Raw genomic sequence first — 51568 nt, forward strand, 5'->3', positions numbered from 1 at the left:
AACCCAAAATCAGCCCGGCCGGCGCTTGAGGCCAAGTAGCCCGGCCGGCGCTTGAGGCCAAGTAGCCCGGCCGGCGCTTGAGGCCAAGTAGCCCGGCCGGCGCTTGAGGCCACCCAGCCCGGCCGGCGCTTGAGGCCAAAGTCGGACGTCAGCGACGCGCAGGGGCCGCGCCCAGACCACCCATCCGCATGCCCGCACCGGCGATGCAGCCCACCAGGACCACAGCCGCCCCGGCCCAGAACAACATCACGCTGGCCGCGATCATCGCGACGCCGGAGATCGTGCAGCCGATCAGCGCCAGTATGGTCACGGTCCAGGCGGCGGGGGTGCTGCCGTGGTTTCCGGCTTGCGACGACATCGCTCAACTCCTTCGGCTTCATATTTCACACGCGTGGGCGCGGTTGCCGGGACACCGTTTCGGGCGCCGCGATCACAACCGCGCGATTCTTATTGTCACCCGTCGGGAGCAGTGCTCAGCGCGTGGGGTCCTCGCCCCGGTCCAACGCGTTCCACAGATCGGCATTGGTGGCCGGGCCACGCTTGGCGGCGACCGTCTTGCCCGCCGGAGCCTCGTAGCGGTTGGACATACCGGGCCAGCGCCGGCCCCGGAGCACCACGAGCAGACCCGCGAGCACGATCAGCACGCCGCCCACGGCCGCGAGCCACGGCCAGATCGAGTGGCTCACGTCCACCGCGCGGACCCCCTCGACGGCCGCCTTGCGCGCCGCCTCGGAGTTCACCGCCGACGTGTCGCCCGCGCCCTGCACGGCCGACACCGCGACCCCCATCCCGGCCAGGGTCACCAGTGCGCCGATCACGGTCCGGCCGATCGTGCGGGTGGCGAGCACCGCGAGGCCGCCGGCGAGACCGAGCAGCGCGAATGCGGAAGTGGCCTTGTTGATCGCGTTGCCGCTCGCATGCACCGCGATCCGCGAGCCGTGCACCGGGGCGGCGCCCTCGGCCCAGGTGCGCCCGGCCACCGAGAGCACCAGGGCCGCGCCGACCAAGGCGAGCAGGACCGTGACGGTCAACTCGCGTCGGGCGGCCTTGCGCGCGCGCAGCGCCCCATCCTCGACCGATTCCGCCGCCTGTCCCGTGGAGGCGCTCGCCGCACCGGTCGCGGTCGCCGGTTCGACAACCGCCGGGTCGTCCGTCTCGGTGCCGACACCCGCTGCGCCGGTCTCGGTCCTCGCGTCGCTCATGTCACCAGCATGACCCACGCCCCGCGGCGGCTTGACCCGGGGCGGGGTGTTCGCGGCTCTACCGGGTCCGGACGTCCTGCGCCGGCGCGAGCGTCGCCGCGATGGCCACCGCGCGCAGCACCGCCGCCGCCTTGTTGCGGCATTCGATGTCCTCGGCCTCGGGCGAGGAGTCGGCGACCACACCCGCACCGGCCTGGACGTAGGCCACACCATCGCGGATCAACGCGGTGCGGATCGCGATCGCGGTGTCCAGGTCGCCGGCGAAGTCGACGTAGCCCACACAACCGCCGTACAGGCCGCGCCGGGTGGGCTCGAAGTTCTCGATGATCTCCATCGCACGCGGCTTGGGCGCACCGGACAGGGTGCCCGCCGGGAAACACGCGGCGAACACGTCCAACGCGGTGCGGCCCGGGGCCAACTCGCCCACCACGGTGGACACGATGTGCATCACGTGGCTGTACCGCTCGACCGCCATGAAGTCGATCACCTCGACCGTGCCGGGCGCGCAGACCCGGCCCAGGTCGTTGCGGCCCAGGTCGACGAGCATCAGATGCTCGGCGCGTTCCTTGGGGTCGGCGAGCAACTCCTCGGCCAGGTCGGCGTCCTCGGCCGGAGTGGCGCCGCGCGGGCGGGTGCCCGCGATCGGGTGCAGCATCGCGCGCCCGTCCTCGACCTTGACCAGCGCCTCGGGGCTGGAGCCGACCACGTCGAAGCCGCCTTCGGCGCCGCCGTCCGGACCCGGCAGCCGGAACAGGTACATGTACGGGCTGGGGTTGGTCGCGCGCAGGATCCGGTACACGTCCAGGGCGCCGGCCTCGGTGGGCATCTCGAAGCGCTGGGACAGCACGATCTGGAACGCCTCGCCGGCCCGGATCTCCTCCTTGGCCGCCTCCACCGCCTTGCGATAGGCGGCCGAGCCCCACGGGCCGACCGCCTCGGCGACCGCGCCGCGCTCGAACGCCGCCGCGGCCAGGCCGGTCGGCCGCGCCAGGTCGGCGGTCATCGCGTCCAGCCGGGCCACCGCCGCGTGGTACGCCTCGTCGACGCCGGACTCGCGGTTGTCGTGGTTGATCGCGTTGGCGATCAACAGCACGCTGCCGTCCACGTGGTCGAGCACCGCCAGGTCGGTGGCCAGGAACATCATCAGCTCGGGCACGCGCAGGTCGTCCACGGCCGACTCCGGCAGCCGCTCCAGCCGGCGCACCACGTCGTAGCCGAGGTAGCCGACCATCCCGCCGGTCAGCGGCGGCAGTTCCAGGCCCGGGATGCCGTGCGGGGTGTGCAACGCGGCGACGGTGGCCCGGAGCACCTCCAGCGGATCGCCGTCCACCGGCACGCCCACCGGTGGGGTGCCCAGCCAGCGGGCCCGCCCGGCCGCCTCGGTGAGCACCGCCGCGCTGTGCACGCCCACGAACGAATAGCGCGACCACGAGCGGCCGTTCTCGGCGGATTCCAGCAGGAAGGTGCCGGGCCGCTCGGCGGCGAGCTTGCGGTACAGGCCCACGGGGGTGTCGCCGTCGGCCAGGAAGCGCCGGGTGACGGGGATGACCCGCCGGTCGCGCGCGAGCGTCCGGAAGGTGTCGAGGTCGGGGGTGACGGTTCCGGTGGTCATGGCGTGCGCAATCTCCCGGGCAGCGAGGTCGGGCGGAGCCGGGACCACGCGGGCCCGGGGTCGGCGGCGGTCAGTCGGAGACGGGCAGGACGTCCGCGTCGAAGCATGTGCGGTCGCCGGTGTGGCACGCGGCGCCGGTCTGCTCGACCCGCACGAGCACGGCGTCGCCGTCGCAGTCGAGTGCGACCGAGAGGACCTTCTGCACGTGGCCGGAGGTGTCGCCCTTGACCCAGTACTCCTGCCGGCTGCGGCTCCAGTAGGTGCAGCGGCCGGTGGTCAGCGTGCGATGCAGCGCCTCGTCGTCCATCCACCCGACCATCAGCACCTCGCCGGTGTCGCCGGCCTGCGCGACGGCGGCGATCAGGCCGTCGGGGTCGCGCTTGAGGCGCGCGGCGATGGTCGGGTCGAGGTCGGACGGCCGCGCGGGCGGGTGGGTGGCACCGGTCATGCGCGCATTGTCGCAGACCGGCGCGGCCCGCCCGGTCGGGTGTTCACAGGCCGGTACGAGCCGTACGCAGGGTGTCGATCGCGGCCTCGTCGCCCTCGATCTCGACCCGGGCCCGGTCCTTGCGGCCGAACAGGTACAGGAGCAGCTCGCCCGGGTGTCCGCTCAGCGTCACCACCGGCGTGCCCTTGTGCACGATCTGCGGCGGTTGCCCGGTCGCGGTGTCGGTGCGGCGCAGCGCCACGCCCACCGGGACACCGCGCAGCGCCATCCGCGAGGCGCCCTTGGCCCGCTTCCACAGGATCTCGGTGAGCTCGGGATCCAGTTCGCGCGGCTCGGCGCCGCCGGGCTGGGCCCGACGTACGTCCTCCAGGTGGATGAAGTACTCCATCGTGTTGGCCGCCGCGTCCACGCCGGGGATGCCGAACACGGACAACTTCGGCGGGCCGTCCGCGACCAGCCGCACGGTCTGCTCGTACGGCTTGGCCGCCTGCCGCAGCCGGACCTTCTCGGTGTAGCCCGCGAGCGGCGCGAGCATGATGCCCGGCGCCGAGTCGGGGCGGTGCTCGCGGACCACCAGGTGGGCGGCGAGGTCGCGGGTGGTCCAGCCCGCGCACAGGGTCGGCGCGTCCGGGCCCAGGACGCGCAGCAGTTCGGCGAGTGCGGCGCGTTCGGTGCGGGCGTGGGAAGTCGGCATGTGCCGATCCTTTTGCCCGCACCGGGCGCGGTCAAGGGGGGCCCGGGCCCCATTCGGCGGGTCCGCCGGACCGGGCCTGGTCGGTGCGGGTGGTCAGGGTGAGGCGGCCACCGGTGCGGAATCCTTCGGCTGATCGCTCTTTTGCTGCGCGCTCAGCCAGCGCAGCGCGTCCGGCAGCACCGCCTGCCAGGTCTTGAAGTTGTGTCCGCCAGTGGGCAGCAGCAGCGTGTCCACCTTCAGCGGCGGCTTGGCCAGCCGCTGGAACTCCTTGGTCTCGGGCAGGTTGGGCTCGCCGCTCTCGCTGCTGGTGAGCAGCAGGCTGACCGGCGGCATCGGCATGTTCTTCAGCCGCCACATCAGGTCGTTCTGGTTGCGGTAGGCCTTGCTGCCGCCGTACAGGTCGCCGGTGTCGCCGTCCAGCGGCGCGCCGTAGTCGGCGGACAGCGCGACGCCCGCGCCGATCCGGTCCGAGTGGAGCATGGCCAGTTTGGCCGAGCAGTAGCCGCCGGTGGAGTCACCGAGCATGGCCCAGTTGCGCGCTCCGGGCGCGACCCGGTACGCCTGGCTGATCGCCTCGGGCAGGTCCTGGCTGAAGAACATGCCCACCTGCGGTCCGCCGGGCACGTCGGTGCACTCGGTGTCGCGGTCGGCACCGACGCTCGGTTTCATCATCACGTAGATGGTGGGCTGGACCCGGCCCGCGGCTATCTCGTTCGCGGCGAACTTGGGCAGTTCCAGGCGGGTGACCAGGTTGCGCTCGTTGCCCGGGTAGCCGGTGAGCACGACCACGACCGGGAAGCGCCGGTCCTTGTACTGCGCCTGGAAGTACTGCGGCGGCAGGTACACCAGCGCCGGCGTGCCCATCCCGCTGCGTCGGCCGGCCACGTCCACCAGCATGATCCGACCCGCGGCCTGGGGGTTCTTGCCCTGCGGGACGTCGATCGTCTCGGTCCCGTTCTCCTTGACCAGTCTGGGTACGTCACCGGGGCCGGAGGCGCCGAAGTTCACCACGGGCTTTCCGGTGTGCCCGAGCAGGTCGTCCCAGGTGGTGTAGAAGACGAAGTAGCGGTTGCCGATCACCGCCACGGTGGCCATCAGCAGCACCTGTGCACTCAGCAGGATGCCGATCCGTCCCAGAATCGGCAGCACCCCCTGGCGGGACAACCTGGGCCAGAAGAACACGGCGGCTGCGAGCACCGCGAACGCGACGACGCCGAGCAGGATTATCAGTTTGAGGCTGGTGAGGCCCACAGCGGCGTCCTCGGTCTATGGATCATGGTCAGGGCACGCCCGTAAGACGCGCCCCGCGCGGGATTTGGTTGCGGGTCCCGGGCACGCTCCGGCACGACCGGCGCGAGCGCCCGAAACAGGGTGACATGCGGGAAAGATCCACTCCAAGCCGCGCCGCGCCGGCCGATCCCGGATCGAATCGAGGGTCCGAACGGGAATCGGGACCGTCACAGACGCCTTGTACTTTCATCGGACAATCATCCTTGGACAACCCTGTTGGACGGCCCCGTTCGCGGCGGCCGGATCCCCGTGAAAGTGAGCCCCGTGGCGGACAAGGTCGTGCTGCGACAAGGACTGCGCGTACTCGGCGTGGCGATCCGCGAGGAACCCAAAATCTTCGCCGCCGCGGTGAGCGCGAGCGCGGTGTACGGCGTGATGACCGTCGGCTCGGCGCTGGTGCTCGGCCGAGTCACCGACGACGTGATCATCCCGGCCTTCCGGGACGGGCGGACCACGGCCGGCGCGCTGGTCGGCGCGTTCGCGGCGGTGTTCGGGATCGCGCTGCTCAAGGCGTTCGGGGTGATCGGCCGTCGCCTGTGGGCGGGCGTGATGCAGTACCGCCTCCAGGCCACCTTCCGGCGCCGGGTCACCCGGCAATACCTGCGCCTGCCGCTCGCGTGGCACCACCGCCACCCCACCGGGACGCTGCTCTCCAACGCGAACGCCGACGTCGAGGCGGCCTGGAACCCGGTCGCGCCGCTGCCGATGGCCACCGGCGTGGTGGTGATGCTGTTCGTCGCGGCGATCTCGATGGTGCTCACCGACTGGGCGCTCGCGCTGGTCGGCTTCGTGATCTTCCCGGCGATCGCCGTGCTCAACGTGATCTACCAGCGCAAGCAAGGGCCGCTGGCGATGCGCGCGCAGGAGTTGCGCGCCGACGTCGCCGAGATCGCGCACGAGAGCTTCGACGGCGCGCTGGTGGTCAAGACGCTGGGCCGGGAGACCGAGGAGACCACCCGCTTCGCCGCCGCCTCGCGCGAGTTGGCCGACGCGAACATCGCGGTGGGCCGGGTCCGGGCCCTGTTCGACCCGATGCTGGAGGCGCTGCCCAGCTTCGGTGTGCTGCTGGTGCTGGTGGTCGGCACGGTCCGGGTCTCGCATGGGGACCTGGCTCCCGGCGACCTGGTGCAGGTGGCCTACCTGTTCACCCTGTTGGCCTTCCCCGTTCGGGCGATCGGCTGGCTGCTGGGCGACATGCCGCGCTCGGTGGTCGGCTTCGACCGGGTCAAGGGAGTGCTGGACGCCGAGGGCGAGCCCGTCTACGGGGCGATCGAGGGCGGCGACGCCTCGGCCGGTCCGGCCCGCCTGGAGGCCCGCGCGGTGCGCTTCGGCTACACCGACGACACCGACGTGCTGCACGACGTGGCCTTCGACGTCGAGCCCGGGCGCACCGTCGCGATCGTCGGCCCGACCGGCTCCGGCAAGTCCACGCTGGTGTCGCTGCTGGTGCGCCTGGTCGATCCGCTCGACGGCGGGATCCTGCTCGACGGCACCGACCTGCGCGACTATCGGCGCGGCGGGGTCGCGGCCACCGCCGCGCTGGTCCCGCAGCAGGCGTTCCTGTTCGACGACAGCGTGCGCGACAACATCACCCTGGGTCTGGACCTGGACGACGCGGCGGTGCACGAGGCGCTGCGGATCGCCCAGGCCGACTTCGTGGCCGCGCTGCCCGAGGGCCTGGACACCCAGGTGGGCGAGCGCGGGACCACGCTGTCGGGGGGCCAACGCCAGCGGATCGCGCTGGCTCGGGCACTGGTGCGCCGGCCGCGCCTGCTGGTCCTGGACGACGCGACGTCGGCCGTGGACCCGCGGGTGGAGGCGGCCATCCTGCACGGCCTGCGCGACGCGGGGCCGGCGACCGTGGTCGTGGTCGCCTACCGCAAGGCCACCATCGCGCTCGCCGACGAGGTGGTCTACGTCGAGGGCGGCCGGGTGCTCGATCGCGGCCCGCACCACGAACTGCTGGACCGTTCGGTGGGCTACCGCCGGTTGGTCAACGCCTACGAGCGGGCCGCGCGCGAGGGCGCGGACGAGGACATCGACATCGACATCGACGTCAGCGAGGCCGAGGAGGCCACGGCTTCATGAGTATCGCCACCGTCGTGCGCAAGGCGCCCGAACCCGACCCGAAACCCGGTTCGCGGATCGGCGCCGACCCCGACTCCGCAAAACCCGCCGAGTCCGGCCTGAGCGTGCTGCGCCGCGGCCTGCGGATGACACCGGAGTTCACCGAGGGCCTGATCGTCACGCTGCTGCTCGCCGTGGTCGGCACGGCCGGGCGCATCGTGGTGCCGCTGGCCGTGCAGCAGACCATCGACCGGGGGCTGCGCGCCGACGCCGGTCCCGACCTGACCGTGGTGCGCACGATGGCCGCGGTCGCGGCGCTCGCGGTGGTGGTCACGGCGGTGTCCGCGTACGCGATGAACGTGCGCCTGTACCGCACCAGCGAGCGCGGCCTGTCCACCCTGCGGGTGGCCGCGTTCCGGCACATCCACGACCTGTCCACGCTGCACCAGCAGTCCGAGAAGCGCGGCTCGCTGGTCTCACGGGTGACCGGCGACGTGGACACGATCAGCCGGTTCATCCAGTTCGGCGGCCTGCTGCTGATCGTCAGCGTCGGGCAGATCGCGCTGGTGACGGTGCTGATGTTCGTCTACTCGTGGCAGCTCACGCTGTTGGTGTGGGTGTGCTTCGCGCCGCTGTACTTCTTCATGCGCGCGGTGCAAAAGCGCATCGCCGCGGCCTACTCGCACGTACGGGTGGCCATGGGTCGCATGCTCGGTGCCATCGCGGAGCCGGTCGTGGGCGCCGCGATCGTGCGCGCGCACGGCATCGAGGAGCGCACCGCGCATCGCATCGACGAGTCGGTGAACGCGCACCGGGACGCGCAGAGCCGTGCCCAGTTGTTCGTCGCGCTGACCTTCCCGATGGGCGAGTTCGTGGTCGGCCTGGCCAACGGGCTCGTGGTCGTGGTGGGTGTTCGGCTGGGCATCGACGGGCAGCTCAGCGTCGGCGAGCTGGTCGCCTTCCTGTTCCTGGTCACGCTGTTCGTGGGCCCGGTTCAGATGGGCGTGGAGATCCTCAATGAGGCACAGAACGCGCTCGCGGGCTGGCGCCGGGTGCTCGAGGTGCTGGACGCGGAACCGGACATCGCCGACCCGGGCGAGGCGGGCGAGGTACTCGCGCGCGGCCCGGTCGAGGTCGCCTTCGACCACGTCTCGTACGGCTATCCGGGCGGGCCGCGGATCCTGCACGACGTGGACGTGACGCTCGCGCCCAGGACCCGGGTCGCGGTGGTGGGCGAGACCGGTTCGGGCAAGACCACGTTCGCCAAGCTGCTGACCCGGCTGGTCGACCCGGACGAGGGCCGGGTGCTCCTGGACGGCGTCGAACTGCCCCGGGTGCGCTTCTCGTCGCTGCGGGCCCGAGTGGTGATGGTGCCGCAGGAGGGCTTCCTGTTCGACGCCACGCTGCGCGAGAACGTGCGGTACGGCCGGCCGGACGCGGACGACGCGGCCATCCGCACCGCGTTCACCGACCTCGGGCTGGCCGACTGGCTGGCCGGGCTGGCCGGGGGTCTGGACACCGCGGTGGGCCAGCGCGGCGAGTCTTTGTCGGCGGGCGAGCGGCAGTTGGTCGCGCTGGTGCGGGCCTACATCGCCGACCCGGACCTGCTGGTCCTGGACGAGGCGACGTCGGCGGTGGACCCGGCCACCGAGGTGCGGATAGGGCGGGCCCTGGACGGGCTGACCCGGGGCCGCACCGCGGTGTTCATCGCGCACCGGATGTCCACGGCCGAATCGGCCGACGAGGTACTCGTGTTCGACGCCGGAAAGCTCGTCGAACGCGGCCCGCACTCTCGCCTGGTCGGGGCCGGCGGGATCTACTCGCGGCTGCACGCCTCGTGGATGGCCCAGCAGAAGCCGGCACCGCGCTGAACCGGCCCGCGGCCGGTCGTCCCCACCCGCCGGGCGGACCGAGGCTCGGTCCGCCCGCCGAGTGGGGACATCTCCCGCACCGACCGCTGTTCCAGGGCGGCTATTTCAGCGGTGCCGTCAGCTTCTTGGTCTCGTCCGTGTAGGACACCAGGCACTGGACCTCGCGGTCCCCGCTGCTCCAGCCGGATTCCTTCGGATAGATGTACAACCAGGTCAGCTGATCGGCCTGCGGTTGCCGGGCGATCACCGGCTCGGCGATCGGCTTGCACACCGCGGACGCCTTCGTGTCCATCTCCGAGTCGCCGGGCCAGGTGCCGTCCGGCAGCGCGACGTTCTTGATGTGCTGGCCGTCGTGCGAACTCGTGCACGCGACCTTGTCGACGTCCGTGCTGCCCGTGGCGAACGAGACGCAGTCGCCCGGGCTGAGCGGGACCTTCTTGACCGCGACGCTGCCGTTGGAGTTGGTCGCCACCGGCGTGGTGGCGGGCGGCTCCGTGCTCGGCGGCTCGGCGGAGGGCGGCTCCGGCGCGTCGGTGGTCGGTCCGGTGGTGGTCGGCGGTGCGCTGGTGCGCCCGGCCGTGGTGTCCGTCGGACCTGCCTTGTCGCCCTTCTTGTCGTCCCCGCCCAGGTTCAGCACCAAGGCGATCACGCCGCCGGCGATGACCAGGGCGACGACCACCACGATCACGACCACACGCCCGCCGCCCCGGCCGCCGGACGGGCCGCCGGGGCCACCCGGACCGTAGGGAGGGCCGCCGCCGTAGGGGGGACCGCCGCCGTACGGCGGGCCGCCGCCTCCGTACGGCGGGCCGCCGATCGTCGGGCCGTCGTAGGGCGGGTTCGCGGGAGGTGGACCCGCGGGAGGTGGGCCCGCGGGGCCACCGGGGTAGCCGCCCGCACCTCCGCCGTAGCCGCCGCTTTGATTGCCGCCGGGATATCCGCCGGGAGTGCTCATCAGGTCGATCCCTCCCCCAAGGGCCGAGCGCCCGGGTCAGCGCAGTGGCTTGGTGAGTGTCTGCCCCGACTTGTACTTCACGATGCAGGTCACCTTGCGGCGACCGATGTCCCACCCCGGCTGCTTGGGGTAGGTGTAGGTGAAGGTGAACTGCGATGAATCGGACCGGCCGCCGACCGCCGTGTTCATCGCCGGGGTGCACTTCGACTCGGTCTGATCCGTGATCGAGGCTTCACCCGGGTAGGTGCTGCCGCTCAGTTCGAAGGTCATGATGACCTCGCCGTTGTGCGTGCTGGTGCAGGACTTCTTGTCGATGGTGCCCGAGGTGGTGTCCAGGGTGACGCAGTCCCCCTTGGACAGGTCCACGTACTGGACCTCGGAAGGCAGGTCCGGATCCGCCGTGCCGGACGCGGTGGTCCGGGGCGTGGTCGGGCGGGAGGTCGTCGGCCGCGTGGTGGGCGGCGCGCTCGCGCTGCTCGACGGCGAGGAACTCGTCGAGCCGGTCGCGCTGTTCGTGGGCGAGGCCTTGTCCTTCTTGTCGTCGCCGCCCAGCACCACCACCAGCGTGGCGATGATGCCACCGACCACGACGATCGCGGCGATCACCACGGCGATCAGCGGGCCCTTGCCCGAGCCGCCCTGGTTGGGCCCTGGCGGCATGCCGCCGCCGTAGCCTCCGCCGCCGTAGTTGCCGGGGTACTGCGGCCCGCCGCCGGCCCCCGGGTATTGCGGGGAGCCAGCGTACGGGTTCTGCGGCGGCGGGTACTGCTGGCCGCCCTGCGGGTATTGCTGACCGCCCTGCGGGTACTGCTGCCCCGGGTACGGCTGATTGCTCGGATAACCCTGGCCTGGCTGCTGCCCGTAGCCGGGGTAGCCACCCTGTCCGGGTGATGGCGGCGTCGTCATGTGCCTAGCCTGCCTGATCGGGTGAAGCCACCGCTCTACCGGGCCCAACTACTTGACTCCGAGTCAGATGATCGTTGTGGGACCGGAATCCTTCCGTGACCCGATTTCACGTCCGGCGGCTCGCGACTGCCGACGAAACGGTCCGCTCGACACGGCCACGAGCACCCCCAGGAGTATCGCGCCGCCGCCGGCGGTGAACACCGCCGAGGGGCCGTGGGCCGAGGCGACGAGGCCGCCGACCGGATACAGCAGCGGGATCAGGCCGACCCCGACCAGCATCTGGATCCCGGTCACCCGACCCAGCGCACTCGGCGCACAGGTGGTCTGCACGAGGGCGTTGCCGGAGGCGCCAACCACGCCGGTGCCCACGCCCAGCACCGCCGCACAGGCCACCGCGATCCCGATCCCGGATGCGTAGCCCAGGCCGACCATGCTCGTGGCCATCACGAGCATCCCCACCGGCAGCAGGAGCCCCGGACGCGGCACCCGGCCCGCAACCGTCAGTCCCAGGGCGCCGATCGCCGCGCCGGCCCCCCACGCACCCATTACCAGACCCATCCCGCCCGGCCCCCAGCCCGCGTCGTCGGCGAGCAGCACGATGCCGATGTTCATCGGGATGGCGAAGCCCGCCTCCATCAGCGCGGTGACCACCAGAAGCGACCGCAGCACCCGATGCCGAGCCACGTGACGCAGGCCCGCCCACAGGCCCAACTCCGGCTCCTCGGTGCCCACTTGCGCCGCCGGGACGGGCCCCGGGCGAAGTCGCCACAGCAATGCGAGGGAGAGTGCGAACAGGGCCGCGTTGAGCATGAAGGCCGACTCGGTGTCGCCCCACGCCAACACCGCGCCGCCGATCGGCGCGGACACCACGGTGGCCATCCGCTGGGACAACGCGCGCATCCCCTGCACCCGGACCAGTTGGGTACGCGCGGTCAGCCGCACCGGTAACGCACCGACGGCGGGCATGAACAACGCGTCCACCGCGCCGAACACCAGCGCGATCGCCACCAGCAGCCAGATCGCCGGACTGCTCGACCACACCGCGAGCGCGGCGATCAGCATTACCACGCAGCGCACCAGGTCGCTGCCGATCAACACCCGGCGCGGCCCGTACCGGTCCGCGATCGCGCCGCCGGGCAACATCAGCAGCGCCCGGGGCAACGACCCGGCGGCCAGTACCAGACCGGTCCGGGTGGCGTCGCCGCCGCGCACCGCTGTCCAGGACAGCGCCAGGAACCAGATCTGATCGCCGATCAGGGACGCGGTGAAGGCGCCGAGCCAGGCCAGGACGCGCGGGTCGCGATGGGCGAGCCGCGGGGTCGCGGCGGTGGCGGTCCTCGTGACGGCCATGGTCGTCCCCGTTCCGGTAGGCGGTCGTGGTGTGCGGAGGTGCCGGGCGGCGGGGCCGGGTCCGTCACAGGCGGTACGGGAAGCCGCGGCAGTAGATCTCCACGTGCTCGGCGCCGGGGGTCTCCCGGCCCCGGTAGCCGTCCACGAGTTCCTCGAAGGCGCCCGCCAGTTCGCGCAACTCGGCGGCGGTCAGGCGGAGCGTGGGCGCGCCGCTGAAGGCCGCGTCCGCCCACTCCGCGCCCCACGACTGCATCTCGTCCAGGAAGCGCCGGTAGCGGTCCTCGGACTGCGATCCCAGCACCCGCGCGATGCTCGCGGACAGCTCCCGGCCGACCCGGTCCTCGGCGAAGTCGCCGAGCGAGAAGGTGAGGTCCTCGACCACCTTCCACCAGCGCTCGCGCCCGTCCTGCGCCGGCTCGGGGTCCTCGACCACGAAGCCGTGTCCGGCCAGCGTGCGCACGTGGTAGCTGACCAGCGCCGGGGTCGCGTCGACCCGCTTGGCCAGCATCGACGCGGTGGCCGGACCGCCGGCGTGCAACATCCGCAGCAGGGTGATCCGCAGCGGGTGGGTGAACACCTTGAGGGTCTGGACGTCCTTGATCATCCGGCGCGCCGGCGGCTGTTCGCTCACGACTTCAGCCTAGGTATGAAAATTTCCTTTCGCAATAAGTCTTTCGAAATAAATCCTTCGCAGGAACCCGTATCCGCCCACGAAAAAGCCGACCGCACATGCGGTCGGCTTCCTCATGGCGGGCGGGCACTCAGCGGATCGGGTGCCCCGCCGCCCGCAACACGTCCTTGACCTGCGGGATCCGCAGCATGCCGAAGTGGAACACGCTGGCCGCGAGCACCGCGTCCGCGCCCGCGTCCACCGCGGGTGCGAAGTGCTCCGGCGCACCGGCGCCACCGGAGGCAATCACCGGGATGCCCACCTCGGCCCGGACCAGTCGGATCAACTCCAGGTCGTAGCCGTCCTTGGTGCCGTCCGCGTCCATCGAGTTGAGCAGGATCTCGCCCGCGCCCAGCTCGGCCGCCTTCGCCGCCCACTCGACCGCGTCGATGCCGGTGCCGGTACGCCCGCCGTGCGTGGTCACCTCGAAGCCCGGCGTGCCGTCCCGGCGCCGCCGCGCGTCCACCGAGAGCACCAGCACCTGCGAACCGAACCGATCCGCGATCTCGGCGATCAGCTCGGGGCGCAGGATGGCCGCGGTGTTCACGCCCACCTTGTCCGCGCCCGCGCGCAGCAGCTTGTCCACGTCCTCGACCGCGCGCACCCCGCCGCCGACGGTGAGCGGGATGAACACCTGCTCGGCGGTGCGCCGCACCACGTCGTAGGTGGTCTCCCGGTTGCCCGAGGACGCGGTGATGTCGAGGAAGACCAGTTCGTCCGCGCCCTCGGCGTCGTACACCCGGGCCATCTCGACCGGGTCGCCCGCGTCCCGCAGATTCTGGAAGTTGACGCCCTTGACCACCCTGCCGGCGTCCACGTCCAGGCACGGGATCACCCGCACGGCCAGCGTCACGAGGTCCTCCTCCCCCGGTACGCGTCCACCTCGACCTCGACCAGCATCCGCGAGTCGATCAGCCCGGCCACCACGACCATGGTCGCGGCGGGCGGGGTCTCGGCGAACAGCTCGGCGTGCGCGCGGCCCACGTCGTCCGCGTCGCGGGCGTGCGTGATGAACATCCGGGTGCGCACCACGTCCGACGTGCCCAGCCCGAAGTGCTCCAGCGCGTCCAACGCGATCCCAAACGCCGCGAGTGCCTGGTGGTGCGGGTCGCCCTCGTGCGCGAGGTTGCCCTCGACGATCGCGGTGCAGCCCGACACGTGTACGTATTCGCCGACCGCGACGGCGCGCGAGTAGCCGAAGTCTTCCTCCCACCGCCCGCCGGACGAATATCGCTCGATGTTGCCCGAGTTGTCGCTTCCCGTCACCGGGACACCGCCTCCAACGCCTCTTCGAGGGTGAACGCCTGGGCGTACAGCGCCTTGCCGACGATCGAGCCTTCCACACCCAGCGGCACCAGTTCGGCGATGGCGCGCAGATCCGCCAGCGAGGAGACCCCGCCCGAGGCCACCACCGGGCGATCCGTGGCCGCGCACACGTCCCGGAGCAGTTGCAGGTTCGGGCCGGTCAGGGTGCCGTCCTTGTTCACGTCGGTGACCACGTAGCGCGCGCAGCCGTCCGCGTCCAGGCGGGCCAGCGTCTCGAACAGCTCGCCGCCCTCGCGGGTCCAGCCGCGCCCGGCCAGCGTGGTGCCGCGCACGTCCAGGCCGACCGCGATCCGGTCCCCGTGCCGGGCGATCGCCGAACGCACCCAGTCCGGCGTCTCCAGCGCGGCGGTGCCCAGGTTGACCCGCCGGCAGCCGGTGGACAGCGCCGCCTCCAGCGACGCGTCGTCGCGGATGCCGCCGGACAGCTCGACCTTGACGTCGAGCCGGCCGACCACGTCGGCGAGCAGCTCGCGGTTGCTGCCCTTGCCGAACGCGGCGTCCAGGTCGACCAGGTGGATCCACTCGGCGCCGGCGCTCTGCCAGGCCAGTGCGGCGGCCAGCGGGTCGCCGTAGGAGGTCTCCGACCCGGCCTCGCCCTTGACCAGGCGGACGGCCTGGCCGTCGGCGACGTCGACGGCGGGCAGCAGTTCGAGGCGGTGGGTCTGCGTCATGACGGTTGCGATCCTCAAAAGTTCGTGGCGGACGGTGTGTTCACGGGCGCGACGGAACGCGGCGGGGTGGACCGGGGGCAAGACCGCCCGGGCGCGGCTACAGGGTCGCGAGCCAGTTGCGCAGCAGCTGCGCACCGGCCTCGCCGGACTTCTCCGGGTGGAACTGGGTGGCGCTGAGCGCGCCGTTCTCGACGGCGGCCACGAACGGCGTGCCGTGTGTACTCCAGGTGACGTCCGGCGGGATGTGCGGGCCGTCCTGGACCACCGGCATCTCCCACGTGCGCACCGCGTAGGAGTGCACGAAGTAGTACCGCGTATCGGCGTCGGCGCCCTGGAACAGCACGCTGCCCGCAGGTGCCTCGACGGTGTTCCAGCCCATGTGCGGCACCACCGGCGCGGCGAGCCGCTCGACCGTGCCGGGCCACTGGGCGCAGCCCTCGGTGGCCACACCGTGCTCGACGCCGCGCGCGAACAGGATCTGCATCCCGACGCAGATGCCCAGTACCGGCCGGCCGCCGGCGAGCCGCTTGTCCACGATGGTGTCGCCGCGGACCGCCTTGAGGCCCTCCATGCACGCGGCGAACGCGCCGACGCCGGGCACCAGGAGTCCGTCGGCGTTCAGTGCGGCCTTGTGGTCGGCGCTGATCTCGACGTCGGCGCCGGCGTGCACGAGCGCCCGCTCGGCCGAGCGCACGTTCCCGAAGCCGTAGTCCAGGACGATGACCTTCTTGGGCACGTGCCTATCCGATCTTCAGGACGCCGGCCGCGATCGAGAAGAACGCGCCGACGGCGAGCAGGGCGATGACACTCTTGGGCAGTCCCTGCTTGACGAACGAGATGCACCCGCCGACCAGGAACAGGCCGAACACGATCAAAACCATCGCCCCGGTGCTCACAGCGCGCCCTTCGTGGAGGGGATCACGCCGGCCCGGCGCGGGTCGAGCACACACGCGTCGGACAGCGCCCGGGCCAGCGCCTTGAACTGGGCCTCGACGATGTGGTGCGCGTTGCGCCCGTAGGGCACGTGTACGTGCAGGCAGATCTGCGCCTGGGCGACGAACGACTCCAGGATGTGCCGGGTCAGCGTGGTGTCGTAGTCCGGACCGATCATCGGCGCGATACCGGCCGGCTCCGAATGCACCAGGTACGGCCGGCCGGACAGGTCCACGGTGACCTGCGCGAGCGCCTCGTCCAGCGGCACGGACGCGTCGGCGAACCGGCGGATGCCCTTCTTGTCGCCGAGCGCCTGCCGGAACGCGGCGCCGAGCGCGAGCGCGGTGTCCTCGATCGTGTGGTGCGCGTCGATGTGCAGGTCACCGCGGGTCTTGACGGTCAGGTCGAACAGGCCGTGCTTGCCGAGCTGGTCGAGCATGTGGTCGAAGAAGCCGACGCCGGTCGCGACGTCGACCTTCCCCGAGCCGTCGAGGTCGATCTCGACCTCGACGGACGTTTCCTTCGTGGCGCGTTCGACGCGACCGGTTCTTGCCATGACGGTGATTTCGACTTTCTCTCAGTCCTTCGGACTCGCGCTCTTCAGGACGTGACGCATCGCATCCAGGAAGGCCGTGTTCTCGGCGTCCGTGCCGGCGGTCACGCGCAGCATGCCCGGGACCCCGTTGTCGCGGACCAGGACCCCCTGTTCGAGGATCCCCGCCCAGACCGCGTGCGGGTCCTCGAACCGGCCGAACTGGACGAAGTTGGCGTCCGAGTCGGTCACCTCGCAGCCCAGCGCGCGCAGTTCGCCGACCAGCCGGTCGCGCTGCTCCTTGAGCTCGCGGACGTAGCCGAGCAGGGTGTCCTCGAACTCCAGACAGGCCAGCGCGGTGGCCTGGTTGACGGCCGAGAGGTGGTACGGCAGGCGCACCAACTGGACGGCGTCCACCACGCCCGCGTCCGCCGCCAGGTAGCCCAGCCGCAGCCCGGCCGCGCCGAACGCCTTGGACATCGTGCGGGTCACCACCAGGTGCGGCCGGCCGGCGAGCAGCGGCAGCAGCGAGTCGGAGTGCGCGAACTCGACGTACGCCTCGTCCACGATCACCAGCGACGGTCGGGCGGCCTGCGCGGCGTCGTACACCTTCTCGACCACCTCGCGGGCCAGCGCGGTGCCGGTCGGGTTGTTCGGCGAGCACAGGAACACCACGTTGGGCCGGTGCTCGGCGATCCGCGCCAGCGCCTCGTCGAGGTCGATCTCGTAGTCCCCGTCCCGCATGCCGGAGATCCACCCGGTGCCGGTACCGCGCGCGATCAGCGCGTGCATCGAGTAGGACGGGTCGAAGCCGAGCGCGGTGCGCCCGGGGCCGCCGAACGCCTGGAGCAGTTGCTGGAGCACCTCGTTGGAGCCGTTGGCCGCCCACACCCGGTCCGCGGTCAGCGGGTGGCCGCCGGTTCGGGACAGGTACGCGGCCAGCGCGGTGCGCAGCTCGACCGCGTCCCGATCCGGGTAGCGGTTCAGGTCACGGGCGGCGACGGCGACCCGCTCGGCGATCCGGGCCACCAGGGCGTCCGGGAGCGGATACGGGTTCTCGTTCGTGTTCAGCCGCACCGGGACGCGCAACTGCGGTGCGCCGTACGGCGACTGACCGCGCAGTTCGTCCCGGATCGGCAGGCTGTCCAGGTCGGTCACCGGCCCTCCTCCCAGGCCGCGAGACCGGCCAGCTCGCCCGTCGCGAACCGGGCCCGCACCGCCTCGCCGTGCGCGGGCAGGTCCTCCGCGTCGGCGAGCACGCTCACGTGCTCGGCGACGTCGGCCAGCGCCGCGCGCGAGTAGTCCACGACGTGGATGCCGCGCAGGAAGGACTGCACGGACAGACCCGAGGAGTGGCACGCGCAACCGCCGGTGGGCAGCACGTGGTTGGACCCGGCGCAGTAGTCGCCGAGCGAGACCGGCGCGAAGGCGCCGACGAAGATCGCGCCCGCGTTGCGCACGCGTGCGGCGACCCCGGCCGCATCCGCGGTCTGGATCTCCAGGTGCTCTGCGCCGTAGGCGTCCACCACCCGCAGGCCGTCGTCCACCGAGTCGACCAGCACGACGGCGGACTGCCGGCCGGCCAGCGCCTCGGTGACCCGCTCGCGGTGCCGGGTGGCGTCCACCCGGGTCTTGAGCTCCTCGACGACCGCATCGGCCAGCGGCTCGGAGTCGGTGACCAGGATCGACGCGGCCAGCGTGTCGTGCTCGGCCTGGCTGATCAGGTCGGCCGCGACGTGCCCGGCATCCGCGGTGTCGTCGGCGAGCACGGCGATCTCGGTCGGGCCGGCCTCGGCGTCGATCCCGATCCGGCCCTTGAGCAGCCGCTTGGCGGCGGCGACATAGATGTTGCCGGGACCGGTGACCAGGCGCACCGGCGCACACGAGCCCGCGCCGTACGCGAACATCGCCACCGCCTGGGCGCCGCCGACCGCGTACACCTCGTCCACCCCGAGCAGCGCGCACGCGGCCAGGATGGTCGGGTGCGGCAGCCCGCCGAAGTCGGCCTGCGGCGGCGAGGCGATCGCCATCGAGGCGACACCGGCCTCCTGCGCGGGGACCACGTTCATGATCACCGACGACGGGTAGACGGCGTTGCCGCCCGGTACGTACAGCCCGACCCGCTCGACCGGGACCCATCGCTCGGTGACCGTGCCGCCGGGCACGACCTGCACGGTGACGTCCTGCCGGCGCTGCTCGCGGTGCACCAGCCGGGCCCGGTGGATGGACTCCTCCAAGGCCGCGCGCACCTTGGGCGCGAGCGCCTCCAGCGCACCGGCGATCGCCTCGGCGGGCACCCGGATGTCGGTCAGTCGTACACCGTCGAAGCGCTCGGTGATCTCGATCAGCGCCTCGACGCCGCGATGACGCACGTCCTCGCAGATGGGGCGCACCTTCTCCAGGGCCGCCTCGACGTCGAGTTCGGCTCGGGGCAACACATCGCGCAGTGCGGCGGGGCTGTCCAGGACAGCTCGCGAGGCGGGACCGCGCAGGTCGATACGGGAGATCACCTGCCCCAGTGTAGAGACGGCCCGGGCGAAGCCGTCCTTGTGTGTCGGACAGTGAGACACGCGATCATGGGCGGGAAGCAGCAGCCTTCCAGTGTCGGGGGACCGCGGATGAGCACACCGCCGGGGCATTTGAGCGCGACCGAGATACGCGTGTGGGAGGCGTATCGACGGGGCGAACGACTGGATCTGAGAACGGGCCTGCCCGCGGACGACGATCCGCGGCTGGGCGCCGCGTGGGGGCCGGATCGCACGATCCGGGCGCAGGTACTCGCGCAGGTGCTGCTCCAGCCGCCGCAGGCCGAACCCGGGCACACCACCGCGCTGCGGATCACCGGGGCCCGGGTGGTGGGCCCGCTGGAGTTGGGCGGTGCCCGCCTGGACGCCTACTTCTCGATGATCGGCTGCCTCTTCGAGGACGCGATCGTGTTGAACCTGGCCTCCACCCGGACGATCAATTTGCGGGAGTGCGTGTTCACCGTGCTGCACGGCCGCAACATGCGGGTGGACGGCGACCTGGTGCTGCTGCGCTGCGAGGTGTCGGGCGGCTTGCGGATCCTGGACTCGCGGGTGGACAACGACCTGCGGATCGACGACTGCGTGCTGGGGCCGGGCGACTACGACCGGACCGTGTACGCGAACGGCCTCCAGGTCGGCGCGGACGCGAGCTTCAACCGCTCGGTGTTCACCGGCCAGGTGAGCCTGCACGGGGCGCGCTTCGGCGGGCCGGTGAGGTTCACCGGGGCCCGGGTCGAGCGGCCCGGTGAACTGGCCCTGGACCTGGGGCGGATATCCGTCGAGCACTCGCTGTTCCTGACCGGTGGCTTCGCGATCACCGGTTCGATCAGGCTCAATGACGCGCGCGTGGGCGGCGCGATCGTGCTGGCCGGCGGCGTCGCCTGTGCGAACCCGGACGAGCAGCTCTCCCTGTGGCGGGTGGTGGCCGGCGGATTCCATCTGGCGCTGACCGCCCCGCCGCGAGGTCGGATCACGCTCAACGGCGCGTCGGTGGGCATCCTGACGGACACCCCCCACACCTGGCCCGCGGCCGGTGACCTGGACATCGCCGAGCTGACCTACACCACGCGGCGGGCGGCGGCCCCCGCCGAAGTTGCCGACCGGATCGACTGGGTCGAACGCGGCACCGCCGAGTACGCGCCCCAGCCCTACGACCAACTCGCGAGCGTGTACCGGGCGGCCGGTGAGGACGAGCACGCGCGCACCGTGCTGCTGGCCAAGCAGCGGCGCCGACGCGCCGGGCTGGGCCCGGCAGGTCGACTGTGGGGCCACGTGCAGGACGTGGCGATCGGCTACGGCTACCGCCCGGGACGGGCCTTCGGGTGGCTGATCGCACTGATCGCGGTCGGCACGGCGGTGTTCGCCGCGGACCCGCCCGCACCGCTGAAGGCCGGCGAGGCGCCGCATTGGAATCCGTTCTGGTACACCCTCGACCTGTTGCTACCGGTGGTGACGCTCGGTCAGGACAGTGCGTGGAAGCCGACCGGGGTGGGCCAGTGGCTCGCCTACACGCTGATCCTGCTCGGCTGGGTGCTCGCCGGCGCCGCCGCCGCGGGTGCCGGTCGGGTGCTCAATCGTGCTTGAGGTCAATGGTCGACGCGGTCCGGCGGTCAGGCCCTACTCTTGGTCACCGTGACCGACCGGCTTCCGCTCTTCCCACTCAACTCGGTGCTCTACCCGGGTCTGGTGCTGCCCCTGCACATCTTCGAGGAGCGGTACCGCGCGCTGGTCCGGGACCTGGAGGTGCTGCCCCAAGCGGAGCAGCGGTTCGGCGTGGTCGCGCTGCGCACCGGGCGCGAGGTCGGCGACATCCAGGGCGATCCGCTGGAGATCCTGCATCCGGTGGGCTGTACCGCCGAGATCGCCACGATCAAGACGCACGAGGACGGCCGCTACGACCTGGTGGCCACCGGGGCGACCCGGTTCCGGCTGGTGTCCGTGGACGACTCGGGTCCCTACCTGTACGCCGAGGTGGAATACCTGGAGGACCCGGTCGGCGAGCGGGCCGACGTGCTCGGCCTGGCCGCGACCCGGGCGTTCGCCGAGTATCAGCGCCGGTTGCTCTCGGCTCAGCAGCGCACCCCGATGAGCCTGCCCGAGCTGCCCGACGACCCGGTGGTGCTGTCCTACCTGGTGGCCGCCGCGGTGGTGCTCGACCCGCACGACAAGCAGCGACTCCTGGAAGCCGAGGACGCGACCGTGCGGCTGACCGCGGAGGTCGAGTTGCTGCGTCGGGAGGCGGCGCTGCTGGACCATCTGCCGTCGCTGCCCGCCGTCGAGTTGCTGCGGCAGAGCATCGAACCCAACTGACCAGCGATCGAGGGGCCGCCGAGATGGCGAAGAGCAAGGCCAAGGGTGGACAGGGCACCCCGGCGACGGTCGCGCTGACCCGCGAAGGGATCGCGTTCACCGTGCACGCGTACGCACACGATCCGGACGCGGCGTCCTACGGCGAGGAGGCCGTCGCGGTGCTCGGCGTCCCGGCCGAGCGGGTGTTCAAGACGCTGCTGGCGGACGTGGACGGCGCGCTGACGGTCGCGGTGGTCCCGGTGGCGGGCAGGCTCGACCTGAAGGCACTCGCGGCGGCGGTCGGCGGCAAGCGCGCGGCGATGGCGGACCCCGCGGCGGCCGAGCGAGCCACCGGCTACGTGCTGGGCGGGATCAGCCCCCTGGGCCAAAAGCGCCGGCACCCCACGGTGGTGGACGAAAGCGCCCTCGCCCACCCGACGGTGTACGTCTCGGCCGGCCGCCGCGGCCTCGAAATCGAACTCGCCCCGGCGGACCTGATCCACCAGACCCGGGCACTCACGGCGCCGGTGGGCCGCACCTGACCGGTGGCCTCGAACGCCGCTCACCCCACACGGCACTCGACCACACCCAGCCGGGCCGACGCTTCGAGGCCGAGCCCGATCGACGCCCCGGGTCAGCCGAACCTCCGTCGGCCCGGCCGGCATCGAGGCCACCGGCCCGGCCCGCGCTTGAGGCCGACCCGCCCGCCGAACCGAGTACGACTCAACCCTCGTCCGGCTCCCGCTTCGTCAGGTCGACTCGCGGTGAGGCCGGCTGCGCCCACGGGAACTCCTGCCCCGGCTGCCACCCATAGGGCCCCGGCGACGTCGGCTCCCGGTCCGCCGGGGCGAATCCCGCGGACAGGCCGAGGAAGATCACCATCGACGCGATCGGCCACAGCAACAGCACGCCCTTGGCCTTGAGTTCGAGCGGCTGGTCGAACCGCTTGCCCAGGCCGATCCGGCGAACCTGCTCCACGATCCCGTCCGGGCCCAACCGCACGCCGATCTTGAACGCCAGGTACGACCCGGCCAGTCCGCCGACGGTGAGCGCGAGCGCGGTCGCCACACCCTGGCGGCGAAAGCGCCAGAACGCCGGAGGCGCCAACACGATGCCCGCGGCCACACCGCAGACCGCGAACCAACCGTCCAGCGCGATCGAGGTCTCCGTCTCGGGCGAGGTCTGGAAGACCCCTTCCTTGGTCGCGAGCAGCGGTACGCGCGGCGTCACCTGCTCCCAGATCACACCCACGATCGCGCCGACGACCAGGCACGCCGCGACCACGACGGCAAAGGCCACCACGTCGGTGCGGTAGCGCTGCCACAGCGTGGGAGGCGCGTCGGGCCCGGGCGCGAAGCCCACGTGCGCGCCCTCGGGCGACGGGTAGGGGTCGATATCCCCGGCAGACGTCATCTGGTCAGCGTCCCATGTGCGGATCGAGTGTGCGGATCGGGCCGGCGGCGTGACCCCGCGCGGTGGTGTGTCTGGTGGTCGGGGCGAAACAACGGGTGCGAACGGGTGCGACTACGCCCGGGTGCCGCGCCGGAAGGACCACGTGGCCAACGAGAGCATCACCACGCCGACCGCCGCGCAGACCGCGAGGTTGCCGCCGACCGCCGCCCAGTCCGGATCGCCGTAACTGGCGATGAACGCATCCACACCGTACGAGGACGGCAGCAGGTCGCGGGCCACAACGATCAACTCGGGCATCCGGTCCTCGGGCAGCACACCGAGCAACAGCGCGGCCGACATGCCCAGTTGGCCCAGCAGGGTGGCCAGTTCGGGGCGCGGCGCGAGCAGGCCGAAGACCGCGCCGATGCCCGCCAGGGCCGCGCCGGACAGCGGCACGACCAAGAGCAGCACCCACAGGTTGGCCAGTGGCAGTTGGAACATCAGCGCGCCGATCACGGCCGTGGCGACCGTACCGGGCAGGGTGAAGGACGCGTATGCGGCGGCCATGCCCAACACCACCGCGGCCGGGCGGACCGGCAGCGTCAGGTAGTAGTCGAGCGCGTTGGCCGCGCGCAGGTTGCCGAAGTGCTGGGCGAGCAGGTTGAGCGCGACGAAGGCGACCACGAGCACGCTGGAGCCGGCCACCACCGCCTCGCGCGCGGTGTCGCTGCCGGTGTCCACCACGCCGCGCATCAGGATCATGATCCCGACCGACTGGAACACCGCGACGAACAGCAGCGGGACCCGGGAGACGCGCACCCGGGAGAGTTGGGCGCGGTACACGGTCAGCAGCCCGGCGCCGAGCGACGTGGTCGGCGCGGGTACCACCGCCTCGGCCGACCGCGCCGGCGCGGTCTCGATGCTCGCTGCACTCACTGGGGTCGACACCCTCATCCCTTGACCAGTCCCTGGTGGCGCCCGCCGAGCGCGAGGTAGACGTCCTCCAGGCTCGGCGTGGACAGCGTGAAGTCGTCGAGCGCCTCGAACGCGGGCCCGGAGGTGACGCCGGCGAGCAGTTCGCGGGCCACTCCCGGTTCCATCCGGGTGCTCCAGCGCCGGCCGGTGCGCACCGCGGTCTGCGCGAGCATGCTCACCGCCGGGTCGTCCATCGGCGGGTCGGCCCGCCAGACCAGGTCGAGGCGGACCTCGTCGCCGACCATGGCCTTGAGGCCGCCGGGCGTGTCGCACGCGATCACCCGGCCCTCGTCGAGCACGGCGACCCGGTCCAGCACGGTCTCCGCCTCGATCACGTTGTGTGTCACCAGGAGCACGGTGGCGCTCTGCTCGGCCCGGCGGCGATCCACCGCGGCCCACACCGCGCGGCGCGCCACCGGGTCCATGCCGGTGGTCGGCTCGTCCAGGACCAGCACCGGGCGGGCGCCGACCAGTGCGGTGGCCACGCAGGCGAGCCGGCGCTGGCCACCGGAGAGCTTCTTGAGCGGTCGGTCCGCGATCGCGCCCAGTTCGAGTTCGTCGAGCACCGCGTCCCGCTCGGCCCGGGCCCGGGCGGCGTCCAGCGCGCGCAGCCGGGCGGTGGTCTCGATCGCCAGCGCGACGGTCAACTCGTCCAGCGCGCCGGATTCCTGCCCGAGATAGGCCACCAGGCGGGCGGCGGTCTCGGGTCGGCGCACCAGGTCGTGACCAAGCAGGTCGATCGTGCCGGTGTCCGGCCGCAGCAGGCCGGTGAGTTGGCGAACCAGGGTGGACTTGCCCGCGCCGTTGGGGCCGAGCAGGCCGAAGATCTCGCCTCGGCGCACATCCAGGTCGATCGCGTCGTTCGCGGTCACCACGTGCCGGTCCCGGCGACGCCCGGTGCGATACGTCCTGGTCAGTCCGCGCACCGTGAAGCACGGATCGGCCGCCATGGGCTCGCCGGGGATGGTCACGCTCCGCTCGTCCGTTCCGGGCAGCTTGTACATCCGACCCCGCGCGTCGTCCTGAAGGTGGTGGAGATGGCGTGCGACCCGCGCCTCGCGCCAAGTGGCCGAGTGGGGTGGCACACGACGGGACGACTCTACGCGGTCGCGTCGTCCGGCCGACCGCCCGCCTCCTTGGCGAGCAGGACCCGGGCCCGCTGCCATTGCTCGCGTGGGATCACCGCACGCCAGTCGATCGCCGCGAACGCGGCCTCGCGCTCCGGGTCCAACCTTCGGGTCGCCCGGGCGGCGGCCGGCTTGAGCAGGGCGAGCGGCCTGGTGGGCAGGCCCACCCGGGCGGTCTCCCGCTTGAGATTGGGCCACCACACCGTCGCCGCGTCGGTCAGCTCGTTCTCCGCCGCGTCCAGCCGGTGGAACGCGGCGAGCCGGCCGATCGCGCGGGCGATCACCCACTGCACCAGCGCGGCGAGGCCGAACAGCACGAGCAGCACGACGCCCGCCGGCGGGAACAGGAAGAGCAGCGGCACACCCGCCACGAGCAGCGGGTACTTGAGCAGGAACAGGAACTTCAGCCGACCCAGCACGACCTTTCCCACCAGGTAGCGGATCAGCAGGGCGGCCTGACGCGGGGTCAACCGGGTGTCCACGTTCGGGTCGAAGGCGGTCGCGCCGGCGGCGGAACGTTCCGCCGCAGCCCGGGAGGCGCCGCGGAAGCGTTGTCCCCGGCGCACCGCGCCGAATCCGGCCTTGCCGATCCTGGTCCATTTGCACATAGCGCGTCCTCCGTACGGTCCGCCGCCTGACCCGCACGTTAGCGCCCCGGGCGGGCTGCGGGGCACGGCCGGCGCGGACCGGACGCGCGGGTGGGCTCGCCGTGCTCGGGTACCGTACGGGTTTGACCACAAGCCCCCTAGGAGGCTCTCGACGTGGACGTGTGGCACATACTTCGCCCGTTGATCGTGCTTGTCTCGGTGATCGCCTTCACGGGTCTGGTGACCTGGGGAATGGCTCGCCTGGCCCGCGAAGTACAGACCCGCAAGCCGCTGACAGGACCCCTCTGGTCGATGATGCGGCGCGGACGCGCCTCGATCGTGGCGACGCTCGGCGCGTCGGTCCTGTTGCTCGCCGAACCCGCCGCCGGCCTGCCCGAACGCAGCCGCGGCATGATCCGGCACATCCTGGTGCTCGCGGTGATCGCCGCATGCTCGTGGTTGATCGTGCACGCGGTCACCCTGTTGGTGAACACCTCCTTCGAGCGCTACGCGGCAAACGCGACCGACACCGGCCGGGTGCGCCGGATCCAGACCCAGATCGCGCTGATCCGCCGCACCGCGGTGGCGATCGTCGGAATCATCACCTTCGCCGCGATGATCATGACCTTCCCGGGCATGAAAACCATCGGCACCAGCCTGCTGGCCTCCGCCGGTCTGCTCGGCGTGGTGGCCGGTCTGGCCGCGCAGAGCGCGCTGGCCAACCTGTTCGCGGGCCTTCAGATCGCGTTCAGCGACATGGTCCGGATCGGCGACTCGGTCGTGGTCAACCAGGAGATGGGCACGATCGAGGAGATCACCCTGACCTATCTGGTGGTCAACACGTGGGACCAGCGCCGGATCGTCATGCCGGTCTCCTACTTCACCTCCCGGCCGTTCGAGAACTGGTCGCGCACCGACACCCGGATGACCGGCACCGTCTTCCTTCACCTGGACCACTCGGCGCCGGTCGGCGAGCTGCGCGACGAACTGCACCGCATCCTCAAGGACACCGGCCTGTGGGACGGCCAGGGCTGGAGCCTGTACGTCACCGACACCACCCCGACCACGATCCTGGTCCGCGCCGTGGTCACCGCGCGCGACTCCGACGACCTGTGGACGCTGCGCTGCGAGGTGCGCGAGAAGCTGCTCGACTACCTGCGCTGCGAACACCCGTACGCGCTGCCCCGGATCGCCACCGCGCCCGCGCCGCTGGGCAACGAGGCGGTGGGTCCGTACAGCGGCAACGGACGCTTCGCCAAGACGCGCCAGGCCCCGCAGGTGCCCATGCAGACCGGCCCCCGCAAGTACGTGGACCTGGCCAAGAAGCCTCAGTCGTTGGCCGCCGCGGCGGCCGCGGCCGAGTCGATCTCGCTGAGGAAGTCCGAGGCGATCGCCCAGGCCCGCGAGGCGGCCTCGCGGTCGTAGTCCGGCAGGTCCGGGTCGGTGAACAGGTGACCGGCGCCGTGGTAGCGGTGGATCTCCACATCCGCCCCGGCCCGGCGCATGCCCAGGTACCAGGTGCCCAGCCAGTCCTCGGTTTCGAACGGGTCCGGCTCGGCCACGTGCAACTGCACCGGCACCTCGGTCGCGGCGTCCTCGCGCAGGTCGGAGGTGCCGTGGAACATCAGCAGCCCGGCCGCCGAGGAGTCCGCGAACGCGGCGTTCTGGGCGATCGAGGCGCCGAGCGAGAAGCCCGCGTAGACCAGGCCCGGACCGAGCCCGGCGGCGACCCGCACGGCGCGCCGGATCAGTTCGTCCGCGCCGATCTCGTCCTTGATCTCCATGCCCTCCTCGATCGACTCGGTGCCGCGCCCGTCGTACAGGTCGGGCACGGTCACCTCGTGCCCGTCCGCACGCAGCCGCTCCGCCGCGGCGTGAACGGCGGGGCGCAGCCCATAGGCCGAGTGGAACAGCACGATGCGGGACACGTGGGGGTCCTTCCGGGGACGTGATGCGACGAACGATCGGACAAAGGCTCAACGGTACCGGCCACCGGCACCCGTTCGGCGCAGGCCGCCACACCCGGTTCAGCGCATGCTGCGCAGGTCCAGGCGGCGTAGGACCCGGTCGGCGGCGGCCGGGTCCACGCCGCGCCGGCCCCGGGCCGCGATCACCTCGCGGCGCGCGGCGGCGGTCATCTCCGCCTCGATCTCGTGCAGCAGCCTGATCCGCCGGGAGCGCTCGACGACCGTGTCGGCCAGCTCCTCGGTCGTGCCCTCCGGTTTGAGCTCGGCGAGCAGCGCCTTCTGCCGGGCCCGCAGCCGCTGCACCATCTCGTCCGGGAGGTCGCGCTCCTCGTCCAATTCGCGCAGCCGGTGCAGCGCCGCCTTGGTCGCGGTCGCCGCGATCCGGCGCTCCTCACGGCTGTCCACGTCGTCCGCCTCGGAGACCCCGAGCCGGCGCACCAGCCAGGGCAGGCTGACCCCCTGGAGCAGCAGTGTCACCACGATCACACAGAACGCGATCGCGATCAGCCGCTGCCGTTCGGGAAACGCCTCGTCGGCGTCGGTGGTCAGCGGCAGGGCCAGTGCGAGCGCGATGGTCACCACGCCGCGCATCCCGGCCCACCACACCACGACGGTCTCCCGCGGGTCCGGGGTCTGCGTCTCGCCGGCGGTCGGCAGCCGGTTGTGCAGCCGTCGGGCCAGCGCCGCGACCGGGAACAGCCACAGGCCCCGGACCACGATCAGCACCAGCACCACCGCGCCGGCCTCCCAGAACAGCCGGACCCGGTCGCCGTGCAGGTCGTGGAAGATCTCCCACATCTCCAGGCCGATCACCCCGAACGCGACGCCGGTGACCACCAGGTCCACGACCTCCCAGAACGAGCGTCCGGTGAGCCGGCCGACCACGTTGTCCGCGTCCTCGGCGACGGAGCCCAGGTAGAAGGCGGTGGTCAGCACCGCGAGCACGCCGGAGCCGTGCAGTTCGTCGGCGACCACGTAGGCCAGGAACGGCACCAGCAGGGTGAGCAGGGTCTGCAGGGTGGGCTCGTCCAACCGGCCGAGCAACAACCGCCCGGCCAGGCCGACCGCCAAGCCGATCCCCACACCGACCACGGCGGACAGCGCGAGCATCCCCACCGCCCGGGCCGGCGAGAACGTCCCGCTGACCACGGCCGCGACCGCGACCTGGTAGAGCACAAGCGAGGTGACGTCGTTGAAGAGCCCCTCGCCCTCCAGGATCGACACCAATCGCCGGGGCAGCCGCAGACTCCCGGCCACCGCCGTGGCCGCCACCGGGTCCGGCGGCGCGACCAGCGCGCCCAGCGCGACCGCGCCCGCGAGCGGCAGTCCCGGCACCATCGCGTTCGCCACCGCCGCCACCGCGGCCGTGGTGACCAGCACGAGCGCGACCGCGAGCAGCACGATCGGCCGGGCGTTGGCGGCGAACTCGCGCCAGCTCGAGCGCTGCGCCGCCGCGTACAGCAGCGGCGGCAACAACAGGGGCAGCAACAGGTCGGGGTCGATCCGCAGGGTCGGTACGAACGGCAGCCAGCCGAGCAGCACGCCGTACAGGGTGAGCAGCACCGGGAAGGGCAGCCGCAAGCGTCCCGCGAGCGGCACGACCACGACCGTGCCGAACATCAACAGGAACAGCAGTGTGAGCTGGCCCACTCCGCCCCCAGACCGATCGACCGCGATTCGATCTTGGAGCGTTCCCCGAAACGCCGCCGAATCACCGATCCGAGGGCATCGATGTCACCTGTCGGTGACCCGCTCCAAGGTCGCGGTCAGGTCGGCCGGGTAGCCGCTCTCGTACTGCACCCAGGTGCCGTCGCCGGGATGCTCGAAGGCCAGACTCACCGCGTGCAGCCACTGCCGCTCCAGACCCAGCCGCTTGGACAGGGTCGGGTCCGCGCCATAGGTCAGGTCGCCCACGCACGGGTGCCGCAGCGCGGCCATGTGCACCCGGATCTGGTGGGTGCGACCGGTCTCCAGCTTGATCGACAGCAGGCTCGCGGCGCGGAACGCCTCGATCGTGTCGTAGTGCGTGATGCTGGGCTTGCCGCCCATCACCACGGCCCACTTGTAGTCGTGGGTGGGGTGCCGGTCGATCGGCGCGTCGATGGTGCCGGTGTGCGGGTCCGGGTGGCCCTGGACCAGCGCGTGGTAGCGCTTGTCCACGGTGCGGTCCCGGAACTGCTGCTTGAGCAGCGTATAGGCGCGCTCGGACTTGGCCACCACCATCAGCCCGGAGGTGCCCACGTCCAGGCGGTGTACGACGCCTTGGCGCTCGGCCGCACCGGAGGTGGAGATGCGGTAGCCGGCCGCCGCGAGGCCGCCGACCACGGTGGTGCCGGTCCAGCCGGGGCTGGGGTGCGCGGCGACGCCGACCGGCTTGTCGATGACCACGATGTGGTCGTCGTCGTGCACGATCCGCATGCCGGGCACGGGTTCGGCGACGAGTTGCACGGGCCTGGGCGCCCCCGGCATCTCGACCTCGATCCAGGCCCCGCCGTTCACGCGGTCGGACTTCCCGGCCGCCCGGCCGTCGAGCTGCACCTTCCCGGCGGCGGCCAGCTCGGCCGCCTTGGTACGCGAGAAGCCGAACATCCGCGAGAGCGCGGCATCGACCCGCTCGCCTTCGAGGCCATCGGGAACGGGAAGAGTACGGATTTCGGGCGAGCCGGGATTGACAGTCACGAGATACGAGTATGCCCGGCATCGGGGCCGGACTCGACGACGTGGTCGTCGGCGGGCTGCTGCGCGGGCCGCGCCGGCTCGGTCCGCACCGGCTCGACGACGGCCTTGGTGGCGCCGGCCGGCGCGGGCGCGGCGGCCCGGTCGGTCGCCGTCCCGTTGCCGGCGGCGGTCTCGCCGTCCGGTTCCGCCTCGGCCGCGATCTCCTCCTCGGCCGCCTCGTCCTGCTCGTCGCCCTCGCGGGTGCCGTCGGGCTGCAGGCCCAGGAAGGACAGCAGCACGATCAGACAGCCGCCGACCACGATGGCCGAGTCGGCCAGGTTGAAGATCGCGAAGTGCTTGGGCGCGATGAAGTCCACGACGTGGCCCTGGAACACGCTGGGCGCCCGGAAGATCCGGTCGGTGAGGTTGCCGAACGCGCCGCCGAGCAGCAGACCGAGCGCGATCGCCCAGGGCAGGCTGTTCAGCTTGCGCGCGAGCCGCAGGATCACCACGACCACGGCGGTGGCGATCACGGTCAGCACGATGGTCAGCCCCTGACCCATGCCGAACGCCGCGCCCGCGTTGCGGGTGGCCCGGAACTGGAGCCAGTCGCCGAGGATGTCGATCGGTGCGTGGTATTCGAGCTTGGCCACCACGATCAGCTTGCTGATCAGGTCGAGTGCGTACGCGAAGGCCGCGACGCCGAGCAGGACGGCGATGTATCGGCGGGTGCGCGACCCGGCGGGCGCGGTCGGCTCCAAGCCGTCCGCCCCGCTCTCGGTCGCCTCGGTGTCCGGCTCCCCAGCGGGGGCCTGCGACTCCGCGTCATCCCGTCGTTCCGCTCCGGTGCCGATGGCTCGCTCCAGTCCTTCGACGCGCCGCCGGCCGCCTCGACGGTTACCGGCGTTCCTCGCGCTGTTTGCAGGTCACACACAGGGTCGCACGCGGGAACGCCTGCAGGCGCGCCTTGCCGATGGCCGAACCACACGACTCGCAGGCCCCGTACGTGCCGTCGGCGAGACGACGCAGCGCCTTCTCCGACTGGAGCAGCATGCCACGCGCGTTGTTGGTCAGGGACATCTCGTGCTCGCGCTCGAAGTTCTTGGTCCCCGTGTCCGCCTGATCGTCGCCCGCGCCCTCACCCGAGTCGCGCAGCAGATCGGCGATGCCGTTCTCGGAGACGGCGATCTCGGCCCGCAACTCGTGCGCGGTCTCGATCAGCCCCTCCCGCACCTCGCGCAGCTCCGCATCGTCCCATGGGTCCTCGCCGGCCCGGACGATGTAGACCGCCGGCGCATGGAACCCGTCGGGCGGCGTGGCCAACGTCGTCGTGCCGGCGGCAGTCACGTGTGCAGGTGCCTTCACGGTGCGTCCCGTTCCTCCCCGTACCGAGGCTCGCGGCGTCGTCGTCGCGGTCGCACGACGCGTCCGCCCGCCACTCGCCTTCTCTGTATCCGTCATGGTCACGGCCCCCTTGTTTCGCTTAGGGATGGGTCGCCCCGGACAACCGGACGCGCCGTCCCGTCACTGATTGCGCCGGGGCGGCGACGTAAATCGGTTGTGCCCAGACGCAACCACGCTTATCCCTGTTCTACGTGTCCCGTTCGTTACCGGTTCCCGAGCGGATCGTTATGCACTTGGCGGCGGGTGAAGTCGGAGGCGCGCCTACCCGTTCGGGTCGTACAATCCGCAGAGCGAGACGGTGTCGATGGGGACGAGTAGCGCCGCACGCAGCCACCAGCGATCCGGGGACGGTGTGAGCCCGGGGGTGTGCGCGACGTGAAGATCACCCCGGAGCTGCCGGAGGAAAGGTCGATTCGATCCCGGATCGACCCGTAGAACCGGCCCTCGCGCATACGAGTGGGTTGTGCCCGCCCCGGCACGCTTGCGGTTCCGGGCGCGCGCGGCCAAGAAGGGTGGTACCGCGGGACCGGCGCACGGCGGTCTCGTCCCTTCGGTAGGCACGCATCACAGCCCGCGGAAGGAAGCCACATGTACCGCCCGGTACCGGCGCAGGTCGACCTGCCCGCCATGGAGCACGAGGTTCTCGCGTTCTGGCGGGACAACGACATCTTCGAGCGCTCCCTCGAACAGAACGCCGACGGCCCGCGCTGGGTCTTCTACGAGGGCCCACCGACCGCCAACGGCATGCCGGGCGCGCACCACATCGAAGCCCGCGTGTTCAAGGACGTGTTCCCGCGCTACCGCACCATGCGCGGGTACAACGTGCCGCGCAAGGCCGGGTGGGACTGCCACGGCCTGCCGGTCGAACTGGCCGTGGAGAAGCAGCTCGGCTTCACCGGCAAGCCGGACATCGAGCGGTACGGGATTGCCGAGTTCAACGCGAAGTGCCGCGAGTCGGTGATGACCCACGTGGGCGCGTTCGAGGACCTGACCACCCGGATGGGCTACTGGGTCGATCTGTCCAAGGCGTACCGGACGATGGACCCCGAGTACGTCCAGTCGGTGTGGTGGTCGCTCAAGCAGATCTTCGACAAGGGTCTGCTGACCCAGGACTACCGGGTCGCGCCGTGGTGTCCGCGCTGCGGCACCGGGCTCTCCGACCATGAACTCGCGCAGGGCTACGAGACCGTCGTCGACCCCTCGGTCTACGTGCGCTTCCCGCTCACCTCCGGGCCGCTGGCCGGGCAGGCCGCGCTGCTGGTGTGGACCACCACCCCGTGGACGCTGGTCTCCAACACCGCCGCCGCGGTGCACCCGGACGTGACCTACGTGGTGGCCACCGACGGCGAGGAGCGCCTGGTGGTCGCCGAGCCGCTGGTGGCCAAGGCGCTCGGCGAGGGCTGGGTGGCCACCGGCGAGCGGTTCACCGGCCGGGAGATGGAACGCTGGGCCTACCGGCGCCCGTTCGACCTGCTGCCGCTGGAGGACGCGAACTTCGTCGTGCTCGCGGAGTACGTCACCACCGAGGACGGCTCGGGTGTCGTGCACCAGGCGCCCGCCTTCGGCGAGGACGACCTCAAGACCTGCCGGGCGTACGGCCTGCCGGTGGTCAACCCGGTCCGCCCGGACGGCACCTTCGAGCCGGACCTGCCGCTGGTGGGCGGGCAGTTCTTCAAGAAGGCCGACGAGGCGCTGGTCGCCGACCTGCGCGAGCGCGGGCTGCTGTTCCGGCATCTGGAGTACGAGCACAGCTACCCGCACTGCTGGCGCTGCCACACCGCGCTGCTCTACTACGCGCAGCCGTCCTGGTACATCCGCACCACCGCGGTCAAGGACGCGCTGCTGCGCGAGAACGAGCGGACCAACTGGCACCCGGACACGGTCAAGTGGGGCCGCTACGGCGACTGGCTGAACAACAACATCGACTGGGCGCTGTCCCGGAACCGCTACTGGGGCACGCCGCTGCCGATCTGGCGCTGCGACGAGAATCACCTCACGTGCGTCGGCTCGCTGGGGGAATTGTCCGAACTGACCGGACGTGACCTGTCCGGCTTGGACCCGCACCGGCCGTTCATCGACGAGGTGGTCTTCGACTGCCCGGCCAAGGTCGGCGACGGCGCGGTGTGCGGCGGCCGGGCGACCCGGGTGCCCGAGGTGATCGACGCCTGGTACGACTCGGGTTCGATGCCGTTCGCCCAGTTCGGCTACCCGTACCGCAACCGCGAGCTGTTCGAGCAGTCCTACCCGGCGCAGTTCATCTCCGAGGCGATCGACCAGACCCGCGGCTGGTTCTACACGCTGATGGCGATCGGCACGCTGGTCTTCGACAAGTCGTCCTACGAGAACGTGGTGTGCCTGGGGCACATCCTGGCCGAGGACGGCCGGAAGATGTCCAAGCACCTGGGCAACACCCTGGAGCCCATCCCGCTGATGGACCGGCACGGCGCGGACGCGGTGCGCTGGTTCATGGCCGCGGGCGGCTCGCCATGGTCGGCCCGCCGGGTCGGGCACGGCACCATCCAGGAGGTGGTCCGCAAGACCCTGCTGACCTACTGGAACACGGTCAGCTTCCAGGCCCTGTACGCGCGCACCGGCGGCTGGACGCCGAGCGCGAGCGACCCGGCGCCGGCCGAGCGTCCACTGCTCGACCGGTGGTTGTTGTCCGAGCTGAACACCCTCGTGGGCGACGTGGACGCGGCCCTGGAGGCCTACGACACGCAGCGCGCGGGCAAGGCGCTCACCGCGTTCGTGGACGACCTGTCGAACTGGTACGTACGCCGGTCCCGGCGACGGTTTTGGAACGCGGAGCCGGCCGCCCTGGCCACGCTGCACGAGGCGCTGGAGACGGTCACCCGGTTGATGGCACCACTGGTGCCGTTCATCACCGAGCGGGTCTGGCAGGACGTGGTTCGCCCGGTCACCGCCGACGCGCCCGAGTCGGTGCACATGGCCGCGTGGCCGACGGCGGATCCGGCACTGGTACACCCGGACTTGGGCCGGCAGATGACGCTGGTGCGGCGACTGGTGGAACTGGGCCGGGCCACCCGCGCGGACTCCGGGGTCAAGACCCGGCAGCCGCTGGGTCGCGCGCTGATCGGCGCGGCGGGCTGGGACGAGCTGTCCGGGGAGCTGCGCGAGCAGATCGCCGAGGAGCTCAACGTGGTCTCCGTCGCGGCGCTGTCCGAGGCGGGCGGCGATCTGGTCGAGTACAGCGCGAAGGGCAACTTCCGGGCGCTGGGCAAGCGCTTCGCCAAGCGCACCCCGATCGTGGCCGCGGCGATCGCCGCGGCGGACGCGGCGGCGTTGTCCGCGGCGCTGCGCGAGTCGGGCAGCGCGGTGGTCGTGGTCGAGGGCGAGGAGGTCGAGGTGGCGGCCGAGGAGGTCATCGTCACCGAGACCCCGCGCGAGGGTTGGACGGTGGCCGGCCAGGACGGCGCCACCGTCGCGCTCGACCTGACCATCACGCCCGAACTGCGGCTCGCGGGCCTGGCCCGCGACGTGGTCCGGCTGATCCAGGAGGCCCGCAAGAACAGCGGCCTGGAGGTGTCCGACCGGATCCTGGTGTGGTGGGCCGCCGACGAGTCGCAGGAGACCACGTCGGCGCTGCTCGCGCACGGCGTCCAGGTCGCCGACGAGGTGCTGGCGACACAATTCGCCCAGGGCTCGCCGGAGGACGAGGAACTGTTCGAGCACGGCGACCCGGCGCTCGGCCTGCGGTTCTGGCTGCGCAAGGTGTGAACCGTCGGGCGGGACGGCCCCGACCGTCCCGCCCGAGCCACTCCTGATCACCTGGAATCACCCGAAAGTACCCGGAAACCCGAGAAGCGCCCGTCCCCCCGGAGGGGGCGGGCGCTTCTCGGATGTGCCGACCGACGCTCAGTGGCCGGTCAGTTGTCGGGGTCCTCGTCGATCAGGAACCCGCGCATCGGCGAGGGCTGCTGCATCTGCTGCGGCTGCGGAGCCTGCGGACGCACCGGCGACATCTGCTGCGTCATCGCCGGGCTCATCTGCTGCCCGATCGACGGCGACATCGCCGGCGACATCGACGACGGCTGCATCGACTGCGACATCGGTACCGGCGCGGACGACATGGCCGGCGGCAACGAGGCCGTGGCCGGCGTGCGCGGCGGCGCGAGCGAGTCGTCCGCCTGCGACTCCAGCTGACGCAGCTGGCTCTCCAGGTACGACTTCAGGCGCGTGCGGTACTCGCGCTCGAACGCACGCAGGTCGTCGACCTTGCGCTCGAGCGTGGCGCGGGCGCTCTCCAGAGAGCCCATCGCGACGCGGTGCTTCTCCTGTGCGTCCCGCTCGAGGGCGTCCGCCTTGGAACGCGCGTCGCGCTCCATGCCCTCGGCGCGGGTGCGCGCCTCGCCCACTATCTTGTTCGCCTCGGAGCGGGCCTCGGCGATCGCCTGGTCCGCCGTCTGCTGCGCCAGCGCGAGCACCCGGGCTGCGCTGTCGCCACCGGGGTTGCCCATCTGCTGCTGCGGTCCACCCGGACCGAGCTGCGGCGGGCCGCCCTGCAACTGGTGCTGCTGAAGCTGTTGTTGGTGCTGCGGCGGACCCTGGAGCTGGTGCTGCCCACTCATCTGGGGGCCGCCCTGCATCGGGTGCTGACCGCTCTGCAGCTGGTGCTGCTGCTGTTGACCGGGCAGCTGGTGCTGACCGCTCATGCCGGGGCCACCCTGTAGCTGGTGCTGCGGCGGGCCCTGGAGCTGGTGCTGACCGCTCATGCCGGGGCCGAGCTGCTGGGGTCCCCCCATGGGGTGCTGCTGCGGTCCCCCGGGACCGAGCTGCTGCGGGCCGCCCTGCATTTGGTGCTGGCCGCCCTGCATCCCCTGCGGGCCACCCATCTGGGGCGGCGGAGGAACCGGGGTCGGCCCGGATATGGCTGCCGGGACGGGTGCGTCGGGGCGCTCGCGCTCCTTGCGCTGTTGAGCCTGCTGCTGACTCTGCGCGGCGGCACGGGTCGCCGCCGCGAGTTTCGCTCGCAGGTCCTCGTTTTCCCGGAGAAGTCGGGTCAGTTCGCCCTCGACCTCATCGAGGAACGCATCGACCTCGTCCTCGTCATAGCCCTCACGGAGACGGACGGTCGTGAACTGCTTGTTACGCACGTCTTCGGGGGTCAACGGCATCTCTTCACCTCAGCGTGATCGTCGGCATCGGACAGACGGTACCGCTTACAGCCTGCCCACGACGGAGATCAGGATGTAGACGATGATCATCAGTACGAAGAAGGACAGGTCGAGTGCTACACCCCCGAGGCGCAGCGGAGGAATGAACCTGCGCAGCAACTTCAACGGTGGATCGGTGATGGAGTACGTGGCCTCCAGCAATACCACCATGGCCCCGCGCGGCTCGTACGACCGCGCGAACTGGAACACATAGTCCATCACCAAGCGGAAGAACAACACGATCAAAAAGCAGTAGAGCACGATGCGGATGATCTCCAGCGCGATGCTCATTCAACTGCCCCCTCGCGTGCCGTCCTTCTGGTCAGGACCGCACCTAGCCTCAGTTTTCGCACACCTCAGCTCTGATTGAAGAACCCGCCCTCTGCGATGCGGGCCTTGTCCTCGGCTGTCACATCGACGTTAGCAGGCGACAGGAGGAAGACTTTTTGGGTGACCCGCTCGATGCTGCCGTGCAGGCCGAACACGAGACCCGCAGCGAAGTCCACCAGGCGCTTGGCGTCGGTGTCCTCCATTTCCGTCAGGTTCATGATCACGGGCGTGCTCTCGCGAAAGTGCTCGCCGATCGTGCGGGCTTCGTTGTAGGTACGCGGGTGCAGCGTCGTGATGCGGTAGGGCTCACGTTCGCTGACGACTTTGTGTACGGTCACCGGTGTGCTGCTCTCGGGACGGCGTTCGGGCATGGCGGACACTGTTGCGCGGTGTTCTTCAAGGCGGCCTTCGTCACGAAGGGCCCCCGCTTCGCGAAGGGCAGTAGCTCCACGAACGAGATCCTCGCGACGTTCCCGCGATTCCCCGCGCGGTTCGCGTACTTCACGTGGCTCCTCACGACGCTCGTCCCGCCGCTCCTCGCGGCGATCGGTGCGCTCGACCCGGTCGCGGCCGTCCTGGCCGATGTCGTCCTCATCGTAATCGTCATACTCGTAGACATCGTCCTCCACGAGGCCGAGGTAGACCGCCATCTTGCGCATTGCGCCGGCCATGTTCCGCTTCCTCCGGTCTCACGGTGGATCGGCTGAGGTCACCGTGGGTCGTGCGATCCACTTCACGGCGACGCTACCGGAGGGAAGGCCGGACTCCGAGCACCGCAGTACCGATGCGTACGTGTGTCGCCCCGGCCTCGATGGCCGCTTCGAGGTCGTTGCTCATCCCCGCGGAAACCATGTTTGCAGTCGGATGGGCTTCGCGTAGGCGGGTTGCGATTTCTCGCAACCCGGCGAACGCCCGGGCGGGTTCGACGCCGAGGGGGGCCACCGCCATCACCCCGCCGAGGATCAGGTTCGGCGCACCGGCCACCACGTCGGCGAGTTCGGCCAAATCGGCTGCGGACACCCCACCCCGGGCCGGGTCTTCGTCCAGGCTGACCTGCAACAGCGCGGTGATCGTGCGCTTTTGCCGCTCGGCCGCGGCGGACAGCGAGTGGGCCAGTCTGACTCGGTCGAGCGAGTGCACCACATCGGCGTAACCGGCCACCGATTTGGCCTTGTTGGTCTGCAGTTGGCCGACGTAGTGCCAGGTGAGGTCCAGGTCCTCGGTGGCCTTCGCCTTGGGCGCGGCTTCCTGGTCGCGGTTCTCGCCCACGTCGCGGACGCCGAGTCCGGCGAGCAGTCGCACGTCGCTCGCCGGGTACGTCTTGGTCACCACCACGAGGGTGACGTCCGCGCGCGGGCGGCCGGCGCTCGCGCAGGCGGCGGCGATCCGGTCTCGGACGGCGGCCAGGTTGGCGGCGAGTTCGGCGCCTCGACGGGCGCCGTCCGCGGTCGGCTGAGCGTACGTTTCCATGCGTCCATCGTCGCCGACGAGGACCGGACACGCCCGGGCGGGGTCAGCCCTCGGCGAGCCACACGTAGCCGGCGATCCGACCCGTGACACGGTCCCGGCGATAGGAGAAATGGTCCCTCGACTCGCGCGTGCAGATGTGCGATTTCTCACCCGACGCGACCCCTTGCGCGGCGAGTTGCGCCCATACGCCGGCCGGGATATCGAGCCCTGGAGTGCCCTCGCGGGTGCGTGCGCGAGCCGCTGGGACAACTGCGGACACTTCGTCGCACATCGCCTCGGGGACCTCGTAGCAGGCGCCACAGACAGCCGGCCCGGTCCGGGCGACGATCCGGGCCGGATCGGCGCCGAGCTTGCACATCGCCTCGACGACGGCAGGCACGAGACCCGCGGCCAGGCCGGGCCGACCGGCGTGCGCGGCGGCCACGACGCCGGCCTGTGGATCGGCGAGCAACACCGGGGTGCAGTCGGCGACCAGAACCGCGAGCGCCAGCCCCGGAGTCGCGGTGACCAGGGCATCGGTGGCGGGCAATGGTTCAAGGGACGCGGCGTCGACGATCGTGACCGTATCGCCGTGCACCTGGTTCATCCACACCACCCGTTCGGGTGACAGGCCCAGCGCCTCGGCGGTGCGCGCGCGGTTCGCGGCGACCACGCGCGGGTCGTCGCCCACATGGTCGCCGAGGTTCAACTCGTCATACGGCGCGGCGCCCGTGCCGCCCCACCGGTCGGTGAAGGCGAAACGGGCGCCGCCGGAAGCGGCCCTTCGCGTGAACACGTCGGGCTCACTCCTTGTGTCGGTTTTCTACGATGTTGCGTTGTTCGCGAACATTGCCGCGAATGCTACGACTTCATGAACGGCGGGATGTCAAGATCCAGGTCGTCCTTGATCGGCTCCGGCACCAACGGCGTGCGCGGGCTCGGGGTGGTCGGCGCCGGGTAGGAGGTCGACGGCGGCGTCGGCTCGTGCAGCACGCCCGGACCCTGGTTCTGGGTCGGCCGCCCCATCGGCTCCGGCCGCGATGCCTGCGTCGTGGTCGCGGGCTTGCCCAGCTCGCTCTTGGACGGCGGCTGCCCGCCGTCGAAGCCGGCCGCGATCACGGTGACCCGCACCTCGTCGCCGAGGGCATCGTCGATGACCGCGCCGAAGATGATGTTGGCCTCGGGGTGCGCGGCCTCGCTGACCAGCTGCGCGGCCTCGTTGATCTCGAACAGGCCCAGGTCGGAGCCGCCGGAGATGGAGAGCAGCACGCCGCGGGCGCCGTCGATGGACGCCTCCAGGAGCGGGCTGGAGATGGCCATCTCGGCCGCCGCCACCGCCCGGTCGTCGCCGCGCGCCGAACCGATCCCCATCAGCGCCGAACCCGCCTCGGACATCACCGACTTGACGTCGGCGAAGTCCAGGTTGATCAGGCCGGGCGTGGTGATCAGATCGGTGATGCCCTGCACACCGGACAGCAGCACCTGGTCGGCCGAGCGGAACGCGTCCAGGACGCTGACCTGCCGGTCGGAGATGGAGAGCAGTCGGTCGTTGGGGATGACGATCAGGGTGTCGACCTCGTCGCGCAGCTGCGCGATGCCGTCCTCGGCCTGGTTCGCGCGGCGCCGTCCCTCGAAGGTGAACGGGCGCGTGACCACGCCGATGGTGAGCGCGCCGAGCGAGCGGGCGATGTTGGCCACCACGGGGGCGCCACCGGTGCCGGTGCCACCGCCCTCGCCCGCCGTGACGAAGACCATGTCGGCCCCCTTGAGGACCTCCTCGATCTCCTCGCGGTGGTCTTCGGCGGCCTTGCGGCCGACATCGGGATTCGCGCCGGCGCCGAGGCCGCGGGTCAATTCCCGGCCGACGTCGAGCTTGACGTCGGCATCGCTCATGAGGAGGGCTTGGGCGTCGGTGTTGATCGCGATGAACTCGACGCCCTTGAGACCGACCTCGATCATCCGGTTGATGGCGTTGACACCGCCACCGCCGATACCGACCACCTTGATGACTGCGAGGTAGTTCTGGGGTGCTGCCACGTCGAAGGCCTCTCGCCTCGAGTTCCGGTCGGCGTGCCGTGGTTCCGGCATGCCGACATTTGCCGACTTGGGGAGGTCGGGACGCGATTTCCGCGAGCCACCAAAACCCTCACCCTCAGGTATAGAGTTACACCGATTCGCATCGAACGCCGCCGATGCGAACGGTGCGGATTACTGCTTTGTCAACCTGGGGCTAGGCCGACACTAGGTCCCCATCGGACACGGTTCAACGAACACGCCGAACCTGTCCCTATTGTTTTATCGCAGTGGCGGGGTGCTTCCGCTCCCTGTCACGGCGTGGTCGGGGTCGAAACCGCCGTGGCGGGTGCGACCGGGGGCAACGGCTGGGCGGGCGCCGGCGGCGCGACCGAGGGAAACGGCTGAGTCCGGGTCACCGGCGCGTCGGGCGCGCTGACGTCGTAGAACTTCGCCGGTCGCGGCAACAGCGCCGCGAGCACGAGAGCCTTGCGGTCGGACGCTTCGGCCCCGCCCCACAACACTGTCTCGCCCTTGTCGAGCACGAGCACGATGTCGTCGCGCGATCGCGCCGTGATGTCCCGCACACGTTGGGCGACCGACGGCGGCAGCGCCGTAACCACCTGGACCACCCCCCGTAGCGTTTCCCCACTCACCGTGTCGGCGTCGGCCTTGACGACCGGCACCCCCACCGGTGCGGCGTCCACCGTACCGAACCGTACGCCGTCCTTGTCGATCTCCGCGTAGCGGCCCGCGTCCGGCATCACCAGCGCGGTCGCCCGTTCGCGCACCGAGATCCGCACGGTATGCGGCCAATCCCGCTCGACCCGGACCGAGGCCACGCGCGGAATCGCGGCCACCCGGGCACGAATCGCGTCGAGGTCGATCCCGGCCAGCGGCTCGCCGACGGGCACCGCCGCGACTCGGGCGACCTGATCCCGGGGCAGCGCGCCCAGTCCGCCGATGGCCACCGTGCGGGTGTCCAGGAGCGGCGAGTGGTAGACGATCCCCCATCCGGTCCCCGCGAGCAGCACGAGCAGCGCCAGGACGAGGAGCGGGCGCAGGTTGGTCCAGCGCCGCTGCGGACCACGCCCGGCCTTCGCCGGACGCACCTGCGCGCGCTCCTTCGTCTCGGGCAAGAACGCTCCCCGGGCCTGCGCCTATTGGGGCGACCGCGCGGCGGCGATCGCCTCGTGGACCATTCGGACCAGTTCCTCGTCGGCGTCGCGCCGACCGAACTCGGCCGCGGCCTTGCCCATGTCGTGCAGCTTGCGCGCGTCGGTGAGCACCGGGAGCACGGACGAGCGGATCCAGTCCGGGGTCAGGTCGGCGTCGTCGACCAGCAGGCCGCCGCCCGCCTTGACCACGGGCTGCGCGTTCAGCCGCTGCTCGCCGTTGCCGATCGGCAGCGGTACGTAGGCCGCGGGCAGGCCGACCGCGGCCAGCTCGGCGCAGGTCATCGCGCCCGCCCGGCACAGCACCATGTCGGCCGCCGCGTAGGCCAGGTCCATCCGGTCGAGGTAGGGCACCACGACGTAGGCCGGGCCGCCGGGCGGCGAGCTGATCTTGAGTTCGTTGTTGGGCCCGGCCGCGTGCAGCACCTGGACGCCCTCGGCGAGCAGCTGCTGGGCGGTGGCGGCCAGCGTCTCGTTCAGCCGCCGGGCGCCCTGCGAGCCGCCGAACACGAGCAGCGTGGGCCGCATCGGGTCCAGGCCGAACATCGCGCGGGCCTCGTCGCGCAACGCGTTGCGGTCCAGGGTGGCGATCGCGCGGCGCAGCGGGATGCCGATGTAGCGGGCCCCGCGCAGCTTGCTGTCCGGTGTGCTCACCGCGACGAATCGGGTGTAGCGGGCACCGATCTTGTTGGCCAGACCCGGCCGGGCGTTCGCCTCGTGCACCACCGTGGGCACACCCTGGCGCTTGGCCGCGAGGTAGCCCGGCAGCGCGACGTAGCCGCCGAAGCCGACCAGGCAGGACGCGTTGGTCCGCTCCAGGACCGCCGCGGCCTCGCGGATCGTGCCGCGCAGTCGACCGGGGACGGTCATCAGCTCGGGCGTGGGCTTGCGCGGCAACGGCACGGCCGGGATCAACGCGAGTTCGTAGCCGCGAGCGGGAACGAGCTTGGTCTCCAGGCCCTTGGCCGTGCCGAGCGCCGTGATACCCACATTGGGGTTCTGGCGGCGCAGCGCGTCCGCCAATGCCAGAGCGGGCTCGATGTGCCCGGCGGTTCCTCCGCCGGCAAGGACGACATGCACCTGATTCACCCATCCCTGCGCGGCAGGATCCGCGCGAACGCTCGACGAACCGCCCCGGGCCCGCGTGCGGCGAGCGCCGCCTCGGCCTTTGGCTCACCTCGGGCGAAGGACAACAGCATGCCCACGGCGAACATGGTCGGAAGCAGGGCGGAACCTCCGTAGGACACCAATGGCAACGGCACTCCGGCGATCGGCAGCAGGCCGAGCACCGCCCCGACGTTGATCATGACCTGGGCCATGATCCACGCGGTCGCGCCACCCGCGGCGAGCCGTACGAACTGGTCTTTCGTGCGACTCGCGACGCGGATACCTGCATAGCCTAGGGCCGCGAAGAGGGTGAGTACGGACAGCGTCCCCACCAGACCCAATTCCTCGCCGATGACGGCGAAGATGAAGTCTGTGTGCGCCTCGGGCAATGTACCCCATTTGCCATAACTCGTCCCGATTCCACTGCCGAACCAGCCACCCGTGGCAAGCGAGTAGATGCCCTGGGCGGCCTGCAGCGTGCTGCCGTTGGGGTCGGAGAACGGGTCCAGGAACCCCGCGAACCGGGCGGCCCGGTGCGGCTTGAGTACGATCAGCACGGTGGCCAGCACGGACACCACGGCGATCGCCATGGCGAACAACCGGCCCGGCGCGCCGGCGATCCACAGCAGCGCGAGCACCAGCACGGTGATGATCATCGCGGTGCCCATGTCGCCGCCGAGCAGCACCAGGAACAGGATCACCAGCGCACCGGGCAGCAGTGGGACGAACATGTGCCGCCACTGGCCGAGCAGCCGGCGCTTGCGGGTGAGCACGTCGGCCCCCCACAACACCAGGCCCAGCTTGGCGAACTCGGAGGGTTGGATCTGGAACGAGCCGAAGCCGATCCAGTTCCGGTTGCCGTTCACCTCGATGCCCAGACCGGGCACCAGGACCAGGCACAGCGCACCGACGCAGCCGATCAGGAACGGATGGGCCAGTCGGCGGTACCAGCGCAGCGGCAGACGTGACGCGATCCACATCAGCGGGAAGCCCATCGCGACCGCGATCAACTGCTTGGTGAAGATCTCGTCGAAGGAGCCGTAGATCGTCCGGGAGGTGATCTGCGACGCGGACAACACCATCACCAGACCCAGCACGGTCAGCAGCAGACCCGAGCCGAGCAGCAGGTAGTAGGCGGTGAGCGGGCTGTCCAGGGCCCGGCGCAGTTCGCGGCGCGCCGATCCGGCCGGGCGCGCCGCGCCGGAGCGCGGTTTGGGCAACCGCGAGCCGCCCCACGTGCGCCGCTTGTCGGCGGTGGGCGTGGGGCGTGCCTCGCGAGTCTGCGGACCGGCGGCCATCGCTCGCCCGGTCAGCCGGCCGCTGCGTCGAGTCCGCGGACCGCGTCGGCGAAGGCGTCGCCGCGCTTTCCGTAGTTGACGTACATGTCCATCGACGCGCACGCGGGCGCGAGCAGCACGGTGTCCCCGGGCCGCGCCAGCGCCGCCGCCTCGCCCACGACCAGTTCCATGGCCCCAGTGTCGGTCGCGGCGACCTCGACCACGGGGACATCGGGGGCGTGTCGCGCGAGCGCGTCCTTGATCACGGCACGGTCGGCGCCCATCAGCACCACCGCGCGCAGCCGGTTCTTCGCGCCGGAGACCAGGTCGTCGAACGAGGCGCCCTTGGCCAGGCCGCCCGCGATCCACACGATGTCCCGGTAGGCGGCCAGCGAGGCCGCCGCGGCATGCCCGTTGGTGGCCTTGGAGTCGTCCACGTAGTCGACGCCGGCCACCGTGGCCACGTGCGCGATCCGGTGTGCGTCCGGCCGGAACGCGCGCAGCCCATCGCGCACCGCCACCGGCGGCACGCCGTAGGCGCGGGCCAGCGCGGCTGCGGCCAGCGCGTTCGCCACGTTGTGCGGTGCGGGCGGGTTCACATCGCCCACGGTGGCCAGTTCGGCCGCCGTACTGTGCCGGTCGGGCACGAACGCCCGGTCGGCGAGCAGGTCGTCGACCACACCGAAGTTCGACAGCCCCGGCGGCCCGAGCCCGAAGCCCACCGCGCGGCAACCCTCCTCGACCTCGGCCTCGTGCACGAGCTGCTCGGTCTGCGGATCGGCGAGGTTGTACACGCAGGCGATCTGGCAACCGCCGTAGATCCGGCCCTTGTCCGCCGCGTACGCCTCCGGCGAGCCGTGCCAGTCCAGGTGGTCCGGCGCGATGTTGAGCACCGCCGCGGCCAGCATCCGCGGCGCGCCGGCGTCGTCCTTGGGGCTTTCCTCCCAGGTCGGCAGCCAGTGCAGTTGGAAGCTGGACAACTCCAACGCGAGCACGTCATAGGCGGGTTCGCCGTCCCCGTCGCGGGCGAGCACCGCGTCCACCACGGGCGTGCCCACGTTGCCGGCCGCCGCGACCCGCTTGCCGGACGCCTCCAGGATCGAGGCGAGCATGCGCACGGTGGTGGTCTTGCCGTTGGTGCCGGTGATCGCCAGCCACGGCGCGGGGTTCTCCCGCGGACGCAGCCGCCAGGCCAACTCCACGTCGCCCCACACCGGCACGCCGGCCGCGCGTGCGGCGGCGAACAGCGGTTTGGTGGGCCGCAGTCCGGGCGAGGCGATCAGCGCGTCCACCCGTTCCGGCAGGTTCTCGTCGTCGCCCAGGCGCACGTCGATGCCCAGCGCGCGCAACTCCTCGGCACGCCGCCGGGCATTGTCGTCGTCCATGCCGTCGATCGCCACGACGCGTGCGCCGAGGCCGTGCAGCGCCCGGGCCGCGGACGCACCGGTGACCCCGGTGCCCGCGACGCAGAACGACAACTCGGCCCACGGCGCACCGTGATGGGTGAAGGTGCTCAGGTCTTTCGTACTCACGTCTCTCTACGTTCCCGTAACCCAGCCCGCGTAGAAGATGCCGATCCCGAGAATGGCGCACAGGCCGGCGATGATCCAGAACCGAACCACGATGAGTACTTCGGTCCACCCCTTGAGTTCGAAATGGTGCTGGAGCGGCGCCATTTTGAACACCCGTTTGCCGGTCATCTTGAAGTAGCCCACCTGGATGATCACCGACAGCGAGATGATCAGGAACAGGCCGCCGATGAGCGCGGACAACAACTCGGTGCGGGTCAGGATGGCCAACCCGGCGAGCGCGCCGCCGAGGGCGAGCGAACCGGTGTCGCCCATGAAGATCTTCGCCGGTGACGTGTTCCACCACAGGAAGCCGAAACACGAACCCATCATCGCCGCGGACACGATCGCCAGGTCCAGCGGATCGCGCACGTCGTAGCAGCCCACGCCGGGCGCGTTCAGGCAGGACTGGCCGTACTGCCAGACTCCGATGAAGGTGTACGCACCGAACACGATCACCGAGGCGCCGGTCGCCAGACCGTCCAGACCGTCGGTGAGGTTGACGCCGTTGGAGTGCCCGGCGATCAGGATGTAGGCCCAGATCACGAAGAACACCGGCGTCAGGTCCAGCGCGGTGTCCTGCACGAAGGACAGGTGTGTGGACGCCGGGGTGAACCCGCGCGCGTCCTTGAATTGGATCGCCAAGAGCGCGAACGAGATGCCCACGAAGGACTGTCCGGCCAGCTTGGCCTTGGCCCGCAGACCCAGGCTGCGCTGCTTGACGATCTTGATGAAGTCGTCGACGAAGCCGACCAGGCCCAGGCCCGCCATCAGATACAGCACCAGCAGCGCGGACGCGCTCGGTGTCTCCAACGTGATCGCCTTGGCACCGCCGTAACCCGCCAGCGCCGCCAGGATGATCACCGCGCCGCCCATGGTGGGCGTACCGCGCTTGCTGTGGTGTCCGGCCGGACCATCGTCCCGGATCAGCTGGCCGTAGCCACGCTTGACCAGGATCCGGATCGCGAGCGGCGTACCGATCAGCGACAGCACCAAGGCGATGCCGCCGGCGATGAGGATGGCCCTCACCCGTGCACCTCCGCGTTGCTCACGTCGTCCCCGGCGGCGTCCGCCAACAGCGCGGCCGCGAGCCGTTCCAGGGCCGCCCCTCGGGACGCCTTCACCAATACGACGTCGCCCGGGGCCAATTCGCCCCGGAGTAGTTCGACGGCCGCCTCTACGTCGGGCACCAGCACCGACTCCTCACCCCACGAACCCTCGTTCTTCGCGCCCATGTCGATCCAGGCGGCCTCCCTGCCGCCCACGGCCACCAGCCGGTGGATGTTCAGGCGTACCGCGAGTCGCCCGATCGCGTCGTGCTCGGTCAGCGACGCCTCGCCCAACTCCCGCATCTCGCCCAGCACCGCGAACGTACGATTCCCGCCCGCCATCGCGACGAGGGCCTTGAGCGCGGCTCGCATCGACTCGGGGTTGGCGTTGTACGCGTCGTTCACGACGGTCACCCCGTCGTCCCTGCGGGTCACTTCCATCCGCCAGCGGGAGATCGTACCGGCAGCGCCGAGGGCCGCCGCGATGTCCTCGACGGTCATGCCCACTTCGCGTGCCACGGCGGCACACGCGAGAGCGTTCGCCACGTGGTGCTCACCGTACAGGCGCAAGATCACCGGCGCACTGCCCCCCGGCACACACAACGTGAAGGAGGCGCGGCCCTGCTCGTCGAGTGTCACGTTCTCGGCTCGTACGTCCGCCTTGGCGCTCTCGCCGAAGGTGACCACGCGAGCCTTGGTGCGTTCGGCCATCGCCCGCACGAGCGGGTCGTCCTGGTTGAGCACGGCCACACCGTCGGCCGGCAGCGCCTCGACGAGTTCGCCCTTGGCCCGGGCGATGCCCTCGCGACCGCCGAACTCGCCCATGTGCGCCGAGCCGACGTTGAGCACCAGGCCGATTCGCGGCGGGGTGATCTCGCACAGGTAGGCGATGTCGCCGATGTGGCGCGCGCCCATCTCCGCGACCAGGTATCGGGTGTCCTCGGTCACGCCGAGAACGGTCAGCGGCAGGCCGATCTCGGTGTTGAAGTTGCCGCTCGGGGCGATCGTCGGGCCCGCGTGCGCGAGCACCTGGCCGAGCAGGTCCTTGGTGCTCGTCTTGCCGGAGGACCCGGTCAGCGCGATCAGCGTGATGTCGGTCAGCCGGTCGGTGACCAGGCGGGCGAGCCGGCCCAGTCCCCGGACCACGTCGTCCACGACGATCGCCGGGGTACCGGTGTCGTGGTCGGCCAGGACCGCGACCGCACCGGCCTCGATCGCGGCGCGCGCGTAGTCGTGCCCGTCGACGTGTTCGCCGCGCACGGCAGCGAACAGCGAGCCGGGGCCGACCTTGCGGGAGTCCACGACCACCTCGGCGGTGATGCGCGCGTTCGGGTCCGCGTCGCCCGCGAGCCGCCCTCCGAGAGCTTCCGCGATCTCGGCAAGAGTGGTGGAAATCACTGGTTCGTCTCCTCGGCACGCGAGGTGCCGGTCGCCGGGACACCTTGGTTCGGGGTCTCGGACGTCGGGGTGTGCGTTGATGGTGCGGGAGCCACGATCCTCGCATCGTCGGACTGCTTCGGGGACGCGGGGCCGCCGTGCATGGTTCTGGAAATCGCGCGACGCAGCTCGACCCGGTCGTCGAAGGGGTGTTTGACCTCGTTCGCGAACTCCTGGCCCTGCTCGTGTCCCTTGCCCGCGACCACGACCGTGTCGCGCGGCCCGGCCTGCGCCACCGCGAGCCGGATCGCCGCGGCCCGATCCGGCTCGACCAGCACGGTGCCGTGCGGGTCGGCCGGCCCCGGGATGCCGGTGAGCATCTCGTCCAGGATCGCCAGCGGATCCTCCGAGCGCGGGTTGTCGCTGGTGAGCACGACGCGGTCGGCGAGCCGGGCGGCGGCAGCGGCCATCAGCGGGCGCTTGGCCCGGTCCCGGTCGCCACCCGCGCCGAGCACGATGGTCAGCGTGCCGGCGGTCACCGGGCGCAGCGCCCCGAGCAGCGTCTCCACCGCGTCCGGGGTGTGGGCGAAGTCGACCAGGGCCAGGAACGACTGGCCCGCGTCCACCCGCTCCATCCGCCCGGGCACGCCCGGGGTACGACCCACGCCCTCGACCGCGTCCGCGAGCGACACGCCGCCCGCGGTCAGCGCGACGATCGCCAGCAGCGCGTTGGACACGTTGAACGGGCCGGCCAGGCGCACGCTCGCGTCGGCCTTGTGCCCGTCCGGGCCCACCACGGTGAAGCGACTGCCGTCCGGGCCGAGGTCGACGTTCTCGGCCCGCCAGTCGGCATCCGCGGCGCCCGTCGCCGACACGGTCAGCACCGGTACGCTCGCCATCTTCGCGAGCCGACGCCCGTAGGCGTCGTCCACGTCGATCACGCCGATCCGCGAGCGCCGTGGGGTGAACAGTTCGGCCTTGGCCTGGAAGTACTCCTCCATGGACCCGTGGAAGTCCAGGTGGTCCTGGGACAGGTTGGTGAACAGCGCGACGTCGTACACGGTGCCGTCGACCCGGCCCAGCGCGAGCGCGTGGCTGGAGACCTCCATGACCGCGGCGGTGACGCCGTTCTCCAGCATCGACGCGAGCAGCGCCTGCACGTCGGTGGCCTCGGGGGTGGTGCGCACGCTGGGCACCACCTCCTCGCCGATCCGGGTCTCGACCGTGCCGATCACCCCGGTCGTGCCGCCGCCGGCGCGCAGCCCGCCGTCGAGCAGGTAGGCGGTGGTGGTCTTGCCGTTGGTCCCGGTGACGCCGAACATCACCAGATCCTCCGCGGGTCGCCCGTAGACCCAGGCCGCGATCTCACCCAGTCGGCCGCGCGGATCGGCCACCACCAGGGTCGGCAGGCCGCTGTCGGCGGCCAATTCGGCGCCCGCCGGGTCGGTCAGCAGGCCCACCGCGCCCGCTGCGGCGGCCTGTCCGGCGAACGCGGCACCGTGGAAGTTCTCACCGGGCAGCCCGGCGTACAGATCCCCCGGGCGCACGGCCCGCGAGTCGTGGGTGACGCCCGTCAGCGTCGCCTCCGGGTCGCTCGGGGCCCCGGTGAGGGGGGCGCAGACGAACCCGGCCAGGCCGGTCAGCGGTTGGGGGCGCACCTCGGCTGGGCGGCGCAAATCACGGTTGGGCACGGCGGGCAGGCTACCGCGCTTTGGGCGGTCGGCTCGTCCTCGGTCCGGTGCCGCGACCGGCGCCGACGGGCCGACCGCTCCGGCCCGTCGCCCTCGGTCGCGGCCCCGTCACCACTCGATCGGCAGGTCCAGCGGCGCGGTTCCGCTCGGAGCGATCCGGCGGCTCTGTAGGGCGAACGTCATCACCTGCTGGAACACCGGTGCGCACAGACTGCCGCCACCGCCGTCGATGCCCGGCGCCTGGAGCGTGACGGACACCACGACTTGCGGATTGTCCGCCGGGGCGAAGCCGATGAACGACGTCGTGTAGCCGTTGTAGCGGCCGGTCTTGGGGTCGACCCGGTTCGCGGTGCCGGTCTTGCCCGCGACCCGGTAGCCGGGGATCCGGCCGTTCTTGCCGGTGCCGCCCTCGTCGGCGACCACCGTCTCCAACATGTCGCTCACCTGGCGGGCGGTCTCCGGGCTGACCACCACGTTCGACTTGGGCGCGGCGGCGGGCTTGAACTTCCCGTCCGGGCCGGTGCTGCCCTTGAACAGGCTCGGTTCGATCCGCACGCCGCCGTTGGCGATGGTCTGGAACACCGAGGTGGCCTGGACCGAGTTGACCGACAGGCCCTGGCCGAACGGGATCGTGTACTGCTGGGAGCCGTTCCACTTCTGCGGCTGGGCCAGAATGCCGGGCGTCTCGCCCGGGAACTTGAGTCCGGAGGGCTGTCCGACGCCGAACCGGGTCAGGTAGTCGTGCAGTTTGGCGTTGGCCTCGGCGCGGTCCGGCGAGAGTTGTTCCGAGGCCAGGATCGTGCCGATGTTGCTGGACTTGGCCAGGACGCCGGCCAGGGTGAGCTGCTGGGTGGCGTGGTCGTGCTCGTCCTTGAACAGTTGATCGGCCCGGGCGAGTCGGTTCGGCACGGTCACGTGCGTGCCCGGGGTGGCCCGGCCCTCCTGGATGACCGCGGCCATGGTCATCACCTTGCCGGTGCTGCCCGGCTCGTAGGCCTCCTCGACGGCCCGGTTGCCCAGGTTGTGCACGTCGCCGGGGCCGATGTGGTTGGGGTCGTATCCGGGCGCGGTGGCCATCGCCAGGATCTGGCCGGTGCGCACGTCCTGGACCACCACGGTGCCCGATTCGGACTTGGTCTCGGTGACCTTCGCGGCGATCAACTGCTCCGCGTACCACTGCAGGTCGCGCGAGACGGTCAACTGCACGTCGGCCCCGGGCACCGCCTCTCGGCCGGTGAGGTCGGAGGTGGGCACCCGGCGGCCGTAGACCATCTCCTGGGTGGTCCGGCCGTCCTTGCCCGCCAGTTGGCCGTCCAGGGTCATCTCCAGGCCGCCGCCGCCGTGGCCGGTGGCGTTGACGAAGCCGACCAGGTTGGCGCCGACCGGTCCGGCCGGATAGACCCGCTTGCTGTGCTTGGTCGAGTAGATGCCGACCAGGTCGTTGCGGCGCACCTTGCCCAGGTCCTTCTGCACTTGGCGGATGTGGTTCCACACCGCGGGCTCGACCTGTGCGGCGAGCACCACGTAACGCGACTTGGGCGTGCGCAGTTTCTCCTCGATGGCCACCGGGTCGCCGTTCACGAGCGGGGCCAGCGCCAGCGCGGTGGCGCGCGGGTCGTACTTCTGCACCTGGGTGGGATCGGCGGTGACGTCGTACGCGTCCACCGACTTGGCCAGGCTCACCCCGAAGGCGTCGGTGAGCGCGCCGCGTTCGGCCGGGACGTTGACGGTCTGGGTGCGCTTGGCGGCGGCCTGCGCGGCGTACGCGGGCGCGTCCAGAGCCTGCAACTGGAGCAGTCGGCCCGCGAACAGGGTCAGCACCACGCCGAGCGCGATCAGCCCGATCCGCAGCCGCTTGCGCGGGTCGCCCATCCGCGCGGCGGTCCGCGGCCGGTGGCCGGGCCGAG

Annotated in this window: 47 protein-coding genes and 1 pseudogene; 7 read left to right on the plus strand and 41 right to left on the minus strand. The window is 71.4% G+C overall.

Annotation, left to right across the window (positions count from 1 at the left end):
* Positions 1-148: 148 nt before the first annotated feature.
* The 6 genes from ABZS54_RS19840 to ABZS54_RS19865 form a co-directional block, all read right to left on the minus strand.
* Positions 149-358 (minus strand): HGxxPAAW family protein, encoded by a 210-nt coding sequence (locus ABZS54_RS19840; RefSeq protein ID WP_355537319.1) that lies wholly within the window; start codon positions 356-358, stop codon positions 149-151.
* Between the two features lie 115 nt (positions 359-473).
* Positions 474-1202, minus strand: a complete 729-nt coding sequence (locus tag ABZS54_RS19845; RefSeq protein WP_355537322.1) for a TIGR02234 family membrane protein — start codon at positions 1200-1202, stop codon at positions 474-476.
* Positions 1203-1260: 58 nt separating this feature from the next.
* The gene (locus ABZS54_RS19850; protein ID WP_355537325.1) at positions 1261-2814 is read right to left on the minus strand and encodes an anthranilate synthase component I; all 1554 of its coding nucleotides are present in this window, start codon (positions 2812-2814) and stop codon (positions 1261-1263) included.
* Between the two features lie 70 nt (positions 2815-2884).
* Positions 2885-3262: a phosphoribosyl-AMP cyclohydrolase gene (gene hisI / locus ABZS54_RS19855; RefSeq protein ID WP_355537328.1), complete on the minus strand. Its 378-nt coding sequence runs from the start codon at positions 3260-3262 to the stop codon at positions 2885-2887.
* Positions 3263-3305: 43 nt separating this feature from the next.
* Positions 3306-3956 (minus strand): TIGR03085 family metal-binding protein, encoded by a 651-nt coding sequence (locus ABZS54_RS19860; protein WP_355537330.1) that lies wholly within the window; start codon positions 3954-3956, stop codon positions 3306-3308.
* A 93-nt stretch (positions 3957-4049) separates the two neighbouring features.
* Positions 4050-5207 carry an alpha/beta hydrolase-fold protein gene (locus ABZS54_RS19865; RefSeq protein WP_355537333.1) on the minus strand — a complete coding sequence of 386 codons (1158 nt, stop codon included), beginning with the start codon at positions 5205-5207 and terminating at the stop codon, positions 4050-4052.
* A gap of 303 nt (positions 5208-5510) precedes the next feature.
* Between ABZS54_RS19865 and ABZS54_RS19870 the strand changes: the two genes are divergently transcribed.
* Positions 5511-7334 carry an ABC transporter ATP-binding protein gene (locus ABZS54_RS19870; protein WP_355537336.1) on the plus strand — a complete coding sequence of 608 codons (1824 nt, stop codon included), beginning with the start codon at positions 5511-5513 and terminating at the stop codon, positions 7332-7334.
* On the plus strand, positions 7331-9184 hold the full coding sequence (locus ABZS54_RS19875; protein ID WP_355537339.1) for an ABC transporter ATP-binding protein: 1854 nt from the start codon (positions 7331-7333) through the stop codon (positions 9182-9184). The genes ABZS54_RS19870 and ABZS54_RS19875 overlap by 4 nt, the downstream gene beginning before the upstream one ends.
* Before the next feature lie 100 nt (positions 9185-9284).
* Here ABZS54_RS19875 and ABZS54_RS19880 read toward each other — a convergent pair whose 3' ends face one another.
* From ABZS54_RS19880 to hisD, 12 genes are all read right to left on the minus strand, one after another.
* Complete coding sequence (locus tag ABZS54_RS19880; protein WP_355537342.1) at positions 9285-10139, minus strand: septum formation family protein; 855 nt, start codon at positions 10137-10139, stop codon at positions 9285-9287.
* A 36-nt stretch (positions 10140-10175) separates the two neighbouring features.
* Positions 10176-11045 (minus strand): septum formation family protein, encoded by an 870-nt coding sequence (locus ABZS54_RS19885; protein WP_355537345.1) that lies wholly within the window; start codon positions 11043-11045, stop codon positions 10176-10178.
* A 63-nt stretch (positions 11046-11108) separates the two neighbouring features.
* Positions 11109-12395, minus strand: a complete 1287-nt coding sequence (locus ABZS54_RS19890) for an MFS transporter (RefSeq protein ID WP_355537348.1) — start codon at positions 12393-12395, stop codon at positions 11109-11111.
* Positions 12396-12459: 64 nt separating this feature from the next.
* The gene (locus ABZS54_RS19895) at positions 12460-13026 is read right to left on the minus strand and encodes a helix-turn-helix domain-containing protein (RefSeq protein WP_355537351.1); all 567 of its coding nucleotides are present in this window, start codon (positions 13024-13026) and stop codon (positions 12460-12462) included.
* A 130-nt stretch (positions 13027-13156) separates the two neighbouring features.
* Complete coding sequence (gene hisF, locus ABZS54_RS19900; RefSeq protein ID WP_355537354.1) at positions 13157-13918, minus strand: imidazole glycerol phosphate synthase subunit HisF; 762 nt, start codon at positions 13916-13918, stop codon at positions 13157-13159.
* Positions 13915-14331, minus strand: coding sequence for a RidA family protein (locus ABZS54_RS19905; RefSeq protein ID WP_355537357.1), 417 nt, complete (start codon positions 14329-14331; stop codon positions 13915-13917). The genes hisF and ABZS54_RS19905 overlap by 4 nt, the downstream gene beginning before the upstream one ends.
* Positions 14328-15062 (minus strand): bifunctional 1-(5-phosphoribosyl)-5-((5-phosphoribosylamino)methylideneamino)imidazole-4-carboxamide isomerase/phosphoribosylanthranilate isomerase PriA, encoded by a 735-nt coding sequence (priA, locus tag ABZS54_RS19910; RefSeq protein WP_020552898.1) that lies wholly within the window; start codon positions 15060-15062, stop codon positions 14328-14330. The genes ABZS54_RS19905 and priA overlap by 4 nt, the downstream gene beginning before the upstream one ends.
* Positions 15063-15159: 97 nt before the next feature.
* Positions 15160-15798 (minus strand): imidazole glycerol phosphate synthase subunit HisH, encoded by a 639-nt coding sequence (gene hisH / locus ABZS54_RS19915; protein WP_355537360.1) that lies wholly within the window; start codon positions 15796-15798, stop codon positions 15160-15162.
* Between the two features lie 4 nt (positions 15799-15802).
* Positions 15803-15958 carry a hypothetical protein gene (locus ABZS54_RS19920; protein WP_170222315.1) on the minus strand — a complete coding sequence of 52 codons (156 nt, stop codon included), beginning with the start codon at positions 15956-15958 and terminating at the stop codon, positions 15803-15805.
* On the minus strand, positions 15955-16551 hold the full coding sequence (gene hisB, locus ABZS54_RS19925) for an imidazoleglycerol-phosphate dehydratase HisB (protein ID WP_020552901.1): 597 nt from the start codon (positions 16549-16551) through the stop codon (positions 15955-15957). The genes ABZS54_RS19920 and hisB overlap by 4 nt, the downstream gene beginning before the upstream one ends.
* Positions 16552-16572: 21 nt before the next feature.
* Positions 16573-17685, minus strand: coding sequence for a histidinol-phosphate transaminase (locus tag ABZS54_RS19930; protein WP_355537364.1), 1113 nt, complete (start codon positions 17683-17685; stop codon positions 16573-16575).
* The gene (gene hisD, locus ABZS54_RS19935; protein WP_355537367.1) at positions 17682-19037 is read right to left on the minus strand and encodes a histidinol dehydrogenase; all 1356 of its coding nucleotides are present in this window, start codon (positions 19035-19037) and stop codon (positions 17682-17684) included. Before hisD ends, ABZS54_RS19930 begins: the two co-directional genes overlap by 4 nt.
* Positions 19038-19145: 108 nt before the next feature.
* On the opposite strand from hisD, the gene ABZS54_RS19940 reads away from it, so the two are divergent.
* The 3 genes from ABZS54_RS19940 to ybaK are packed head-to-tail and all read left to right on the plus strand — an operon-like array spanning position 19146 to position 21883.
* Complete coding sequence (locus ABZS54_RS19940) at positions 19146-20636, plus strand: pentapeptide repeat-containing protein (protein WP_355537370.1); 1491 nt, start codon at positions 19146-19148, stop codon at positions 20634-20636.
* Positions 20637-20675: 39 nt separating this feature from the next.
* Positions 20676-21362 carry an LON peptidase substrate-binding domain-containing protein gene (locus ABZS54_RS19945; protein WP_355537373.1) on the plus strand — a complete coding sequence of 229 codons (687 nt, stop codon included), beginning with the start codon at positions 20676-20678 and terminating at the stop codon, positions 21360-21362.
* A gap of 23 nt (positions 21363-21385) precedes the next feature.
* On the plus strand, positions 21386-21883 hold the full coding sequence (ybaK, locus tag ABZS54_RS19950) for a Cys-tRNA(Pro) deacylase (protein ID WP_355537376.1): 498 nt from the start codon (positions 21386-21388) through the stop codon (positions 21881-21883).
* 181 nt (positions 21884-22064) lie between these two features.
* On the opposite strand, the gene ABZS54_RS19955 is transcribed toward ybaK, so the two are convergent.
* The 4 genes from ABZS54_RS19955 to ABZS54_RS19970 all read right to left on the minus strand — a co-directional run bounded on the left by ABZS54_RS19955 (position 22065) and on the right by ABZS54_RS19970 (position 25443).
* Positions 22065-22754 carry a hypothetical protein gene (locus ABZS54_RS19955; protein ID WP_355537379.1) on the minus strand — a complete coding sequence of 230 codons (690 nt, stop codon included), beginning with the start codon at positions 22752-22754 and terminating at the stop codon, positions 22065-22067.
* 111 nt (positions 22755-22865) lie between these two features.
* Entirely contained in the window at positions 22866-23687 is an 822-nt protein-coding gene (locus ABZS54_RS19960) for an ABC transporter permease (protein WP_355537382.1), read from the minus strand.
* Positions 23684-24712 (minus strand): ABC transporter ATP-binding protein, encoded by a 1029-nt coding sequence (locus tag ABZS54_RS19965; RefSeq protein ID WP_355537385.1) that lies wholly within the window; start codon positions 24710-24712, stop codon positions 23684-23686. The genes ABZS54_RS19960 and ABZS54_RS19965 overlap by 4 nt, the downstream gene beginning before the upstream one ends.
* A gap of 95 nt (positions 24713-24807) precedes the next feature.
* Positions 24808-25443 (minus strand): hypothetical protein, encoded by a 636-nt coding sequence (locus tag ABZS54_RS19970; RefSeq protein WP_355537388.1) that lies wholly within the window; start codon positions 25441-25443, stop codon positions 24808-24810.
* Between the two features lie 159 nt (positions 25444-25602).
* Here ABZS54_RS19970 and ABZS54_RS19975 point away from each other — a divergent pair, with 159 nt between their 5' ends.
* Positions 25603-26847, plus strand: a complete 1245-nt coding sequence (locus tag ABZS54_RS19975; protein WP_355537435.1) for a mechanosensitive ion channel domain-containing protein — start codon at positions 25603-25605, stop codon at positions 26845-26847.
* Here the strand turns inward: ABZS54_RS19975 and ABZS54_RS19980 are convergent.
* The 5 genes and pseudogenes from ABZS54_RS19980 to ABZS54_RS20000 form a co-directional block, all read right to left on the minus strand.
* Positions 26751-27350 carry a dienelactone hydrolase family protein gene (locus ABZS54_RS19980; protein WP_355537391.1) on the minus strand — a complete coding sequence of 200 codons (600 nt, stop codon included), beginning with the start codon at positions 27348-27350 and terminating at the stop codon, positions 26751-26753. The genes ABZS54_RS19975 and ABZS54_RS19980 overlap by 97 nt on opposite strands.
* A gap of 99 nt (positions 27351-27449) precedes the next feature.
* Positions 27450-29039: a Na+/H+ antiporter gene (locus tag ABZS54_RS19985; RefSeq protein ID WP_355537394.1), complete on the minus strand. Its 1590-nt coding sequence runs from the start codon at positions 29037-29039 to the stop codon at positions 27450-27452.
* A gap of 84 nt (positions 29040-29123) precedes the next feature.
* On the minus strand, positions 29124-30068 hold the full coding sequence (locus ABZS54_RS19990) for an RluA family pseudouridine synthase (RefSeq protein WP_026218732.1): 945 nt from the start codon (positions 30066-30068) through the stop codon (positions 29124-29126).
* Positions 30069-30295: 227 nt separating this feature from the next.
* A pseudogene (lspA, locus tag ABZS54_RS19995) lies at positions 30296-30808 on the minus strand (signal peptidase II); the annotation flags it as partial.
* A 136-nt stretch (positions 30809-30944) separates the two neighbouring features.
* Positions 30945-31412, minus strand: a complete 468-nt coding sequence (locus tag ABZS54_RS20000; RefSeq protein ID WP_355537397.1) for a TraR/DksA family transcriptional regulator — start codon at positions 31410-31412, stop codon at positions 30945-30947.
* Positions 31413-32039: 627 nt separating this feature from the next.
* Here ABZS54_RS20000 and ileS point away from each other — a divergent pair.
* Positions 32040-35189, plus strand: a complete 3150-nt coding sequence (gene ileS, locus ABZS54_RS20005; RefSeq protein WP_355537400.1) for an isoleucine--tRNA ligase — start codon at positions 32040-32042, stop codon at positions 35187-35189.
* Between the two features lie 149 nt (positions 35190-35338).
* Here ileS and ABZS54_RS20010 read toward each other — a convergent pair whose 3' ends face one another.
* From ABZS54_RS20010 to ABZS54_RS20075, 14 genes are all read right to left on the minus strand, one after another.
* Positions 35339-36586 carry a DivIVA domain-containing protein gene (locus ABZS54_RS20010; RefSeq protein ID WP_355537403.1) on the minus strand — a complete coding sequence of 416 codons (1248 nt, stop codon included), beginning with the start codon at positions 36584-36586 and terminating at the stop codon, positions 35339-35341.
* A gap of 45 nt (positions 36587-36631) precedes the next feature.
* Positions 36632-36916, minus strand: coding sequence for a YggT family protein (locus tag ABZS54_RS20015; RefSeq protein ID WP_020552920.1), 285 nt, complete (start codon positions 36914-36916; stop codon positions 36632-36634).
* Between the two features lie 65 nt (positions 36917-36981).
* Positions 36982-37626 carry a cell division protein SepF gene (gene sepF, locus ABZS54_RS20020; protein WP_026218733.1) on the minus strand — a complete coding sequence of 215 codons (645 nt, stop codon included), beginning with the start codon at positions 37624-37626 and terminating at the stop codon, positions 36982-36984.
* Between the two features lie 73 nt (positions 37627-37699).
* Complete coding sequence (locus ABZS54_RS20025) at positions 37700-38425, minus strand: YggS family pyridoxal phosphate-dependent enzyme (protein ID WP_355537407.1); 726 nt, start codon at positions 38423-38425, stop codon at positions 37700-37702.
* A 43-nt stretch (positions 38426-38468) separates the two neighbouring features.
* Positions 38469-39200, minus strand: a complete 732-nt coding sequence (gene pgeF, locus ABZS54_RS20030; protein WP_355537410.1) for a peptidoglycan editing factor PgeF — start codon at positions 39198-39200, stop codon at positions 38469-38471.
* 65 nt (positions 39201-39265) lie between these two features.
* Entirely contained in the window at positions 39266-40441 is a 1176-nt protein-coding gene (gene ftsZ / locus ABZS54_RS20035; protein WP_355537413.1) for a cell division protein FtsZ, read from the minus strand.
* A gap of 290 nt (positions 40442-40731) precedes the next feature.
* A complete protein-coding gene (locus ABZS54_RS20040; RefSeq protein ID WP_355537415.1) occupies positions 40732-41556 on the minus strand; it encodes an FtsQ-type POTRA domain-containing protein in 825 nt (274 codons plus the stop codon).
* A 21-nt stretch (positions 41557-41577) separates the two neighbouring features.
* Positions 41578-42672: an undecaprenyldiphospho-muramoylpentapeptide beta-N-acetylglucosaminyltransferase gene (gene murG / locus ABZS54_RS20045; protein ID WP_355537417.1), complete on the minus strand. Its 1095-nt coding sequence runs from the start codon at positions 42670-42672 to the stop codon at positions 41578-41580.
* Positions 42673-42677: 5 nt separating this feature from the next.
* Positions 42678-43997: a putative lipid II flippase FtsW gene (ftsW, locus tag ABZS54_RS20050; RefSeq protein ID WP_355537420.1), complete on the minus strand. Its 1320-nt coding sequence runs from the start codon at positions 43995-43997 to the stop codon at positions 42678-42680.
* Positions 43998-44008: 11 nt separating this feature from the next.
* Positions 44009-45454 (minus strand): UDP-N-acetylmuramoyl-L-alanine--D-glutamate ligase, encoded by a 1446-nt coding sequence (murD, locus tag ABZS54_RS20055; RefSeq protein WP_355537438.1) that lies wholly within the window; start codon positions 45452-45454, stop codon positions 44009-44011.
* Between the two features lie 60 nt (positions 45455-45514).
* Positions 45515-46573, minus strand: a complete 1059-nt coding sequence (mraY, locus tag ABZS54_RS20060; RefSeq protein WP_355537423.1) for a phospho-N-acetylmuramoyl-pentapeptide-transferase — start codon at positions 46571-46573, stop codon at positions 45515-45517.
* Positions 46570-47991 carry a UDP-N-acetylmuramoyl-tripeptide--D-alanyl-D-alanine ligase gene (gene murF, locus ABZS54_RS20065; RefSeq protein WP_355537426.1) on the minus strand — a complete coding sequence of 474 codons (1422 nt, stop codon included), beginning with the start codon at positions 47989-47991 and terminating at the stop codon, positions 46570-46572. The genes mraY and murF overlap by 4 nt, the downstream gene beginning before the upstream one ends.
* Positions 47988-49661, minus strand: a complete 1674-nt coding sequence (locus tag ABZS54_RS20070) for a UDP-N-acetylmuramoyl-L-alanyl-D-glutamate--2,6-diaminopimelate ligase (RefSeq protein WP_355537429.1) — start codon at positions 49659-49661, stop codon at positions 47988-47990. Before ABZS54_RS20070 ends, murF begins: the two co-directional genes overlap by 4 nt.
* A gap of 108 nt (positions 49662-49769) precedes the next feature.
* Positions 49770-51568: penicillin-binding protein 2 (locus ABZS54_RS20075; RefSeq protein ID WP_355537432.1), on the minus strand; the 1799-nt coding region annotated here is incomplete at its 5' end.

Origin of the sequence: Embleya sp. NPDC005575 (genome assembly GCF_040605455.1) — a bacterium.
GTDB lineage: Bacteria > Actinomycetota > Actinomycetes > Streptomycetales > Streptomycetaceae > Embleya.

Bases quoted from the DNA above. Each gene is read 5' to 3' on its own strand.
- ABZS54_RS19840 (WP_355537319.1), bottom strand. From the start codon at position 358: ATGTCGTCGCAAGCCGGAAACCACGGCAGCACCCCCGCCGCCTGGACC.
- ABZS54_RS19845 (WP_355537322.1), bottom strand. From the start codon at position 1,202: ATGAGCGACGCGAGGACCGAGACCGGCGCAGCGGGTGTCGGCACCGAG.
- ABZS54_RS19850 (WP_355537325.1), bottom strand. From the start codon at position 2,814: ATGACCACCGGAACCGTCACCCCCGACCTCGACACCTTCCGGACGCTC.
- hisI (WP_355537328.1), bottom strand. From the start codon at position 3,262: ATGACCGGTGCCACCCACCCGCCCGCGCGGCCGTCCGACCTCGACCCG.
- ABZS54_RS19860 (WP_355537330.1), bottom strand. From the start codon at position 3,956: ATGCCGACTTCCCACGCCCGCACCGAACGCGCCGCACTCGCCGAACTG.
- ABZS54_RS19875 (WP_355537339.1), top strand. From the start codon at position 7,331: ATGAGTATCGCCACCGTCGTGCGCAAGGCGCCCGAACCCGACCCGAAA.
- ABZS54_RS19880 (WP_355537342.1), bottom strand. From the start codon at position 10,139: ATGAGCACTCCCGGCGGATATCCCGGCGGCAATCAAAGCGGCGGCTAC.
- ABZS54_RS19885 (WP_355537345.1), bottom strand. From the start codon at position 11,045: ATGACGACGCCGCCATCACCCGGACAGGGTGGCTACCCCGGCTACGGG.
- ABZS54_RS19890 (WP_355537348.1), bottom strand. From the start codon at position 12,395: ATGGCCGTCACGAGGACCGCCACCGCCGCGACCCCGCGGCTCGCCCAT.
- priA (WP_020552898.1), bottom strand. From the start codon at position 15,062: ATGACGCAGACCCACCGCCTCGAACTGCTGCCCGCCGTCGACGTCGCC.
- hisB (WP_020552901.1), bottom strand. From the start codon at position 16,551: ATGGCAAGAACCGGTCGCGTCGAACGCGCCACGAAGGAAACGTCCGTC.
- ABZS54_RS19940 (WP_355537370.1), top strand. From the start codon at position 19,146: ATGAGCACACCGCCGGGGCATTTGAGCGCGACCGAGATACGCGTGTGG.
- ybaK (WP_355537376.1), top strand. From the start codon at position 21,386: ATGGCGAAGAGCAAGGCCAAGGGTGGACAGGGCACCCCGGCGACGGTC.
- ABZS54_RS19955 (WP_355537379.1), bottom strand. From the start codon at position 22,754: ATGACGTCTGCCGGGGATATCGACCCCTACCCGTCGCCCGAGGGCGCG.
- ABZS54_RS19960 (WP_355537382.1), bottom strand. From the start codon at position 23,687: ATGAGGGTGTCGACCCCAGTGAGTGCAGCGAGCATCGAGACCGCGCCG.
- ABZS54_RS19965 (WP_355537385.1), bottom strand. From the start codon at position 24,712: ATGTACAAGCTGCCCGGAACGGACGAGCGGAGCGTGACCATCCCCGGC.
- ABZS54_RS19970 (WP_355537388.1), bottom strand. From the start codon at position 25,443: ATGTGCAAATGGACCAGGATCGGCAAGGCCGGATTCGGCGCGGTGCGC.
- ileS (WP_355537400.1), top strand. From the start codon at position 32,040: ATGTACCGCCCGGTACCGGCGCAGGTCGACCTGCCCGCCATGGAGCAC.
- ABZS54_RS20010 (WP_355537403.1), bottom strand. From the start codon at position 36,586: ATGCCGTTGACCCCCGAAGACGTGCGTAACAAGCAGTTCACGACCGTC.
- ABZS54_RS20015 (WP_020552920.1), bottom strand. From the start codon at position 36,916: ATGAGCATCGCGCTGGAGATCATCCGCATCGTGCTCTACTGCTTTTTG.
- sepF (WP_026218733.1), bottom strand. From the start codon at position 37,626: ATGGCCGGCGCAATGCGCAAGATGGCGGTCTACCTCGGCCTCGTGGAG.
- ABZS54_RS20025 (WP_355537407.1), bottom strand. From the start codon at position 38,425: ATGGAAACGTACGCTCAGCCGACCGCGGACGGCGCCCGTCGAGGCGCC.
- ftsW (WP_355537420.1), bottom strand. From the start codon at position 43,997: ATGGCCGCCGGTCCGCAGACTCGCGAGGCACGCCCCACGCCCACCGCC.